Here is a 57,671-nt window from a genome sequence, read left to right as displayed (position 1 = left end):
TAAGATGCTCCGCGTGGTTCGCTGGAGCGAACCACCGTTTTGGGGAAGCGATGGGGAGACGCAATGGACGCCGCACAGCAGGAAGCCACCGCAAGAGCGCGGGAACTCCAGCGGAGCTGGTACGGGGAGCCGTTGGGGGCGCTCTTCCGTAGGCTGATCGACGACCTGGGGCTCAACCAGGCGCGGCTGGCGGGAGTACTGGGGCTGTCGGCACCGATGCTGTCGCAGCTGATGAGCGGGCAGCGAGCGAAGATCGGCAATCCCGCCGTGGTCCAGCGGGTGCAGTTGCTCCAGGACCTGGCGGGCCAGGTGGCGGACGGCAGCGTCAGCGCGGCCGAGGCGACCGAGCGCATGGAGGAGATCAAGAAGTCCCAGGGGGGATCGGTCCTCAACAACACCACGCAGTCCACGAATAGTTCGGGAGCGCCGACGGTCAAGCGGGTGGTCCGCGAGATCCAGTCGCTGCTGCGCTCGGTGGCAGCCGCCGGCGACATCATCGAGGCGGCGGACTCCCTGGCCCCCACCCACCCGGAGCTGGCGGAGTTCCTCCGGGTGTACGGCGCCGGCCGCACCTCCGACGCGGTCGCGCACTACCAGTCCCACCAGAGCTGATCCACGGACCCGGCCGCTGGGGGGGCGCCGGGAACCGTGCGAGGGGGAGTCGTATCGCTCATCGTGGGGGAGTGAACGGGGAGGACCGCGGGGTGCCGAGGGGGAGGAGCGACGCGCAGCCATGGGTGAGGTCTTCGCCGGCCGGTACGAACTGGTCGATCCGATCGGACGGGGTGCGTCCGGTGCCGTCTGGCGCGCCTGGGACCACCGGCGCCGGCGCTATGTGGCCGCCAAGGTGCTCCAGCAGAGCGACGCCCACGCGCTGCTGCGGTTCGTCCGCGAACAGGCCCTGCGGATCGACCACCCCCATGTGCTCGCTCCCGCCAGCTGGGCCGCCGACGACGACAAGGTCCTGTTCACCATGGACCTGGTCGCCGGCGGTTCCCTGGCCCACCTGGTGGGGGACTACGGACCCTTACCGCCCGCCTTCGTCTGCGTCCTGCTCGACCAGCTCCTCTCCGGGCTGGCCGCGGTCCACGGGGAAGGCGTCGTGCACCGCGACATCAAGCCCGCCAACGTGCTGCTGGAAGCCACCGGCACCGGGCGTCCGCGGCTGCGGCTGTCCGACTTCGGCATCGCGATGCGGCTGGGCGAACCACGGCTGACCGAGGCCGACCTCGTGGTGGGGACGCCCGGCTATCTCGCACCCGAGCAGATGAGGGGCGCGGAACCGGACTTCCCCGCCGATCTGTTCGCCGTCGGCCTGGTCGCCCTGCATCTGCTGGAAGGCGCCAAGCCGGACACCAAGGCACTCGTGCGGTACTTCACCGAACACGGGACGCCGGGAGCGCCCAAGGGCGTTCCCGAGCCGCTGTGGCAGGTCGTCGCCACGCTTCTGCAACCGGAACCGCAGGCGAGGTTCCGCACGGCGACGGGCGCGCGCAAGGCGCTGGCCGCCGCCGCGGAGCTTCTGCCGGAGCCGGGTCCCGACGACGAGATCATCGAGATCTTCGATCAAGTGGGGCCCCTGCCACCGGGGTTCGGCCCGGACGGACCCGACGCGCCCGCGCCGGGCGTGACCGTGACGGCGGCGGCCTTCGGACCGGGCAGCGGGGGAGCGCCGCCCCGGCCCCCGGAGCCGGCACCGGAAGCGCCGGGTCTCATGGAGTGGCGCGGCCGGGGCACCCCTGCGGGGGGCGCCGGGGACCGCGCGGAGGACGGCGCCGGGGCCGCCCCGCCCCTCCCGGCCGGTGAAGGCCGGGCCGGCTCGGGCGGAGGGCCGGGCCCGCGGCCCGGTTCCTCGGTGACGTCACCCGTACGGCCGGCCGCCCCGTCGGACACCGGTGGCCACCACCTGCCGCCCGCTCCCGGGCCCGTCAGGGAGAGCACCCGGACACCCTCACCGGTCCAGCCGCTCCCGTACCCCCACCTGGGACCCGCCCACGTCTCCCCCCACCCGCGGACGCCCGCCGCCCCCGCGCCCGCCGCCCCCGCGCCCCCCGCAGCGCATCCCCGCGCCGACGCCCCCACCACCGCGTACACCGTGCAGCCCGCCGGGATCTCCCCCGACGCCCCGGCGGCTCCGCGGCACCGCGCGGCCCGGCGCCGCCGCACCGGTCCCCCGGCCCAGGTCGCCGTCCCGGTGCTGTTCCTCGCCCTGGTCTGTTACGCGGTGGGCTTCTGGGCGCTGAGCCGCCTCTGAAGACCGCACGTCCGCCCGGCGCCCCGGCCCGGCCCGGCTAGTTCGTTCCGGCCCCAGGACTCCGCCGGCCCCTGAGCGTCCACACCCCGAGCCCGGCCAGCAGCAGGCTTCCGGTGCCGATCCCGGCGACCGCGACCGCCGTCATCACGGGGTCGTCCTCCGCCCCTTCGCCCCCCGGCCCGGCCACCCGCTGCCCCTCCGGCACCTCGAAGACGCCCCGCGGCGCCGACTCCCCCGTATAAGCGGGCCCGGACTCCGCCGCGCCCCCGACTCCGACGCGCAGCGTCAGCGCGAAGGGTCCCCCGCCGAAGTCGTCGGCCACCCGTGCCGCCAGATGCGCCACCAGGTAGTACGCACCGGCGAACCGCATCCCGCTCACCTTGTCGGCGGCGGCATGGCGGTTGGCGTACGCCACCGGGGGCAGGGGAGGGAGCCCCGCGGTCACCGGACTGCCGTCATAGCCGGCCCCGGTCTCCGCGACCGGTCCGCGCACCGGGTTGTGCAGTGCCAGCCGCAGAGCGCCGGGCACATATCCCCGGCCGTCGCCGGAGCCGTCCAGGTCCGCGGTGGCGTACAGCCGCTGTCCCCAGTCGACCGGCACCGCGTAGAAGAGGGTCTGTCCCGGCCGGATCTCGTCACGCCAGACTCCCGGCCCGCGAAGTGCCGCACCGGTGAAGCCCGCGCCTCCCCGGCCGCGCCGGGGCTCGCCATCGGGCGGCGCGGGCGAAGCGGAGTCCCAGCCCTCGGGTGCGCGCGTCGCCCCGGCCTGCTCCGGGCCCGGCTCCGTGAAGACGGCGAGTTCCAGATCCCAGGCGCCCCGCGCGGAGCCCTGCCCACCGGTCCGCTCCACGGTGACGTCATAGGTTCCGGCCTCCCGGCACCGGGGCTTCGCGGGGGAGACCTCCCGGCTGCCCCACGCGGTGACGGGACGCGGGCTGCGGGCGGCGCCGATGGACGCGGTGTCGAAGGAACACACGCCGCCCTCGCCGTCCCGCACGGAGACCCGGATGCCGTCGGAGGCGGCGACCGCGCTGCCGGGTGCGGGGACCGCGGTCACGGCGACGTACGCGTGCGACGTACCGTCGAGGCGGAGGCGGTAGTGGGCCGTGCCGCCCTCCGGCAGGCCGCTCCGGTACGTCGCACCGGGCTCCAGGCGTCCGGCGCCCGCGGGGCTGGCCGCCCCTTCGATCGGCCGGGCGTCCGCGGCGAAGGCGTAACCCCCCGGCGATCCGGCGGCCGGGAGAGCCCGGACCGGCACGGCGGCCGTGGTGCACAGCACCGCGAGCGCCGTGGACAGCACGGTGCCGACCGCCCGGCGCCCGGTCACCGCTCTCGGGCGCCCCGGCACCCGCCCGCTCGCCCCACGCCGCCCCATCACGCGCCACCCCTCGTCGTCAGCCGCCGGACCGGGACCGTGGCCCATCCTGCCCCGCCGGTCCGCGCGTCATCCGCCCGTTCCGCGCGTCCGTCCGAAACGTTCCGGGGGCTTCCGGCCCTTCCCCGCACCCCCCGCGGACAACACAAAACCCCGACCGTGATGACGGCCGGGGTGATGTTCGGTTACCACTGAGTCCCGCCGGACTCAGTACCGGATGTCGATGGGACTCACGAACCCGTGGGCACGGAGTCAGTCGCCTCCGTCCACAGGTCCTGCTCGGCGCGATCCGCCTGAATCTGGCGGTACACGAGGAGACCGCCGATGGCGGCCAGTGCGACCAGGAGCAGCTTCTTCACCGCGCGACCTCGTCTTTCCTTGACGTAGGGGACCTCTGGCGCCCGACTATACACACCGGCCGATATCGATCGGTGACCTGTGTCGGCCCTCAACTCGGCGCCGCAATGCCGCAGTAGGAGCGGAGCGAGCCGGTGCGATCGGAGGGTGATCGGACCTCCACGCACGGTCACTTTGGCCGGTCTTCTCCCGTCTCTCCTATTTTTCTTCCCCCTTGCACCCATCCGGGTGGTGTTCATCTGAACATCGACGCGCCACGGGCGTCGGTCCACCACTTCGCGCCGCTCATACACATCATGAGGAAAGTACGCAAATCGCCCAACCCGAAAGTGAGGGGCCATGGCCCGGAACAAGGTCATGACGCTGTGGACCGCCATCGTCACCGCCTTCCTCGCGCTGTGCACGGCGCTCGGACTCATCACCACGACCGCCGCCGCGGCGGTACCGCGCACCGAGACGGAGCGCAACAGCAACAGCGACAACAACAGCGGCACCACCGAGCACACGACGGCACCGGCGATGTCCCCCTGGTCCTGGTCCCGCGCCCGGGCCCTGCCCCCCACGATGAAGCAGCGCATCCGCGCCGAGGCTCATGGCAAGGTCCCGAGCTGCCGCCACCGTCCGCTGTCGGACGCGTCCGGAGCAGCCCCGGCGGCCACCCTCTGCGCCCCCGCCGCGTCCGCGTCCTCCGAGGCGTCGACGGAGCCACGCACCTCGGGCGTCATCCCCCTCCAGCGCTGACAGGACGGCACGTCACCGCACGTGCCGCTCCCCGCACCCTTTCCCTGACGTCACGGCGAACTTGCGTACAGCACGCCCAGCACCCGGCATGAAGGTCCGGTGGCCCCGCGGAGCCACCGGACCTTCATGCCGGGCCATTTTTTCCACCACTCCGGGGCCGGTCTTTTCCCCACGCGGAGCGACACGGGCCGGTGTCACTCGGTCAGCGCTTCCTTCAGCGTGGGATAGCTGCTGATCACCTCGTCGATGCCGAGCATCTGGAACATGCGCTTCACCATGGGAGGCGGCGTGGCCACGCGCACCCATCCGCTGTGGGCTTTGGCGTGCGCATGCGCGCTGATCAGCGCATTGAATCCGGTGCTGTCCATGAACGACACCTGGCTCAGATCGATCACGGTGCGAGGAGCGTCCGTGGCGGCGGCGGAGAGCAGGGCCTGGCGTACCTCCGCCTCGGTGGTCATGTCGATGTCACCGCGCAGAGACACGACGGTGACACCATCGCGCGCGGTGGAGCGGACGGCTGAAAACGGTTGATACACCGCAGCTCACTCTTCTCGCAGGTGTGGACAGGGTCGCTGAGGCATCCCGCGGGCGTACTCCAACAGGGTGCGCCCAAACATCTAACACGTCAACGGATACATGAACAACTCTTCGTCCTTTTGGATACACGAAACAGTACGTCATACTCTGGAGGCATGCGGGGAGTAGTGCCTGAACCACACACCGGCTGGACGTTCCTGACCAATCACGCGCGCGTTCTCGCGGCGATCGCCGACGATCCGGATTCGCGGATCCGGGACATCGCCGCGCACTGTCGTCTCACCGAGCGCGCCGTCCAGAAGATCATTTCCGATCTGGAGCGGGGCGGCTATCTGTCCCACACCCGCCGCGGGCGGTCCAACACCTACCGCATCGAACCGGGTGTCCCGCTGCGGCACCCGGCCGAGGCCGAGGCCGGCGTCACCGTCGCGAACCTGCTGTCCGCCCTGGCCCGCCACGACGCGCAGCGCTCCCAGAACCCCACCGACGAGGTCTCCGAGCAGCCGCAGCCCCAGGCCCAGCCGTCGCTGACCTCATAGCTCTGCCCCGCCCCTCGCGGGGCCCCGGCACGCACCCTGCCCTCCGCTCAGATTGCGCCCCCGTGCGCTCCGCGCCCGGGGGCGTCCCCCCACCGGCAGCCCCCGCCACGCCACGGGCGACACGGCCGTGACCGCATCACGCGAAGAGGCCCGGAGATCTTGGATCTCCGGGCCTCTTGCCTGGCGTTTCGCCGCTGTGGGGCTAACAGGATTTGAACCTGTGGCCTCATCCTTATCAGGGATGCGCTCTAACCAACTGAGCTATAGCCCCGCCGCGCTTTGCGGGGTGTGTCCCGCGCGCTGACTCCTGAAGATTAGCGCACGAGGCGCGCAGTCCCAAAATCGGCCGCCGGGGACGGGGGGAAACCGCTCCTTCACGGCACCGGCGCCCCTGCCCCGGCGGATGTCCGGCCTGGTCGGGCGCCCTCACTCGTCCTCGGCGAGCGTCAGCTCCACACCCCCGACGAAGCCGGCCGAGAGGTTGTAGATGAACGCGCCCAGCGTCGCCAGCGCCGTGGCGAGTACGACGTCGATGACCGCGATGATCGACGTGAAGAGCAGGACGTTGGGCAGCGACAGGAATGACTGAAGGTCGAAGCCGTTGGACTCGTTCGAACCGGTCGCCTCGGAGATCGTGCCGCCGACCGACGAGAAGACGCCCATGGCGTCCATGACCATCCACAGCACTGCGGCCGCGACGATCGTGCAGATGCCCAGCGCGATGGAGAGCAGGAAGCTCACCTTCATCACCGACCACGGGTCGGCCTTCGCCACCCGCAGCCGCGCCTTGCGGACGCGGGGCGTGGTGCTCGCGCCGGTACGCGGCCGGCGTACGCCGCTCGCCGCGGTGGCCGTCTGGTAGGCCTGCGGCGGGTGGTAGGGCCCGGCGGGCTGCTGGGGCTGCCGCTCCCCCGGCAACGGCGACGCCGGCTGCTGGGCGGCCCCGGCGCCCGGAGCGGCCGGGCCCGCTCCAGCCGCGTACTGCTGGGTGTGCGGGCCTCGGGTGTCCGTCACAGTTCCCCCCTGGGATCCATGAGTGTCATACGAGGACGAGGACGGAGACGACGATGGCTCCGCCGGGTGCGCGGCGGAGCCACGGCCGCCGCCGTCCGTCTGCGTACCCCTGGAGGTACCGGCCGATCCGGCGCCCGTGGCTCCGCTCACGTGACTCACTCCTCGTGCCTACTCGGCCGAGGGCGCCTCACCCTCGTCCGTGCCGGTGTCCGCGGTGCCTTCGGCGGTCTCGTCGACGGCGATGTCACCGTCGACCTCCTCCGCCTCGCGCCCCGCCTCGGCGTTGCGTGCGATACCGACGACGGCATCGCGCTTGCCCAGATTGATCAGTTGGACGCCCATGGTGTCACGGCCCGTCTCCCTGACCTCGTTGACTCGCGTGCGAATCACACCGCCCGAGAGTGTGATGGCGAGGATCTCGTCGGTCTCCTCGACCACCAGCGCACCCACGAGCGATCCGCGGTCCTCGACGATCTTGGCGGCCTTGATGCCGAGGCCGCCGCGGCCCTGGACGCGGTACTCGTCGACGGGGGTCCGCTTCGCGTACCCGCCGTCGGTGGCAGTGAACACGAACGTACCGGGTCGCACCACATTCATCGAGAGCAGTTCGTCGCCCTCGCGGAAACTCATGCCCTTGACGCCCGAGGTCGCACGGCCCATGGGGCGCAGCGTGTCGTCCGACGCGGTGAACCTGATCGATTGCGCCTTCTTACTGATCAGCAGCAGATCGTCGTCGGCCGAGACGAGCTCGGCACCGATCAGCTCGTCGTCGATTCCGTCCTCACGGGCACGCAGGTTGATCGCGATCACACCACCGGAGCGCGGGGAGTCGTAATCCTTCAGCGGCGTCTTCTTCACCAGGCCGGACTTGGTGGCCAGGACCAGGTACGGCGCCGCCTCGTAGTCGCGGATGGCGAGGATCTCGGCGATCGCCTCGTCCGGCTGGAAGGCCAGCAGGTTCGCCACGTGCTGGCCGCGCGCGTCCCGGCCGGCCTCGGGCAGCTCGTACGCCTTGGCGCGGTAGACGCGGCCCTTGTTGGTGAAGAACAGCAGCCAGTGGTGCGTGGTGGAAACGAAGAAGTGGTCGACGATGTCGTCTTCCTTCAGCTTCGTGCCGCGCACGCCCTTGCCGCCGCGCTTCTGCGCCCGGTAGTCGTCGGTCTTGGTGCGCTTGATGTAGCCGCCGCGGGTGACCGTGACGACGATGTCCTCCTCGGCGATCAGGTCCTCGATGGACATGTCGCCCTCGTAGGGGATCAGCTTCGTCTTGCGGTCGTCGCCGTACTTCTCGACGATCGCGGCCAGCTCCTCGCTGACGATGCCGCGCTGGCGGACCGGCGAGGCGAGGATCTCGTTGTACTCGTTGATCTTCGCCTGGAGCTCGTCGTGCTCCTGGACGATCTTCTGGCGCTCCAGGGCGGCCAGCCGGCGAAGCTGCATCTCCAGGATCGCGTTGGCCTGGATCTCGTCGATGTCGAGGAGGTCCATCAGGCCGCCGCGCGCGATCTCGACGGTGTCGCTGCGCCGGATCAGCGCGATGACCTCGTCGATGGCGTCCAGGGCCTTGAGCAGACCGCGCAGGATGTGCGCCCGCTCCTCCGCCTTGCGCAGCCGGAAGCGCGTACGGCGGACGATGACCTCGATCTGGTGCGTCACCCAGTGGCGGATGAACGCGTCCAGGGACAGCGTGCGCGGCACGCCGTCGACCAGCGCCAGCATGTTGGCGCCGAAGTTGGTCTGGAGGTCGGTGTGCTTGTACAGGTTGTTTAGGACGACCTTGGCGACCGCGTCCCGCTTGAGGACGATGACCAGGCGCTGGCCGGTACGGGACGACGTCTCGTCGCGCACGTCCGCGATGCCGCCGATCCTGCCGTCCTTCACCAGGTCGGCGATCTTCTGCGCGAGGTTGTCCGGGTTGACCTGGTAGGGCAGCTCCGTGACCACCAGGCACTGGCGGTTCTGGATCTCCTCGACCTCGACGACCGCCCGCATGGTGATGGAGCCGCGGCCGGTCCGGTACGCCTCCTCGATGCCCTTGCGGCCGACGACGAGCGCGCCGGTCGGGAAGTCCGGGCCCTTGATCCGCTCGATGAGCGCGTCCAGCAGCTCCTCGTGGCCGGCCTCGGGGTTCTCCAGGTACCACTGGGCGCCGGCGGCCACCTCGCGCAGGTTGTGCGGCGGGATGTTGGTCGCCATGCCGACCGCGATGCCGGCCGAGCCGTTGATCAGCAGGTTCGGGAAGCGGGCCGGCAGGACGGTCGGCTCCTGGGAGCGGCCGTCGTAGTTGTCCGTGAAGTCGACGGTCTCCTCGTCGATGTCGCGGACCATCTCCATCGACAGCGGCGCCATCTTGCACTCGGTGTACCGCATCGCCGCGGCCGGGTCGTTGCCCGGGGAGCCGAAGTTGCCGTTGGAGTCGACGAGCGGCATGCGCATCGCCCACGGCTGGGCGAGGCGGACCAGGGCGTCGTAGATGGAGGAGTCGCCGTGCGGGTGGTAGTTGCCCATGACGTCGCCGACGACGCGGGCGCACTTGTAGAAGCCGCGCTCGGGGCGGTAGCCGCCGTCGTACATGGCGTACAGCACGCGGCGGTGGACGGGCTTGAGGCCGTCACGGACGTCCGGCAGCGCACGCGAGACGATGACGGACATCGCGTAGTCGAGGTAGGAGCGCTGCATCTCCGTCTCGAGCCCGACGGGCTCGACGCGCAGGCCGGCCTGGCCGCCCTCGTCCGGAGTGACGGGAGTGTTCTCGTCGGTCATTGCTGGTGAAGATCCTTCCTGGTGCGGTCAGCTGAGACCGACTCAGATGTCGAGGAAGCGGACGTCCTTGGCGTTGCGCTGGATGAACTGCCTGCGTGCCTCGACGTCCTCGCCCATCAGGACCGAGAACAGCTCGTCGGCCTGCGCGGCGTCGTCGAGGGTGACCTGGCCGAGGACCCGGTGCTCCTGGTCCATCGTGGTCACGCGCAGCTCCTCGGCGTTCATCTCGCCGAGACCCTTGAAGCGCTGGATCGAGTCCTCGCGCACCCGCTTGCCGCGCTGGCGGCCCATCTCCAGCAGCGCGTCGCGCTCGCGGTCGGAGTAGGCGTACTCGACGTCGTCCTTGCCCCACTTGATCTTGTACAGCGGGGGACGGGAGAGGAACACGTGCCCGGCCTCGACCAGCGGACGCATGAAGCGGAACAGGAAGGTCAGCAGCAGGGTGTTGATGTGCTGGCCGTCGACGTCGGCGTCCGCCATCAGGATGATCTTGTGGTAGCGGAGCTTCTCGATGTCGAAGTCCTCGTGCACGCCCGTTCCGAACGCGGAGATCAGCGCCTGGATCTCCTGGTTCTGGAGGATCTTGTCGATGCGCGCCTTCTCGACGTTGAGGATCTTGCCGCGGATCGGGAGGATCGCCTGGTACTCCGGGTTGCGGCCGGACTTGGCCGAGCCGCCGGCGGAGTCACCCTCGACGATGAAGATCTCGCACTTGGTGGGGTCGTTCGACTGGCAGTCGGAGAGCTTGCCCGGCAGCGACGCCGTCTCCAGCAGGCCCTTGCGGCGGGTCAGGTCGCGCGCCTTGCGCGCCGCCACGCGCGCGGTGGCCGCCTGGATGCCCTTGCGGACGATGTCCGCGGCCTCGTTCGGGTTGCGGTCCAGCCAGTCGTTGAGGTGCTCGTAGACCGCCTTCTGCACGAAGGTCTTCGCCTCCGTGTTGCCCAGCTTGGTCTTGGTCTGGCCCTCGAACTGCGGCTCGCTGAGCTTGACCGAGATGATCGCGGTCAGACCCTCGCGGATGTCGTCACCGGTGAGGTTGTCGTCCTTCTCGCGGAGCAGCTTCTTGTCGCGCGCGTACTTGTTGATCAGGGACGTCAGCGCGGCGCGGAAGCCCTCTTCGTGGGTGCCGCCCTCGTGGGTGTGGATGATGTTGGCGAAGGAGTACACGCCCTCGCTGTAGCCGCTGTTCCACTGCATCGCGACCTCGAGGGACAGGCTCTTGTCCTTGTCCTCGGCCTCCAGGTCGATGATCGTGGGGTGGACGACCTCGCCCTTGCGGGCGTTGAGGTACTTCACGAAGTCGACGATGCCGCCCTCGTAGTGGTACGTGACGGTCTTCGCCTCGTCCTTCTCGTCGGCGCCCGCCTCGTCCGCCCCGGCGGTGGCCTTCGCCGACTCGCGCTCGTCGGTGAGCCTGATCGTCAGGCCCTTGTTGAGGAACGCCATCTCCTGGAAACGCCGCGACAGCGTCTCGAAGGAGTACTCCGTGGTCTCGAAGATGTCCGGGTCGGCCCAGAAGGTGACCGAGGTGCCGGTCTCCTCGGTGGCCTCGTGCTGGGCCAGCGGCGCCGTCGGCACGCCCATCTTGTAGTCCTGCGTCCAGCGGTGGCCGTCGGTCTTGACCTCGACGGACACCTTGCTGGACAGGGCGTTCACCACGGACACGCCCACGCCGTGCAGACCGCCGGAGACCGCGTAACCGCCGCCGCCGAACTTGCCGCCCGCGTGCAGCACCGTCAGCACGACCTCGACGGCCGGCTTGCCCTCGGAGGGCACGATGCCCACGGGGATGCCACGGCCGTTGTCGACCACGCGCACCCCGCCGTCGGCGAGGATCGTCACGTCGATGGTGTCCGCGTGACCGGCCAGCGCCTCGTCGACGGAGTTGTCGACGACCTCGTACACGAGGTGGTGCAGTCCGCGCTCGCCGGTCGAGCCGATGTACATGCCGGGTCGCTTGCGGACCGCGTCCAGACCCTCGAGGACGGTGATGGCACTTGCGTCGTACGAGGCGGTGACCTCGCCGTTCGAGGTGCCCGCCGCGTCGTTCACGCCGGTGTCGGTGGACGGAATGTTCTCGTTGGGGTTGCCGGAATCGGCCACGAAGCGCCCTTTCTGGCACAGCACGAGCCGGGCTCCTGGGGGTGCCCCCTTTGGGGGAGGGTTGCCGGAGCGGCTGCGGCATGTTGCGTTGGTAAGCCTTGATCAGCGTTGCTCAGCTTTTCCCGGACGGTCCCCACGATTGGGGCGGGATTGCCTTCCAGTCTACCGGTAGCACTGACAACGATGGGGGTTTGCCGGTACCTGAGACCGCATGTGGCGCCCTGAACCGTCCTCGGACTACTCCCGATATGCGGATGGGGGCTCCAAGAGGCTCACAGCGGCACTCAGCGCTTCGAGCCGTCAACCCCTGGCTACTTCGAAGGAAGGTCGGGATTCGCAACCGTGTGCGGTTGTACGGCAAGGAGGGCGGCGGCGGTACGAACACACCGTCGGCGCCCTCGAATGTGATGTCGATCACGCTTGCCCGATCGGTGGCCGACCGGGCCGTCCGGCCCTCGAAACAGGGGTTCGGCGCGGCACGTGACCGCGCCCGCGGTCACCCGTAGGTGTCGCCCGGGCCCGTGGATCCGGGCGCGCGCAGCGGGCCGTAGCGGCGGGCGGGGCCGCCGGGTCCCTGCACCTTGAGCATGCGCACCGAGCCGTGCCCGAGATCCTCGTTGAGGCGGGCCACCAGGGTCGGCGCGAGCAGCCGCAGATTGGTCGCCCAGGCGGTGGAGTCACAGCGCACCACCAGTACCCGCTCGTCCTCGTCGTACCTCTCCGGTACGCAGTGCTTGGCCACGTCCTCGCCGACGATCTGCGGCCAGCGGCCCATCACCCCGCCCACCGCGGCCGGGGTCTCCCAGCCGCGCTCGGTGATCAGCCGGTTGATCGCCGAGCCGAGCCGCATCGGATCGCGGCCGTCGGCGCGCGCACCGGAGCGCAGCCCGCCGCGCCGTGCCCGCTTCTTCTGCTGCACCGCGTCCCCCCGCGCGCGTGCCGCCTCCCGGGCAGCCCGGAGCGCGACCCGCGCGAGATCGACGCCGGAGGGCTGGGGAGCCTTGCCGGGTGGGGGTCCGTCCGTGGTCATCCGCGCTCTCCCTCCGTCCTCACAGGCGCTCCACCGTCCCCTCGGAGACGGCGAACCGCGTCCCCGACAGCATCTGCGGCACGTCGTCCTCGACCGCGGCGGTCACCAGCACCTGCTCGCCCGGCGCCACCAGCTCCGCCAGCCGCTCGCGGCGACGGGCGTCCAGTTCGGCGAACACGTCGTCGAGGACGAGCACCGGCTCGTTGCCCTCGGCGCGCAGCAGATCGTAGGAGGCCAGGCGCAGCGCCAGGGCACAGGACCAGGACTCGCCGTGGGATGCGTACCCCTTGGCGGGCATCTCCCCCAGTTTGAGCAGCAGCTCGTCCCGGTGCGGGCCGACCAGCGTGACGCCCCGCTCGATCTCCTGCTTGCGGGCGTCGGCGAGCGCCGCCATCAGCTGTTCGTAGAGGTCCTCGCGCGTGTGGGCCTCGCCGGGGGCGGACGGCTTGTACTCCAGTGCGACGGGGCCGCCGCCGGGGGCCAGCTGCTCGTACGCCTTGTCGGCCAGCGGCCCGATCGCGGCGATCAGGTCCAGACGCTGGGCGAGCAGTTCGGCGCCCGCGCGGGCGAGGTGCTGGTCCCAGACGTCGAGCGTGGACAGGTCCAGGGTGCGGCCACCGTGCCGGCGGGCGAGCGCGGCCGACTTCAGCAGGGTGTTGCGCTGCCTGAGGACGCGGTCGTAGTCGGAGCGGACACCGGCCATGCGCGGGGAGCGCGCGGTGATCAGCTCGTCGAGGAAGCGGCGCCGCTCCCCGGGATCGCCCTTGACCAGGGCGAGATCCTCGGGAGCGAACAGGACGGTCCGTACGATGCCCAGGACGTCACGCGGCCTGACCTGGGAGGACCGGTTGATGCGGGCGCGGTTGGCGCGGCCCGGGTTCAGCTCCAGCTCGATCAGCTGCTGCCGGTCGCCCTGGCGGACCTGCGCCCGGACGACCGCCCGGTCGGCGCCCATGCGGACCAGGGGGGCGTCGGAGGAGACGCGGTGGCTGCCGAGGGTCGCGAGATAGCCGACCGCCTCGACCAGGTTCGTCTTGCCCTGCCCGTTGGGGCCGACGAAGGCGGTGACGCCCGGGTCCAGCGGCACCTCGACCCGGGCGTACGAGCGGAAGTCGGCCAGCGAAAGATGCGTGACGTGCATGGTCGTTCGCCGACCTCTCCAACCTTCTGGTCCTGCTTACTTCTTCTCGACCGCGTGGCCGCCGAACTGGTTGCGCAGCGCCGCGATCATCTTCATCTGCGGGGAGTCCTCCTGGCGGGAGGCGAACCGGGCGAACAGCGAGGCGGTGATCGCCGGCAGCGGCACCGCGTTGTCGATGGCGGCCTCCACCGTCCAGCGTCCCTCGCCGGAGTCCTGCGCGTACCCGCGCAGCCCCTCCAGGTGCTCGTCGTCGTCGAGGGCGTTGACGGCGAGGTCGAGCAGCCAGGAGCGGATGACCGTGCCCTCCTGCCAGGAGCGGAAGACCTCGCGGACGTTCTCCACGGAGTCGACCTTCTCCAGCAGCTCCCAGCCCTCGGCGTAAGCCTGCATCATCGCGTACTCGATGCCGTTGTGGACCATCTTCGCGAAGTGGCCCGCGCCGACCTTGCCGGCGTGCACCGAACCGAAGTCGCCCTCGGGCTTGAGGGCGTCGAAGACCGGCTGCACCTTGGCGACGTTCTCGGCGTCACCGCCGTACATCAGCGCGTAGCCGTTCTCCAGGCCCCACACACCGCCGGAGACGCCGCAGTCGACGAAGCCGATGCCCTTGGCGGCCAGCTCCTCGGCGTGCTTCTCGTCGTCGGTCCAGCGGGAGTTCCCGCCGTCCACGACGACGTCGCCGGGCTCCAGCAGCTCGGCGAGCTGGTCGATGGTGGACTGGGTGGGCTCGCCGGCCGGGACCATCACCCAGACCACGCGCGGGCCCTTCAGCTTGCCCACAAGCTCTTCCAGGCTGTGGACATCCGCGACGTCCGGGTTGCGGTCGTATCCGATGACGGTGTGGCCCGCGCGGCGGATCCGCTCGCGCATGTTGCCGCCCATCTTGCCGAGGCCGACGAGACCGAGCTCCATCAGTTGTGTCCTTAAGGGTGCGAGGTGGCGTGGCGGCACGACCGTGGCCGTCGGCCCGCACCGCCGGGCGCGGGCCGTGGCACGTCGTACCCGCGTCCGAGCCTAAACCCGGACGCGCGCGCACGGCTGTGGGCATACGCGCTCAGACGTAGGCCCCACCCGCGGACTCACTCGGCCCGGGGCTCGGGCCGGGCCCCGGTCCGGGAGACGGTCAGCCGCTGAGCCGCACCGGCATGATCAGGTACTTGTACGCCTCGTCCGCCTCGGCGTCCACGGCGGGCTTGCCGCTGAGCAGCGCCGGCTTGGTGGAGGTCGTGAAGGACAGCTGCGCCACCGGGGAGTCGATGGCGCTCAGGCCGTCCAGCAGGAAGGTCGGGTTGAAGGCGATCGAGATGTCGTCGCCCTCCAGCTGGGCGTCGACCCTTTCCACAGCCTGTGCGTCGTCGCTGGAGCCGGCCTCCAGGATGAGCACGCCCTGCTCGAAGCTGAGCCGCACCGGGGTGTTGCGCTCGGCGACCAGGGCCACGCGCTTGACGGCCTCCACGAAGGGCGCGGTCTCGATGGTCGCGACCGAGTTGAACTCCGTGGGGAACAGCGTGCGGTACTTCGGGAGGTCGCCCTCCAGCAGGCGGGTCGTGGTGCGGCGGCCGGCGCCCTCGAAACCGATCAGGCCCTCGCCCGCGCCGGATCCCGACAGCGCCAGGATGACGTTGTCACCGCTGGTCAGGGACTTGGCCGTGTCCAGGAGGGTCTTGGCGGGCACCAGGGCGACCGCCGAGGCGTCGGGGTTCTCCGGCTTCCACAGGAACTCGCGGACCGCGAAGCGGTAGCGGTCGGTGGAGGCCAGCGTGACCGTGTCGCCCTCGATCTCGATGCGGACACCGGTGAGCACGGGCAGCGTGTCGTCGCGGCCCGCCGCGATGGCGACCTGCTGCACGGCGGAGGAGAAGACCTCGCCGGGCACCGTGCCCGTCGCGTTCGGCATCTGCGGCAGGGCGGGGTACTCCTCCACAGGCAGGGTGTGGAGGGTGAACCGCGAGGTGCCGCACACCACCGTCGCCCGTACACCGTCTGTGGAAATCTCCACCGGCCGGTTGGGGAGGGCGCGGGAGATGTCGGCGAGCAGGCGGCCGGAGACGAGCACCGTGCCCTCCTCCTCGACCTCCGCCTCCACCGACACGCGCGCGGAGACCTCGTAGTCGAAGCTGGACAGGCTCAGCTGGCCGTCCTCGGCCTTCAGCAGCAGGCCCGCGAGGACCGGCGCCGGCGGACGGGCCGGGAGGCTGCGTGCCGCCCAGGCCACTGCCTCCGCGAGTACGTCGCGTTCCACCCGGATCTTCACCGTAAGCCGCCTCCTGCTGTTGCCGGCGCTTCTCGCCCTGCTTCGCCTTCGTCGTCTGTCTGGGTGTCACGGCTCCCTGGGAAGGGAAGGACACCGGGACCAGTCTGACGCACGCCACTGACAGTAGGTGCCGCTCGGGGTCAAGTCGTGGCGGGCCGCGGCCGGGCTCGAGAGAGCGAGTTGTGCACAGGACCCGCTTCGAAACGAATTCCGCGCTCTCTCTAGTCGGACGTAGTAGTAGGGCCTGTGGATACGGTGGATAACCGCGTTTGCCCAGCTCAGCGCAGGAATTTTGTCCACCGGGCCTGTGGGTGGTGCCGGTGGACAACCTGGGGCGGCTGTGGAGAACGGAAAGTTCTGCACACCCCGTGCACAGGCAGGGGCGACTTCTCCCCAGCGCCGTCCCCAGTTTTACCCGTCTTTCCCACAGCCTAATCCGGCAGTCTCGTGTGACGCCTTTCACTCCAGGTGGTGACGGGGCGAGTCGCGTTGCCGAACAGTGGACAGCCATGTGGAGAAGCGGCCGATCGCTGGGGACAAGCGGCCCCAGCCTGTGGATCAGCCGTGGACAACGTGCGACGCGGCCTGTGGGCCATCTCGTCGTCCACAGGCTGTGGAGATCGTTCGTCCACGAATCCACAGGCGGCTGACCTGGAGGGATGATCTTCCACCGCGCCGGGCTGTGGACAGGATCGGGACAACCTCCCGGTCCCCAGGGTGTGGACGCGAGAAAGTCGGCGAATCTGTGGATGGCTGCCGTAACGTCGCCAGATATTCGAACACCGGAGGCCGCAGTACGAAGCCGGAGTACGAGGACGAACGGCGCGCAGGGGGCTCCGAAAGGCGTCCGGGGGCCTTTCGGAGAGCGTCCGCCGGGGCGCGGACGGGCCGCGCCGGACACGCACAGCGATGCTGAGAGTGCGCCGCGCGCTCCTGGGGGCAGTGGCGGAGGGCTCCTCCCCGGCGTTCCCGGGGCGTTCCGGGGTGCTCCCCGGCGCGGGCAGGCGCCGCACCCCCTTCCGGGCGGCGGGCGGCTCCGCGGCTTCCCGCGGGCACGGCACGCGCGAAGGCGCCCCCGGAAACGGTCCGGAGGCGCCTGGGCGCGATGGGGCGACGCACGGCGCAGGACGTGCCGAGCGGTGCCGAGCCCGCCCGGTCAGCCGTTCTTGATGCGGTTGGTGAGCTCCGTGACCTGGTTGTAGATGGAGCGCCGCTCGGCCATCAGATTGCGGATCTTCCGGTCGGCGTGCATCACCGTCGTATGGTCGCGTCCGCCGAACAGCGCGCCGATCTTCGGCAGCGACAGGTCCGTCAGCTCGCGGCACAGGTACATGGCGATCTGCCGGGCCGTGACGAGCTGCCGGCCGCGTGAGCTGCCGCACAGGTCCTCGACCGTGAGACCGAAGTAGTCCGCGGTCGCGCCCATGATCGCGGTGGAGGTGATCTCCGGAGTGGAGTCGTCGCCGCCCGGGATCAGGTCCTTCAGGACGATCTCCGTCAGGCCCAGGTCCACCGGCTGCCGGTTGAGCGACGCGAACGCCGTCACCCGGATCAGCGCGCCCTCCAGCTCACGGATGTTGCGCGAGATGCGGGAGGCGATGAACTCCAGCACCTCCGGTGGGGCGTTCAGCTGCTCCTGCACCGCCTTCTTGCGCAGGATCGCGATCCGCGTCTCCAGCTCGGGCGGCTGGACGTCGGTGATCAGTCCCCACTCGAAACGGTTCCGCAGCCGGTCCTCCAGCGTGACCAGCTGCTTGGGCGGCCGGTCGCTGGAGAGCACGATCTGCTTGTTGGCGTTGTGGAGGGTGTTGAACGTGTGGAAGAACTCCTCCTGCGTCGACTCCTTGTCCGCCAGGAACTGGATGTCGTCGACCAGCAGGATGTCCATCTCGCGGTAGCGCTTGCGGAAACTGTCGCCCTTGCCGTCGCGGATGGAGTTGATGAACTCGTTGGTGAACTCCTCCGAGCTCACGTAGCGCACGCGTGTGCCGGGATACAGGCTCCGCGCGTAGTGCCCGATCGCGTGCAGCAGGTGCGTCTTGCCGAGCCCGGACTCGCCGTAGATGAACAGCGGGTTGTAGGCCTTCGCGGGCGCCTCGGCGACGGCGACGGCCGCCGCGTGCGCGAACCGGTTGGAGGCGCCGATCACGAACGTGTCGAAGAGGTACTTCGGGTTCAGGCGCGCGGTCGGCTCACCCGGACCGGTGGCCGGCGCGGGCTGCGCGGCCAGCGGCCCCGGCGCCCCGGTGGTGGGCAGGGCCGGACCGACCGGACCGCCGCGGTGGACGTGGCCCGAGCCGGACGGCGGCTCGGGCAGCTCCCGGCGCGCGTCCCGCTGGTCGTAGTCCCCGCGCGGCCCGTCGTGCGCCGGCCGCTCCACCGACTGGGGGCGGTAGTCCTGCCCGTACTGGTCCTGCCCGTACTGGTCCTGGGGGTACGGCTCCTGCTGGTAGGCGTCCTTGGCGTAGGGCTCCTGGCCGTACGCGTCGCGCGGCGGCGAGCCGTACGACTCGGGCGGCGGCGACGCGTACGGGTCCCGCTCCGGGAAGCCGAGCCGCTGCTGCTGCCAGCCGTAGTCGTCCTGCCCGGGGCGCGGCCAGGAGCCGGGCTCCGGGCGCTGGTACTCCCCCGGGTAGGCGGGACGGGCCGCCGGGAGCTGGTCACCGGAGCCGCCCGGCATCTGGTCGCCGCGGTGGCGGCCGTAGCCCTCGTACGGGCCGTGCTGGTCATAGGGGCCCGGACCGGCGGGCCGCTCGGAATCCTCGTAGCGCGGCTGCGGGCGGGCGGGCGGCGCCGGCGGAGCGGGCGGCTCGCCCGCGGAGTCGTCGACGGTGATCGCGATGCGGATCGGACGGCCGCACTCCCGGCTCAGCGTGTCGCTGACGATCGGCGCCAGCCGGCCTTCGAGCACACCCTTCGCGAACTCGTTCGGTACGGCGAGCAGGGCGGTGTCGGCGACCAGCGCGAGCGGCTGGGTCCGCCGGATCCAGTGCTCGTCCTTCGCCTCGACCCCCTGGCCACGGCCCTCGCCCAGCAGCTGCTCGAGTACGCGCGGCCACACTGCGGCAAGATCGGCAGGTACGTCAGCCACAGGGCACGCTCTCTCACAAGTCACCCGAACGTGTGGTTCGGGGACGGGTCGGGGTCAGACTCGGGTGGCCGGGGCGGAACCAATCGGCCGGGAGGGGACAAAGGAACGAATCGGAGTCCAGCCACGGTAGTCAGCGCGGCGGGTGCGGTTCAAGTTGTTGTCCCCAGCCTGTGGACAGTCTCGCCCACCGACCGCCGGTTTGACCGGATGGAGCAGCCCCGCGTACCGTGGCCAGGTCGAGTTGTCGATGGCTGCTGCCGCCTGCCTCCGATGGGCACAGATCACGTCCCGCCAGCGCGGGGGTAGTCCGGTGATCGGAAAGCGGTGCACTCGGGCGTAACGCGAGCTACTCGTGGGCGCACGGTGACAGCCAGGACGGCACCCCGCCACCATCGATTTTTACTGGAGCCCCCGAGTGAGCAAGCGCACCTTCCAGCCGAACAACCGTCGTCGCGCGAAGACCCACGGCTTCCGGCTGCGTATGCGCACCCGTGCCGGCCGCGCGATTCTCGCGTCCCGCCGCAGCAAGGGTCGCGCCCGTCTGTCCGCCTGATCCCGGTCAGGTCATGACGTCGTGCTGCCCACCGAGAACCGGCTGAGGCGGCGCGAGGACTTCGCGACCGCGGTACGTCGAGGCCGCCGGGCCGGACGTCCGCACCTCGTCGTCCACCTTCGAAGCGGTGCCACGGACCCGCACGCGCCTGGGGAGAGCGCTTCCCCGGTGCGTGCGGGTTTCGTCGTGAGCAAGGCCGTGGGCGGTGCGGTCGTACGCAACAAGGTGAAGCGCCGGCTTCGCCATCTGATGCGCGAGCGGATCGCCCTGTTCCCCCCCGGTAGCCTGGTAGTCGTACGAGCGCTGCCCGGTGCGGGTGACGCCGACCATGCACAGCTGGCCCGAGACCTGGACGCCGCACTCCAGCGGCTCCTGGGAGGGGGCGCGCGATGAAGTACCCGCTGCTGGCCCTGATCAAGCTGTACCAGTGGACGATCAGTCCGCTGCTCGGGCCGGTGTGCAAGTACTACCCGTCGTGTTCCCATTACGGCTACACGGCCATCGACCGGCACGGTGCCCTCAAGGGGACGGTCCTCACCGCGTGGCGCATCCTGCGCTGCAACCCCTGGTCGCTGGGCGGCGTGGACCACGTCCCGCCGCGCAAGCGCCCGCGATGGCACGAAATGCTGCGTGACGCCTGGCGCGCACGCAGGGGCGGGCCCTCCGCCGCCGCACCGGCCACCGAGGGACAGACTTCTCCCGCGAGTCCGTCGAGTCCTCCGGGCCCGGCCGCAGAGACCTCGTCCCATGCCCAAGGAGCATGATTAGTGGACACGATTGCCAGCCTCTTCAGCTTCATCACGACACCCGTCTCCTGGGTCATCGTCCAGTTCCACAAGGTGTACGGCGAACTCTTCGGCCCTGACACCGGCTGGGCCTGGGGCCTGTCCATCGTGTCCCTGGTGGTCCTGATCCGGATCTGCCTGATCCCGCTCTTCGTGAAGCAGATCAAGGCGACGCGGGCCATGCAGACGCTCCAGCCGGAGATGAAGAAGATCCAGGAGCGCTACAAGAACGACCGGCAGCGTCAGTCCGAAGAGATGATGAAGCTGTACAAGGAGACGGGCACCAACCCGCTCTCCTCGTGCCTTCCCATCCTGGCGCAGTCCCCGTTCTTCTTCGCCCTGTACCACGTGCTCAACAGCATCGCGTCGAACGACACCATCGGCGTGATCAACACGCGCCTGCTGGACAGCGCGCAGAAGGCCCACATCTTCGGTGCTCCGCTGGCCGCGAAGTTCACCGACAGCGCGTCCAAGGTGGAGGCGCTCGGCGCCACGCTCACCGACGTACGGGTGATCACGGCCATCATGATCGTGCTGATGTCGGCGTCGCAGTTCTTCACTCAGCGCCAGCTGATGACGAAGAACGTCGACACGACGGTGAAGACGCCCTTCATGCAGCAGCAGAAGATGCTGATGTACATCTTCCCGATCATGTTCGCCGTCTTCGGTATCAACTTCCCGGTCGGTGTCCTCGTCTACTGGCTGACCACCAATGTGTGGACCATGGGCCAGCAGATGTACGTCATCCACAACAACCCGACCCCGGGTTCCAAGGCCCAGGCCGCCTACCTTGAGCGTCTGTACAAGCGCGTCACCCACCACGGCAAGACCCGCGGCCGCGGCGAGCGGGCCATTGTCAAGGCCATCGTGGCCAAGGGCCGTGACCGCAACGAGTTCGAGCGCAAGTTCATCAACGGGCTGAACAAGGCGGGGCTGGCCGCCCAGGCCGACGGCACCGTGGTGAAGAGCGAGGCCACCGCCACGGCCCCCGCGCAGGCCGCGGACGGCGAGGCGACGACGGCCGGCGCCGCCGCAGTGAAGCGGCAGCAGCCCAAGCGGCAGACCAAGGCCCAGCGCCAGGGCGGTGCGAAGGCGGCGGGCGAGCCCGAGACGAAGACCTCGCTGAGCAAGTCCGACCAGCCTCAGGACACCCCGTCCGCCGGCGGCAAGAAGGGCGGGCAGAAGCCCGGCGCCGGCACCCGCAGCAAGGCCCAGTCCGGACAGCGCAAGGGTCCGCAGCGGCCCAAGTCCCCGTCGAAGAAGTAAGAAGGAGTCCATCCCGTGACGGAAGGCACCACCTCCGCCGCTGCCGAGGGCGCAGACACCCTGACCCGCCTGGAGCAGGAGGGCGAGATCGCTGCGGACTACCTGGAGGGTCTGCTCGACATCGCCGACCTCGACGGCGACATCGACATGGACGTCGAGGCCGACCGTGCCTCCGTCTCGATCATCAGCGACACGGGCAGCCGCGACCTGCAGAAGCTGGTCGGCCGTGACGGTGAGGTGCTGGAGGCTCTGCAAGAGCTCACGCGCCTGGCCGTGCACCGGGAGACCGGTGACCGCAGCCGGCTGATGCTCGACATCGCGGGCTACCGGGCCCAGAAGCGCGCCGAGCTCTCCGAGCTGGGCGCCAAGGCCGCCGCGGAGGTCAAGAGCAGCGGTGAGCCCCTGCGACTGAAGCCGATGTCGCCGTTCGAGCGCAAGGTCGTGCACGACGCCGTCAAGGCGGCGGGCCTGCGCAGCGAGTCCGAAGGCGAGGAGCCGCAGCGCTTCGTCGTCGTGCTGCCCGCCTGATCGGTCCCCACGTTCTCCCCGGCCCCGTCTGTTGCGCAGGCGGGGCCGGTCTTTGTCAGCCTGATAGTTCTGGTGGTTCTGGTGTCGGCGTCCGGTACGCCGACGCGGTACGGAAGGACGGTCCCCCGTGACGGAGGCAGCGGAGCTTCCCCCTGCGCCCGAGCAGGCCCGCGAGGTCTTCGGCGATCGCTTCGCGGACGCGGTCCGCTATGCGGAGCTGCTCGCCGAGGCGGGAGTTCAGCGCGGTCTGATCGGCCCGCGTGAGGTTCCCCGCCTGTGGGAACGACACCTGCTGAACTGCGCGGTGCTCGCCGAGGCCGTGCCCGAGGGGGTCACGGTGTGCGATGTCGGCTCGGGAGCCGGCCTGCCCGGGATCCCGCTGGCACTGGTACGGGAGGACCTGAAGATCACGCTTCTGGAGCCCCTCCTGCGCCGCACGAACTTCCTGACCGAGGTCGTGGAGCTGCTGGGCCTGGACCACGTCACCGTCGTCCGGGGCCGGGCCGAGGAGGTCATGGGCCAGCTCCCGCCCGTTCATGTGGTGACGGCCCGGGCCGTGGCACCACTGGACCGCCTGGCCACCTGGGGTATTCCGCTGCTGCGCCCGTACGGCGAGATGCTCGCGCTCAAGGGCGACACCGCCGAGGAGGAGCTCAAGAGCGCCGCCGTCGCACTGAGCAAGCTGGGTGCCGTGGAGACGTCCATCCTGCACGTCGGTGAGGGGATCGTGGACCCGATGTCCACGGTCGTACGGGTCGAGGTCGGGGAGAGTCCGGGCGGCGTGCGCTTCGCCGCCAAGCGGGCAAAGGCGGCTCGGACGGGGAGGGCCCGGCGGCGGCGCGGCTGACCCGGCCCCGCGAAGGCGGAAACACGGCGGGCGGCCGTCCGGCCGGGTGACACCGGCGCGGGCGGAGCGTCCGGGGTGATGCGTACTCCACACAAGCTGCCATACCTGTGCACTCCGGAGTGTCGCGACAGTTCGGTCACGGCTGCTGGGCATCGTGTTTCACGTGAAACGTCGCTCACTGCTGCACGGCATCATCAGTCGGGGCCGCGCCGCGGCCGAACCCCGCGACCGCAAGCCCCTGGGATCTCTCGCGTCTTCGGAGGCGGCCTCCGAGGAGATCCCTGCTGCGGACGAGGTCTCTTCCCCCGTAGAGGGCACGGAGATGTCCACAGAGGTGGATTTCTCCACAGAAGGTCAGACCTCGCTGGTTCACGACCCCGAAGGCATGGGAGGCTCTGTTCATTGCGAGCCTGAAGTCGAGGAGAGTGAATCCTTGCGGTCCGACGCCAATATCGCGGGGCCGATGACCGATCCGGTCCCCGGTCCCCGAACCGAGTCGATGGGAGCGGATGTTTCACGTGAAACGCCGCCCCCGATGGACGACACTCCGATCGGTCGAGCTGCTCAGCTGGCGGTGGAGGCTCTGGGCCGCGCCGGTGAGGGTATGCCGCGGCCCGAACAGACCCGGATCATCGTGGTCGCCAACCAGAAGGGCGGTGTGGGCAAGACGACGACCACCGTCAATCTTGCCGCGTCGCTGGCTCTGCATGGTGGCCGTGTGCTGGTGATCGATCTTGACCCTCAGGGCAATGCGTCCACTGCCCTGGGTATCGACCATCACGCCGAGGTCCCGTCCATCTACGACGTATTGGTCGAGAGCAAGCCGCTCTCGGAGGTCGTCCAGCCGGTCCTCGATGTCGAGGGCCTCTTCTGTGCTCCCGCCACGATCGATCTCGCCGGTGCGGAGATCGAGCTGGTGTCACTGGTGGCGCGGGAGAGCCGGCTACAGCGGGCCATCCAGGCGTATGAGCAGCCGCTGGACTACATCCTCATCGACTGCCCGCCGTCCCTGGGCCTGCTGACCGTCAACGCCCTCGTCGCCGGCCAGGAGGTGCTGATCCCGATCCAGTGCGAGTACTACGCGCTGGAAGGTCTGGGGCAGCTGCTGCGCAACGTCGATCTGGTGCGGGGGCACCTCAACCCCACGCTCCATGTGTCGACGATCCTGCTCACCATGTACGACGGCCGGACGCGGCTCGCCTCCCAGGTCGCTGAGGAGGTACGGAACCACTTCGGCGACGAGGTCCTTCGGACCAGCATTCCGCGCTCGGTCCGTATCTCGGAGGCGCCGAGCTATGGGCAGACCGTGCTGACTTACGATCCAGGATCAAGCGGTGCCCTCTCCTACCTGGAGGCGGCACGAGAAATCGCGCTGAGGGGGGTCGGTGTCAGCTACGACCCGACACACGCCCGCATCGGTGCCCAGAACAATCCGAACATGGTGGAGGGGATGCAGTGAGCGAGCGACGGAGGGGGTTGGGCCGTGGTCTCGGCGCACTGATTCCTCCTGCCCCGACGGAGAAGACGGTGGCTTCGGCCGCGCTGGGAGGCGGTGCTTCCACGTCCCCTGCGTCGGTCCCCGGTCTGACGACCGACCGTGGGGTCGCCGCGGCGAAGGTGGCCACACTGCCGCGTGTTTCACGTGAAACAGAGGAGTCCGCGGAATCTTCTGCGGAGATGCCTGCGGCTCCCATAGGGGCTCACTTCGCGGAGATCCCCCTCGACGCCATCACGCCGAATCCTCGGCAGCCGCGTGTGGTGTTCGACGAGGACGCCCTGGCGGAGCTTGTCACCTCCATCAAGGAGGTGGGCCTCCTCCAGCCGGTCGTCGTCCGCCAGGTCGGTCCGGCGAGCTACGAGCTCATCATGGGTGAGCGTCGCTGGCGTGCCTGCCGCGAGGCGGGACTGAAGGCGATCCCCGCCATTGTGCGGGCCACGGAGGACGAGAAGCTTCTCCTGGACGCTCTCCTGGAGAACCTGCACCGGGCTCAGCTCAATCCGCTGGAAGAGGCCGCCGCCTACGACCAGTTGCTGAATGAGTTCAACTGCACGCACGACCAGCTGGCGGACCGCATCGGCCGTTCCCGTCCGCAGGTCTCCAACACCCTGCGTCTGCTGAAGCTCTCCTCCGCGGTACAGCGCCGGGTGGCCGCCGGAGTGCTCTCGGCCGGGCACGCACGGGCGCTGCTGGCGGTAGAGGATCCGGAGGAGCAGGACAGGCTGGCCCATCGGATCGTGGCCGAGGGGCTGTCGGTCCGGGCGGTCGAAGAGATCGTGACGCTGATGGGCTCCCGGCCGCAGAAGCTTCAGCGCGCCAAGGGGCCGCGGGCCGGGTCGAGGGTTTCTCCCGCTCTGACGGACCTTGCGACGCGGCTCTCGGACCGTTTCGAGACGCGGGTGAAGGTCGACCTGGGGCAGAAGAAGGGCAAGATCACGGTCGAGTTCGCGTCCCTGGAGGATCTCGAACGGATCCTGGGCACCTTGGCCCCCGGCGAGGGGCCGGTGCTTCAGCAGAAGCTCCAGGAGGGTGATCCCGAGGAAACGGACTCCTGATTCCGGCTGGGCGGTGCGTCGGTGCCGTCCCGTATGCGACAGGGCGGCCTGCGTCCGGTGTGTACCGGAACGGACCGCCCTTTTGCTTTACGGCGGTATCGAGGGAATCGCATCGTGGATACGATGCGTGCGGGTATGGCGTATTCACCTGCTACCACCTCTCAGAGGGAGGCAAGGGGCCATGCGATCGATGGGCCGTACCGGACTGGTGGGCGCGGGCCTGGGACTGGGCGCGGTCGGCGGGTTCATCGGCAGCCTGCTCAGGGAACGGAGTGCTCTGACAGCCGCCCGCAGCGCGGCGGGCGTAGGAAGCGAGGAACAGCCTTCATGGGGCGTCGGCTCGTACCACTCACGCTGGACAACCTTCAGGACCTTCCCCAGCGCTGCCGCTCGTGTGTCTTCTGGGAGCTGGACCCCGTCAGTGGCGAGGCTGCGGTAAAGGCGGGCACACCCGACCTGGAGAAGGAAGCATGGATCTCCGCGGTGCTGCTGGACTGGGGTTCCTGCGGCCGGGTCGTCTATGTCGATGATGTGCCGGTGGGCTTCGTGCTCTACGCCCCTCCCGCCTACGTTCCCCGCTCCACGGCGTTCCCCACGAGCCCCGTCTCACCCGACGCGGTGCAGCTGATGACCGCGTTCGTCATGCCGGGCTACCAGGGCCAGGGACTGGGCAGGGTCATGGTCCAGACAGTCGCCAAGGATCTGCTGCGGCGGGGGTTCAAGGCCATCGAGGCGTTCGGGGACGCCCGCTGGGAGGAGCCGGCCTGCCTGCTGCCCGCCGATCACCTCTTGGCCGTGGGGTTCAAGACGGTTCGGCCCCACCCCACGCATCCACGGCTCCGGTTGGAGCTGCGGTCCACGCTGTCGTGGAAGGAAGACGTGGAGATGGCCCTGGACCGGTTGCTGGGAGCTGTACAGAAGGAACCGGCGCTCAGGCCGCTCTGAGAGGGACTGCCGACCAGTCCCGGGCAGACGAATGGGCCAACCCAGCAGGGTTGGCCCATTCGTGTTTCACGTGAAACGAAGGCTCCGTGAAACGTCAGTCGGCGATGAACTCTTCAAGGTCGCGGACGATCGCGGTCTTGGGCTTGGCGCCGACGATGGTCTTGACGACCTCGCCACCCTGGTAGACGTTCAGGGTCGGAATGGACATGACGCCGTACTTGGCGGCCGTACCCGGGTTTTCGTCGATGTTGAGCTTAACGATCTCGATCTTGTCGCCGTGCTCGGAGGCGATCGCCTCCAGGGACGGCGCGATCTGGCGGCAGGGACCGCACCAGGCGGCCCAGAAGTCCACCAGCACGGGCTTGTCGCTCTTGAGGACGTCCTGCTCGAAGGAGGCGTCGGTCACATTCTTCAGGGTGCCGGCCACGGCGGGCTCCTTAACTGGTTGGTGCGTGGCGGATGGGGGGTCAGACAGTGGTCTTCTCGGGCTCGGCCTGGTCCGTGCCGGCCAGAGCGGCGAGGAAACGCTCGGCGTCCAGTGCTGCGGAGCAGCCGGTGCCGGCGGCGGTGATCGCCTGGCGGTAGGTGTGGTCGACCACGTCGCCGGCGGCGAAGACACCGGTCACGTTGGTGCGGGTGGAGGGCGCGTCGACCTTCAGGTAGCCCTCCTCGTCCAGGTCCAGCTGGCCCTTGAAGAGCTCGGTGCGCGGGTCGTGGCCGATCGCGATGAACAGGCCGGTCACCGCCAGGTCCGAGAGTTCGCCGGTCTTGAGGTTGCGCAGCTTCAGGCCCGACAGCTTCTGGTCACCCTGGACCTCGGCCACCTCGCTGTCCCAGATGAACGTGATCTTCGGGTCGGCGAAGGCGCGTTCCTGCATCGCCTTGGAGGCGCGCAGCGTGTCGCGGCGGTGGACGATCGTCACGGACTTGGCGAAGCGCGAGAGGAACGTGGCTTCCTCCATCGCGGTGTCACCACCACCGATGACGGCGATGTCCTGGTCCTTGAAGAAGAACCCGTCGCAGGTGGCGCACCAGGAGACGCCGCGGCCGGAGAGGGCGTCCTCGTTGGGCAGGCCGAGCTTGCGGTGCTGCGAGCCGGTGGCGACGATCACGGCTTTGGCCTTGTGGACCGTACCCGCGGTGTCGGTCACGGTCTTGATCTCACCGGTCAGGTCGACGGCGACGACATCGTCAGGGATGAGCTCGGCGCCGAAACGCTCGGCCTGGGCGCGCATGTTGTCCATGAGCTCGGGGCCCATGATGCCGTCCTGGAAGCCCGGGAAGTTCTCCACCTCGGTGGTGTTCATCAGCGCACCGCCGGCGGTGACGGCCCCCTCGAACACCAGTGGCTTCAGCGACGCGCGCGCGGTGTAGAGCGCCGCCGTGTAGCCGGCGGGCCCGGAGCCGATGATGATCACGTTACGGACGTCGCTCACGGCTTGATTCCTCGTCTCTGGACTGCGTCGTACGGCCGGTGGGAGCTTCTCTCGGAACTCTCACCCCACCCAACGGATCCTAAGGGGCGCACATTCCCGCTGTGTCCGGGCACACGGGGGGAGCGGCCGGACACGGGGTGACACCGTGAGGGTGCCGTGCCTCGCACGGCAAGCAGGCAAGAACGGGCTCAGCGCGCGTACGAGCGTTGCAACAGAACCCTGGCCGTGCTGGTCGAAGGGGCATCCACACACGTCGCCTCGACGATGTAGACGGTGACCCTGCGGTCGTCCGAGGGCTCGGGCAGGATGACCAGCAGCGCCTTCCTGCCCTGGTAGACGCCTTCCTCGGTGGCGAGCGCCGCCGCCTTGCGGCCGATGCCCTGCTGGATGCAAGCGGGGACGGTCGGGTGCGTGAAGAGGCGGTTCTCGCCGGTCGTCTCGGACTCGGCGCCGAAGCTGCGGGGCGCGCGGGTCTCGCTCCGTGCTCCCTGGTTCTCGGCCAGGAGAGCGGAGACCCGCTGCTTCAGCTTCCCTTCGGAGAAGGTGTCCGCGGGCGCGGTCGGGTGACCGCCTGCCTCCTTCGACGGCGCGCCGTCATCGAGAGAGGACACGATCACGGCGCCGATCCCCAGGGTGGCCGCGGCGAACACAGCACCGAGGGCGGCGAGTCCGCGTCGGCCGCTCCGCTTGCCGCCCTTCCGGCCCGGCCCGGTGCTGGAGCGGCGTGCGGTCCCGGCGGGACGGTCCGTCGATGCCGGTGTTTCACGTGAAACAGGCGGGTGGCCGGTGCCTTGCGGAGCGGAGAGCATCACACGGGCCGACGAGGCAGCGGTGGGCTCGGGCGCCGTGGCGTCGAGCAGGGCTTCCGCGGCCAGGGCGGCATCGATACGGCCCGCCACGTCAGCGGGCATGCTCGGGGGCCCGGGCAGCGTGCCGAGCAGCCCCCGGATCTCCGCCAGCGAGGCGTAGACGTCCGCACACAGCTCGCAGGTGTCCAGATGCCGTCGTATGTCCGTGGTGCGGGAGAGAGGCAGCAGTCCTTCGGCGAGGTCGGAGATCTCCGCGACGTCCGGGTGCCCTGCCATGTCCGTCGGCGACGTCACGCTCGTCCACCTCCGCCCTTCACTGCGGCTGAATCGCTTGGCCCCGCGTCCGGCGGTCCCGCCGGGGGCGGTCCCACCGCGGGTGGGACGGATGTCCCCGTCGTCCGGTTCCGTTCCGCGCCCGCCGCCTTCCGGCCGCTGGCGATGCCCTCGGGCCGCAGGTCGGAGAGGAGCGGCAGAAGCCTTGCCCTCCCCCGGGAGCACCGGCTCTTCACCGTGCCGGTCGGCACATCCAGGATGCGGGCGGCCTCGGCCACCGGGTAGCCCTGCATGTCCACCAGGACGAGCGCCGCGCGCTGGTCGGCCGGCAGGGTGGCCAGGGCTTCCAGCAGCCGGCGGTGCAGGTCGTTTCGCTCCGCGGGCGCCGCCGCGGACTCCTGCGGCTCCAGCAGCCGTTCCAGGCGCTCGGTGTCGTCGACCGGGGCCGTCTTCCTCGACGCCGCCTTGCGGGCGCGGTCGAGACAGGCGTTCACCGTGATCCGGTGAAGCCATGTGGTGACGGCCGACTGGCCTCGGAAGGTGGGGGCGGCCCGGTAGGCGGAGACGAGGGCGTCCTGAACCGCGTCGGCGGCTTCCTCGCGGTCGCCCAGCGTCCGGAGGGCGACCGCCCACAGCCGGTCACGGTGCCGGCGGACGAGTTCGCCGAAGGCTTCGGGGTCCCCCGCCACATGGCGGGCGAGGAGGTCCTGGTCGCTCGCGTCGCCGTAAGCGGTGCCGCCCGCCATCGGACCCCCTCCCCTGTCGTCCGCAGGTGCTCAGCCCTTGAACTCGACGTCAGTGACGGCTTGCTTGTAGCCGGAGCCGCTGTACTGGTCGCCGGGTGCGTACGGCAGGGCGGTGAACCAGACCAGCACGTACTGCGTCTTCACCGGCTTGCCGATCTTCACCGAAGCGGAGTCCCCGCTCGTGGTCGCGCTGCCGAGCTTCCGCATCGAGTCGACCGGGCCGGCCGGGCTCAGCGAGTCCGCCGCGTACAGCGTGACCGTGGTGTGGTCACCGGCGAAGCGGAGCCCGATCGACGCGGAGGAGATCTGCTTCGCCGACCCGAGGTCGTAGACGATCCCGACACCGGGCTTGAACGAGGGCTTCATCTCCGGCCCGTCGTAGAAGCTCTTGGTACGCCAGTACGTCGAGCTGTCGGCGTCGTAGGTCTTGCCCACGTCCTCGGGGGCCTGGGCGTCGCCCTTGGCCACGTACTCCTGTGCGCCCTGGATCGGGAGCGGCTTGCTGGGCCGGGTCTGCTTGCCGGCCTTGTCGTCCCCGTCCGTCGTCTGCGTCTGGTTCTGGTCGCCGGCCTTGCCGTCGCGCTCCATCAGCGCGTCGGCCAGCTGCCAGCTTCCCAGCCCGAGGGCGGCGATGAGCAGGGCGGAGACGGCCCACTTGAGGGCCTTGCCGGTGCGGCTCTGGAGCGGGGGCGGCGGGGTGGGCACCGGCTGGGTGACGCCGGGGTGCGCGGCCGGCCGGCCGTAGGTCCCCTGCTGGTACGTCGTGCGCTGGTACTCGGGCGGTGCGGTGAAGGCCGGCTCCGGCGGGCGGATGCGCGGCATCTCGCCGATCGCCTTCACCAGTTCCTCCGGCGTGGTGCAGGGGGACTCGTGGCGGGAGGCGGTGGCGCCGTCGTTGGCGAGCGCCCGCATGGCGAGCTCGGACAGGCCGCGGTGGACACCGGCGCGCACCTGGTCGGGCGGGATCAGGCCGAGATCCTTGGGCAGGCCGGACAGGCCGTAGGCGTCGTTCTCGTACGGCCAGCGCTGAGTGAGCGCGGCGTACAGCAGGGCGCCGACGGCCTCGGTGTCGGCGCGCTGCGGGGTGTCGGAGCTGACGCCGCGCAGCGCGGCGTTCACGGCGAGGCCGCGGATGCGCCACTGGCCGGTCGAGGTCCGCAGGACCGCGTTGGGGTTCAGGCGGAGGTGGGCGAGGCCCTCGCGGTGGGCGGCCGCCATGGCGGCGGCGACCTGGCTGACCATCTGGTAGGCGTCGTACGGCTCCAGCGGACCGGCGGCGAGGAGCGTGGTCAGTTCGGTGGCGTCGGGGAGCCACTCGTGGACGACGTAGACGAGGTCGTTCTCCTCCACGGCGTCCAGCACCTGGACGAAGCGGGGGTCCCCGAGCAGCGCGGAGGAGCGGGCGGCGGCCAGGACGGAGCGGGCCCGCGTGTGATCGGCGGGCAGGATGTGGACACCGACGGCGCGGCGGAGCTTCTCGTCCACGGCCCGCCAACTGCTGAACCCGTCCAGACGGGTGACGCACTCTTCGAGCCGGTAGCGCCTGGCGAGCTTGTGACCGCTGTGCAGTTCGGGAGGCGAGACCTTGCCGGAACCCTCGGCCCGGGCGCTTCCCTGTGCCTCGTCGCTTTCCGTGTCCCGCTCCCGGTTCTGGGCCACCCCGTCGGCCGTGGACTGGTCCGCCTGCGCGGTCAGCGACTGCTCGCCGCTGCTGTCTGCCACGTCGACGGCAGCCGTGCTCCGTTCCGCCACCGTCGTTCCTGCCTCCCCAATCGTTGCGCGCCGGACCGCAGCCGTTGCGCGCCGTCCGACGCCGAAACCAATTGTGCCCACAGTCCGCCGCTATGCACGACACGCGGCGGCGGACGATGGTTGTGCGCCTACCCCCCGCCTCAGCGTCCCAGCCGTCCGCGCACCATGCCGACCAGCGAGTTCAGTTCCTCGATCCGCATACGGCGGGCGGCCACATAGAAGACGCCGAGCAGCACGGCCCCGCCGGCCGCCAGCGCGGCGAAGGACCCGACGATGCCCTGGCCGAGGGTGTGGCTGATCCCGTAGCAGGCCGCCCCGCTCAGGAGCGCGGCCGGCACCGAGGCGATGCTCAGCCGGGCGTACGTGCGCAGCACGCGGGAGCCGTCCAGGTCCCCGCCGAGCCGCTTGCGCAGCCGCCGCCAGGCGACCCCGACACCGATCGCGTACGCCAGGCCGTAGGAGGCCGCCATGCCGACCACGGCCCAGCGGGGCGGGATCAGGACGTAGCACAGGGCCGAGGCGCCCGCGTTCACGGCGGCCACGATGACCGTGTTGTAGAAGGGCGTCCGGGTGTCCTCGTAGGCGTAGAAGGCGCGCAGGACCACGTACTGCACGGAGTACGGGATCAGGCCGAGGCCGAACGCCATCAGCATGTAGCCCATGTTGGTGGCGGCGCCGGTGCCCGAGGAACCGAAGATCAGCGTGCACATCGGGATGCCGAGCGCGACGAAGCCGAAGGCGATGGGCACGATCGCGACGGCGGTCGTGCGCAGACCCTGGGAGATGTCGTCGCGGACGGCGCCCGCGTCGTCCTCGACCGCCGAGCGCGCGAGCCGGGGGAGCAGCGCGGCCATCAGGGAGACGGTGATGATGGCCTGGGGCAGGCCCCAGATCAGCTGCGCGTTGGCGTAGGCGCTGTAACCGGTGCCGGCGATGTCTGTGTCCGTGACCGACGCGGTGGCCAACTGGGTGACGACGAGCGCGCCCGCCTGGTTGGCGAGGACGAAGAGGACGGTCCACTTGGCGAGCATGGCGGCCCTGCCGAGGCCGTGGCCCTTCCAGTCGAACCGCAGCCGCAGCCTGAAGCCGGTCTCCCGCAGGTAGGGGATCATCGCCAGCGCCTGGACCACCAGGCCGAGGAGCACGCCGACACCGAGCAGCCGTACGCCCTCGGGCGGGATGTTCTCGACCTGCATGTCGGAGTCGGCGGCGGTGCCGTAGACCCAGATGAACATGCCCAGCGTCACGATGATGACGATGTTGTTCAGGACGGGCGTCCACATCATCGCGCCGAACTTGCCGCGCGCGTTGAGGATCTGCCCCATCACCACGTGGATGCCCATGAAGAAGATCGAGGGCAGGAAGTAGCGGGTGAAGGTGACGGCGACCTCGTTGGCGTCGGGATCGCCCGCGACGGGATTCGAGAGCATGCGGACGAGAAGGGGCGCCGCGAGCATCGCCAGCCCGGTGAGCGCGGCCAGGGCCACCATCACCAGCGTCAGCAGGCGGTTGGCGTACGCCTCGCCACCGTCGTCGTCCTCCTTCATCGCGCGGACGAGCTGCGGCACGAAGACGGAGTTCAGCCCGCCGCCCACGGTGAGGATGTAGATCATCGTCGGCAGCTGGTAGGCGATCTGGAAGGACTCGCCCAGCAGAGCCAGGCCCAGCGCCGAGACGATCATCGCCGAGCGGATGAACCCGGTGAGGCGGGAGACCATGGTGCCGGCCGCCATCACGGCGCTCGACTTCAGCAGCCCCGAGGCGCGGCCGCCCTTCTTCGGGGCGGCGGCCGCTGCGGGCGCGGGTGCGGGGTCCTGGGCGGGTTCCTCGGCCGCCGGGGACGGCACGGAGGGGTACGCGCCCTGGTCGGACGCCGGGTACGGGCCGGGCGCCGGAGCGCCGCCGTACGGGCCCTGGGCCGGGTATGCGCCGTACGGTCCCTGCCCCTGGGGCGACGCTCCGTACGGTTCCTGCTGCGGGGCCGACGCGTACGCGCCGGGTGCCGGAGCGCCCGCGTACGGGCCGGGTGCCGGGGACGGCCCCGGAACGGACGGCGGTTCGTACGACGGGTGGCCGCCCCCCTGCTGCTGGTCCCTGAACAGGTGCGCGAAGGCGTCCGGCTCGTGGCGCTGCTCGCCGGCCTGGCTGACCAGGTCGTCCACGCCGACGAACTGGGTCGTGCGCGGGTCGTCGCCGTAGGGCAGGTGCCGGGTGGGGCCCGCCGGCTCCGGCGCCGGGGGCTGCGCCCAGACATGCGGGTCCGGGGCGTAGGGCGACTGGGGCGGCTGACCGTACAGCGGCTGCTGCGGAGGGTGGGCGCCGGGCGGCGGCGGGGGGTGCGCGGCGCGGTCGTAGAGCGCCTCGGCGACCGGGTCCTGCGCGGACAGGTCCTGGGACCGGTAGGGGTCCTGGTCGTAGGCGTCCTGGAGGTACATGTCCGCGGGGTGCTCCGGCGGCGCCTGGCCCTCCTCGGGCTGCGGGCCCCCGGGGTAGCCCGAGCTGCCCGCGGCCTGGCCGCGGTCACCGTCGTACGGCGCGTTCATGGTTACCCCACCTCATCGTCCCGGGCCCACGGCCACGACATCCTCAACGGTCCACTCTCTCACCCGTGCCGGACGGGCCGGTGTTTCCCACTGCGGTGTCCGGTGCAGGGTCACCCGGCTGCTCGGCGTCCTCCGCCCGGGAACCCGCCCCGGTCTTCCGGGGACGGTCTTCGGCGCCTTCCGGGTTCTCCGGGCCGTCCGCGGCATCTCCCGCGGCACCGGGGCCGTCCTCCTCGTTCCCGCGGGCGGCGGCCCGCTTGCGCTGGGTGTACATCCGGAATCCGGCGAGGACGAGCAGCAGGGCGCCGCCGCCGATGACCAGCATCACGGTGGCCGTGATCTCGGTGACCTTCACGTCGAAGGTGACGGCCTCCCCGTACTTCCGGCCGTCCTCGGTGTACAGCTGGGCGACCACCGTCGCCTGGCCGTTGGCGTTGGCCGACGTGGTGAACTTCACCGACTGGCTGTGGCCGCCCGAGACCGCGACGGGCTGCTCCTGGTAGTCGGATCCGTCGATCTTGAGGCGGGTGGGGTTGGTGGAGGTGAGCCGCAGCACCAGGCGGTCCACGCCCTGGACCAGGTTGTTCTGGACGGTCACGGGGATCGTGGCGCTGCGGCCGGAGAGCTTCGTCTCCGACTTGTCGATCAGCCTGACCTGACCGGCCAGGCTGTCCAGGTACCGCTCCACGCCGGTGCGGAACGAGGCCGCCTGCGTGCCGCGGCCGCGCCAGGACGTGGACATCTCCCGGTCCATGGACCGGCCGAAGGGGGTGACCACCCGGGACTCGTCCGACAGGACCGCCCGGAACTTGTCGAGTTTGCCCTGCGTGCGCGCGATCTGCTCGAACGCCGACCGCGGCAGCTCCTGCCTGCGCAGCGAGGACGGGTAGGCGGAGGCCGGCGGGACCTTGGTGGTGGCCTTCGGGTCCGGCTTGGCCGCGGCGGCGGCCGACAGCTCCTGGGGCTCGGACCAGGTGCCGTTCTGCAGGGCCGACAGCGCCTCGGCCATCGCCCGGGCCTGGCTCCCGGTCGGCATGCGCTGCGGAGCCACGACGATGCTGCGCTGCTTGCCGGTCTGGAGGCCGAGGGCCAGGCTCTGGGCGAGGAAGCGCTGCACGGCGAGCGTGGACGCGGAGGCGTCGGTCAGATCGCCGCGGAACGCCGTGGACAGCCGGGCGTCGGCGACGACCGCCGTCGTCCCGCCGCCGATGGGGCGGGACGCGGAGGGCGTGTAGGACAGGCCGCCGGCCTGCTCCAGGCTGTCGCTGCGCGCGATCACCTTGTCGGCGCCCGCGGAGGTGGCGACCTTGACGATCGACGGATCGACCGCGCCCTCCACCGGCCAGGCGAAGTCGGTGACCGGTTTCACGTGGAGGATCGTCTCGACCGTGTTGGTGACGACGTCCGTGGCGTCCTTCAGCCGGCTCAGCGAGCCGGTGACGTCGGTGCCGTTGTGGGCGAGGGACGCCAGGTCGGGGTCGGCGAACGGCAGCGCCACGACCTCCTTGTCCGCCACCGCGTCCTGAAGATCGGCGAGCCACTGCTTGGCCACCGCCTGGTGGGTGCCGGCGACGGTGGTGCCGTCCGCGCCGCGCACCTGATAGCCGCGGGCCATGGCGTCCACGGAGGCCAGCAGGTCCGGGTCGACCACCCAGGTGACGTCGAGGCCGGTGCCGAGCGCCACCATCTGGTTCAGGCGTCCGCCGGGCGAGATCTCCTTGGCCAGGTCCTCGTTGCGGAAGACCCGCGTCTGCTGCTCGTTGGAATCCGTCTCGGCCGTCATGTGGGCGGTCGAGACGAGCGGCCACAGGTACGTCGTCTTGGTCCTGGTGCCGGCCTCGTCGGGCTGCCAGGGCAGGAAGGTCCGCTGGACGCCGAGGACCCGCTGCCACGGCTGCGCGGACGTCTGCCCCGAGAGCGAGACGGCGAACTCGTACACACCGTCCTCGCCCAGGTCGAGCTCGTCGACCGGGACGGAGATGTTGAAGTGCTCGGCGACCCCGGGAGTGAGCTTGGAGAACTTCTCGGCGTACTTGTCCCCGACCTGCGCGCCGAGGGAGCCGCCGAGGTCGTCGCTGTTCTTGGCGACCGTGTCGATCATCGAGCGGGTGCCGAGCCGGGATCCCACCCGCAGGTCCACCTGGGCGTCGGTGACGGTCCGCTTGCCGGTGTTCGTCACCGTGCCCGACACGGTGACCGTGTCCCCGTCCGTGGGGGCCGCGGGGCTGAGCGAGTCGACGGCGACGGCGACGGTGCCTCCGCCGGGGGCGGCCTGCGGGGACGCCGGTGCCCCGGCGTGCGCGGAACCCGCGGCGGGCAGCTGGACGAGCGAGGCCAGCAGGGGCGCCCCCGCGAGCAGGGCGGCGGTGCGCCGCGATCGGCGGCGGGCAGGTGAGGGACTGGTCCCCTGGAAGTCTGCCGCCTCGGCCACGCGCTCGCCCGTCCCTCGTCGTCGTCAGTGGTCGTCGGAATGTGCGTCCAGGCATGGTAACGATGCGCGCTGAGGGGAAGTGCCGCGGAGTGCGCCACAAGATCGACGACCGCGTCCGGCTGTCCCGTATACGCGGGTATAACGGAGACGGCTGTCCTTGGCCCCGGCAGCGGACCTTGTGCGGGTATGCGCAGGGCGGCCCGCGCGTGCCCGGCGGCGTGTGCCAGGGGGCACCGACCCGCTTACGCGGATTTCGGAGCGCAGCTCGTGCCCGCTGCCCGCCGCCCCTGGGATGAGTCCCCCGCCGCTCGGGCCACGTACCCTCTTCTGTTGTGCCGAACGCCTACGAAGACAACCCCCGTGCCCTGACCCAGGCGCAGCACCGCGCGGTGAGTGAACTGCTGCGGGTCGCGCCGGTCGCCGACGACCTCGCCCGCCGCTTCCAGGAGGCCGGGTTCTCTCTCGCCCTGGTCGGCGGGTCGGTCCGGGACGCGCTGCTCGGCCGGCTCGGCAACGATCTGGACTTCACCACCGACGCCCGGCCGCAGGACGTCCTGAGGATCGTGCGGCCCTGGGCGGACGCCGTCTGGGAGGTCGGGATCGCCTTCGGCACGGTCGGGGCGCAGAAGGCCGGCTACCAGATCGAGGTGACCACCTACCGGTCGGAGGCGTACGACCGGACCTCCCGCAAGCCCGAGGTGTCGTACGGCGACTCCATCGAGGAGGATCTCGTCCGGCGGGACTTCACCGTGAACGCGATGGCCGTCGCGCTGCCGGAGAAGGAGTTCATCGACCCCCACGGCGGGCTCGAGGATCTCGCGGCCCGTGCGCTGCGGACGCCGGGCACCCCGGAGGAGTCCTTCTCGGACGATCCGCTGCGGATGATGCGCGCCGCGCGCTTCGCGGCGCAGCTGGACTTCGAGGTGGCTCCCGAGGTCGTGACGGCCATGAAGGAGATGGCCGGCCGTCTCGAGATCGTCTCGGCCGAACGGGTCCGGGACGAGCTGAACAAGCTGATCCTCTCCGCGCACCCGCGCAAGGGCCTGACGCTGCTGGTCGACACCGGGCTCGCCGAGCATGTCCTGCCCGAGCTGCCGGCCCTGCGGCTGGAGAGTGACGAACACCATCGGCACAAGGACGTCTACGAGCACACGCTGATCGTCCTGGAGCAGGCGATGGCGCTGGAGGACGGCGGGCCCGACCTCGCGCTCCGCCTGGCCGCTCTGCTGCATGACATCGGCAAGCCGCGCACCCGCCGCTTCGAGAAGGACGGGCGGGTCTCGTTCCACCACCATGAGGTGGTCGGGGCCAAGATGACCAAGAAGCGCATGACGGCGCTGAAGTACTCCAACGAACTGGTCAAGGACGTCTCCCGCCTGGTCGAGCTGCACCTGCGCTTCCACGGGTACGGCACGGGCGAGTGGACGGATTCGGCGGTGCGCCGCTACGTGCGGGACGCGGGTCCGCTGCTCGACCGCCTGCACAAGCTGACCCGCTCCGACTGCACCACCCGCAACAAGCGCAAGGCCGCCGCGCTCTCCCGTGCGTACGACGGCCTGGAGGAGCGCATCGCGAAGCTTCAGGAGCAGGAGGAGCTGGACGCGATCCGTCCCGACCTCGACGGCAACCAGATCATGGAGATCCTCGGCGTCCGTCCCGGCCCCGCGGTCGGCCGTGCGTACCAGCACATGCTGGAGCTCCGTCTGGAACACGGCCCGATGGATCATGACGCGGCGGTGGCGGCGCTCAAGGAATGGTGGGCCGAGCAGGACGACTGAGGCTCTGCCTCGGGGCACGTTTCACGTGAAACACGCCCCGTGCGCACGAAAAGGAGGGGCGGTGTTTCACGTGAAACACCGCCCCTCCGCTGTGCCCGCCGTGCGTGCCCCTGGTCTTGGTGCGTCGCTTACTGCCGCTCACAGCGGCCCATGGCGACGGCAACCGCTGCGTAGACCACGGCGACCATGAGGACCAGCGGCACCGAGCGGCCGTCCGGCGGCAGCATCAGCGCGGCCACACCGGCGGCGCCGACGAAAGCGATGTTGAACAGTACGTCGTAGACGGAGAAGATCCGGCCACGGAAGGCGTCCTCGACCGAGGACTGCACGACCGTGTCCGTCGCGATCTTCGAACCCTGGGTCGTCAGCCCCAGGACGAACGCCGCGACCAGCAACGGAGCTGTCGCGAACGGAAGTCCGAGGGCCGGTTCCAGCACCGCGGCGGTCGCCGCGCACACGACCATCCAGCGGCCGGGGCCGAGCCGTCCGGCCGCCCAGGGCGTGATCACGGCCGCCGCGAAGAAGCCGGCGCCCGACACCCCGAGCGCGAGCCCCAGCAGGGCGAGTCCCTCGTCGGTACCGGAGGTCAGTGCGTACCGGCACAGCATGAGCAGTATCACCAGCAGGGCGCCGTAGCAGAAGCGCATCAGCGTCATCGCGGCGAGCGCCCAGGCGGCCTCGCGCCGGGCCGGCGCGGCGAGATGACGCACCCCCGCCGCCAGATCGCGGGCGGTGCCGGCGAGGGCGGTCCCCAGCCGGGGCGGCGCCGCGCCTCGATCGGGGCCGAGGAGTTCCACGGCCATGCGCAGCGAGGCGAGAGCTCCGCAGAGATAGAGCGCGGCGCCCAGCAGCACGACGGCGGCGTCGGAGTCCGCGGCCACCAGGCGCACGACGAAGGCGAGGCCGCCTCCCGCCGTCGCGGCCAGCGTCCCGGCCGTCGGCGAGAGAGAGTTGGCGATCACCAGCCGATCGGCGTCGACCACGCGGGGCAGCGCGGCGGACAGCCCGGCGAGGACGAAGCGGTTGACGGCGGTGACGCACAGGGCGGAGACGTAGAAGAGCCAGTCCGGGACCGTGGCGATCATGAGTGCAGCGGTCGCCGTCGCCATCGAGGCGCGCAGCAGATTGCCGTAGAGGAAGACCTGGCGGCGGCGCCAACGGTCGAGCAGGACTCCGGCGAAGGGGCCCACCAGGGAGTACGGGAGCAGCAGCACGGCCATCGCGGAGGCGATCGCGCCCGGTGAGGCCTGCTTCTCCGGTGAGAAGACGACGTAGGTGGCGAGCCCGATCTGGTAGACGCCGTCGGCGCCCTGGGACAGCAGGCGTACGGCGAGCAGGTGCCGGAAATCCCGGAATCGGAGGAGGACCCGCAGATCGCGTACGACAGCCATGGGCACAGCCTCACATACGGGCAGGGTCCCCGGGTCACACGACCCGGGGACCCTCAACAGCCCGAGGGGACAGCGCGGTTAGCGCTCGACCTCACCGCGGATGAACTTCTCGACGTTCGCGCGGGCCTCGTCGTCGAAGTACTGGACCGGCGGGGACTTCATGAAGTAGCTGGACGCGGAGAGCACCGGGCCGCCGATGCCGCGGTCCTTGGCGATCTTCGCGGCGCGCAGCGCGTCGATGATGACACCGGCGGAGTTCGGGGAGTCCCAGACCTCGAGCTTGTACTCCAGGTTCAGCGGGACGTCACCGAAGGCGCGGCCCTCGAGACGGACGTAGGCCCACTTGCGGTCGTCGAGCCAGGCGACGTAGTCGGACGGGCCGATGTGGACGTTCTTCTCGCCGAGGTCCCGGTCGGGGATCTGGGAGGTGACGGCCTGCGTCTTGGAGATCTTCTTCGACTCGAGGCGGTCGCGCTCGAGCATGTTCTTGAAGTCCATGTTGCCGCCGACGTTCAGCTGCATCGTGCGGTCCAGGATGACGCCCCGGTCCTCGAACAGCTTCGCCATGACGCGGTGCGTGATGGTGGCGCCGACCTGCGACTTGATGTCGTCACCGACGATCGGGACACCCGCCTCGGTGAACTTGTCCGCCCACTCCTTGGTGCCGGCGATGAAGACCGGGAGGGCGTTGACGAAGGCGACCTTGGCGTCGATGGCGCACTGGGCGTAGAACTTCGCCGCGTCCTCGGAACCCACCGGCAGGTAGCAGACGAGGACGTCGACCTGCTGGTCCTTGAGGACCTGGACGACGTCGACCGGCTCCTCGGCGGACTCCTCGATGGTCTCGCGGTAGTACTTGCCCAGGCCGTCGAGGGTGTGGCCGCGCTGCACCGTCACGCCGGTGCGGGGGACGTCGCAGATCTTGATGGTGTTGTTCTCGGAGGCGCCGATGGCGTCCGCGAGGTCGAGGCCGACCTTCTTGGCGTCCACGTCGAAGGCGGCGACGAACTCGATGTCGCGCACGTGGTAGTCGCCGAACTGGACGTGCATCAGGCCCGGGACCTTGGCCGCCGGGTCGGCGTCCTTGTAGTACTCGACGCCCTGCACCAGCGATGCGGCGCAGTTGCCCACGCCGACGATGGCTACGCGAACCGAACCCATTCCGGTTGCTCCCTGTGTGTACGAGTGAGGCCCGTGCGGGGCGCTCACGTGGCGGTGTCGTCGGGCGTATCCGGCCGGGGGTCGTCCCCGGACCGGGGCAGGTCGCCCGTCGCTCCAGATGTGGTGTCCTGCTGAGCGGTCTCCCCGGAGCCGGAACCTCTCAGGTCCCGCCCGGCCCGCTCGCTCTCGATGAGCTCGTTCAGCCAGCGCACTTCGCGCTCCACGGACTCCATCCCATGGCGCTGGAGCTCAAGCGTGTAGTCGTCGAGGCGCTCCCGGGTGCGGGCGAGGGAGGCGCGCATCTTCTCCAGGCGCTCCTCCAGCCGGCTGCGCCGGCCTTCGAGCACCCGCATGCGCACATCGCGCGACGTCTGGCCGAAGAACGCGAACCGGGCGGCGAAGGTCTCGTCCTCGTACGCGTCGGGGCCCGTCTGGGCGAGCAGCTGCTCGAAGTGCTCCTTGCCCTCCGCCGTCAGCCGGTAGACGATCTTGGCGCGGCGTCCGGTGAGCGGTGCCGCGGCCTCGGCGGCGTTCCCCGGCTCCTCGATCAACCAGCCGTTCGCGACCAGCGTCTTGAGGCAGGGGTACAGCGTCCCGTAGCTGAACGCCCGGAACACACCCAGTGACGTATTGAGTCGTTTGCGCAGCTCATAGCCGTGCATCGGAGATTCGCGGAGCAGGCCGAGAACGGCGAACTCGAGGATCCCGGAACGCCGGCTCATCGTCGCCTCCTCTCACCCGCGGACGTGCCGCGACGGTCTCGCGGCGGCCTTTATGCCGCCCTGATGTATCGACTCGATACATCCAGACGATAGAACGGCCTTCCGGGCGCGACAAGAGGGGGGTGGGTGAACGGGATCACATCAGCGATTCGTCGGATGCAAGTTGCCTGATTTGAGGTGAACTTCGGACCTCGGGGGTTTTGGCGGTGCGTAGTCTGTGCGCCATGCACACCTCCGGGAACCGAGTGACGCCCGGGGGCGTCCTCGTCCCCGGTGCAGTACGGGTGAACGCGGGACCGACCGCGTCCGTACGTCGGGGGGACCGGAAACCAGCCGCCGTTTCCAGGCGCGCCAGGGTGCGCCTGCCCGAGGAGTAGTCGTTCGATGAGCGAGCACCGTCGCAAACCGCCGCAGCCGCAGGGAGGCGGACGTGCCGCGGCCCGACGCGGTCAGTCCGGCTCGTCATCCGGTCGCCGTGCGGCGCCGCACGGCGCCACAGGGTCTCCGTCCGAGCCCTATGGGCCGGGTTCGTACGGTCCGGGAGGCGAGGAACGTCCGTATGGCGGCCGGGCCGAGGCCCGCCGTGCGGCGCAGCGCGCCGCGGGCGGGCGCCGCAGAGCGGCCGAGCCCGGCCGTGGCGGGCGGCGCGCCGCTCCCGCGGGGCGCGGGCGGGCGGCCGCCGCCGGGGGCAAGCGGCTGATCGACTACCCGCGGTACGACCGCGACGGGTGGCAGCGCTGGGTGCCGTCCTGGAAACTCGTCTCCGGGCTGTGCGTCGCGTTCTTCGGTGCGCTGGTGGCCGCCGCGGGGATCGGGTACGCCTGGGTCGACGTGCCCGACGTCGCGAAGACGGCCGAGGCGCAGAACAACGTGTACTACTGGGCCGACGGCACCCAGATGGTCGCCACCGGCGGTGAGCGCAACCGCCAGATCATCGGCCTGGAGCAGATCCCCAAGGACATGCAGAACGCCGTGATCTCGCAGGAGAACAAGACGTTCTACAGCGACAGCGGCATCGACCCGAAGGGCATCGCCCGCGCCGTGTTCAACATGGCCCGGGGCGGGGAGACGCAGGGCGGCTCGACCATCACCCAGCAGTACGTGAAGAACGCGATGCTGGAGGACCAGTCGCAGACGATCTCCCGCAAGGTCACGGAGATCTTCGTCTCGATCAAGGTGGGTACCACCCTCCCCAAGCACAAGATCCTCGAGGGCTATCTGAACTCGGCCTACTACGGCCGCGGTGCCTACGGCATCCAGGCGGCCGCGCGCGCCTACTTCAACAAGGACGCCAAGTACCTCGACGCCGGCGAGTGCGCCTTCCTGTCGGCGATGCTCAAGGGCGCCACCTACTACGACCCGGCCGGCGCGACCTCCATCGACCCCGCCGCCACACCGGAGGCCAACACGAAGCGGGCCCTGCGGCAGATGCAGGACACCCTCGACAAGATGGTCGAGTACAAGCATCTGGACCAGGCCGAGCGTGCCCAGTTCACCTCGCTGCCCAAGGTGCAGAACCCGCGCTCCAACACCCAGCTCAGCGGTCAGATCGGTTACCTCGTCGACCTGGCCAAGTCGTCGCTGATCAAGAACGACGTCGTCACCCAGGACCAGCTGGAGCAGGGCGGGTACTCGATCTACACGACCTTCGACCGGAAGAAGGTCGAGGAGCTCGAGGCCGCGGTCAAGAAGGTCTACAAGGAGAACATCGACCCCAAGGCGCGGCCGGACACGGACACGCACGTCCAGTTCGGCGGTGCCTCGGTGGACCCGAAGACGGGTGCCATCAGGGCCATCTACGGCGGTGAGGACGCCACCAAGCACTTCACCAACAACGCCGACGTGACCGGCGCCCAGGTCGGTTCGACCTTCAAGCCGTATGTGCTCGCGGCGGCGATGAAGTGGGGCGTGCGGGACCCCGATCTGGGCCCGGTGCAGTCCGAGGCCGAGCGGACGGTGGTCTCGCCGAAGAGCCTGTACAGCGGCAAGAACAAGCTCAAGATCAAGGAATACGACGGGTCGATCTGGCACAACGAGAAGGGCGAGGAGTGGCTGCAGACGAACGACGGCGACGAGTCGCTCGGTGAGCCGCCGAACTACCAGATCGACCTCCGCGAGGCCATGCAGTTCTCGTCGAACTCCGCCTTCGTGCAACTCGGCATGGACGTCGGGCTGGACAAGGTGAAGGAGGCGGCGATCGACGCGGGTCTGCTGGAGGAGAGCCTGGCGGGTACCACCTATCCGTCCTTCTCCATCGGCACCTCCGACCCCAGCGCGATCCGTATGGCGGGCTCCTACGCCACCTTCGCCGCCAGTGGCAAGCAGCGCGATCCCTACTCGGTGACGAAGGTCACGAGTAAGGACGGCCCCATCTACACCCACCAGGACAGGACCGAGCAGGCGTTCACCGCCAAGGTCGCCGACAACGTCACGGACGTGCTGAAGACCGTCGTCGAGGCGGGAACCGGTACCAACGCTCAGCTGCCCGGCCGTGAGGTGGCGGGCAAGACCGGTACCACGGACGGCAACAAGTCCGCCTGGTTCGTCGGCTACACCCCGCAGCTGTCGACCGCGATCAGCATGTTCCGCTACCCGGACGACGAGACCATCAAGAACCGCACCTTCCTGGAGATGTACGGGACGGGCAACCAGAAGTCGATCCACGGCGCCTCGTTCCCGTCACTGATCTGGCAGGACTACATGGAGGACGCGCTGAAGGGCCAGCCGGCGGAGAGGTTCCCGACGCCGGAGCCCATCGGCGAAATCGTCAATGACGTGCCGGCCCCGAGCCCGACCCCCACGGTCACCGAAACGCCTGAGGCGAGCCCGTCGCCGAGCCCGTCGCCCAGCCAGAGCTCGACCAGCCCGTCGCCTTCGCCGACGGAGACCTGCGGTGTCTTCGAGTGGCAGTGCGAGGAAGAGGAAACCGGCGGGACCGGCTCCGGGGGCCCGGAAACCGGGGAGCCGGAACCGGGTCAGTCTCCGACGGCTTCACCCACGGAGTCGGAGGATGAGCGCCCGGGCAATGGCAACAACGACAACCTATTCGGTGGCCCGAACGGGTAGCCGAGCGGGCGGAACATCCCCGGCGTGGCTGTTTCACGTGAAACCCCCGCCCTGTTCCACGTGAAACGAGGGCCGTCGCACCCCCAGGGTGCGGCGGCCCTCGCCGCATTCTCAGGCTCTTACGGCAGGATGTGCCCCATGCCCAGTGCAGAATCGACGCCAGCGAGCGTGCACGAGCCGGAGCCGGTGCGTCCGACCAGGGAGGACGCGGTCGCCGCGGCCGGCAGTGAGCTGATCGGCGGCCCCCTCGGCCGGCGCGCCCTGCCGGGGACCTCCTGGTGGGCGCCGGTGCGGGTGATCGCACTCGTGGCGATCGGCATGTTCGCCCTCGGCCTGGTCCAGAAGGCGCCCTGCTACAACGGCGCCTGGTTCTTCGGGGCCAGCTCGCAGTACACACACGCCTGCTACTCGGACATTCCGCACCTCTATCAGGGGCGTGGCTTCGCCGACGGGCTCGTGCCGTACTTCGACAAGCTCTCCGGCGACATGGAGTACCTCGAATATCCGGTGCTGACCGGCATGTTCATGGAGGTCGCGTCCTGGCTCACGCCGGGCAGCGGCAGCCTCCAGGACCAGGCGCAGTGGTACTGGATGGCCAACGCCGGGATGCTCATGGTGTGCGCGGCCGTCATCGCCGTGTGCGTGACCCGGACGCACGGCCGGCGCCCCTGGGACGGGCTGCTGGTCGCTCTGGCCCCCGCCTTCGCGCTGACCGCGACCATCAACTGGGACTTGCTCGCCGTCGCCCTGACGGCCGCCGCGATGCTGATGTGGGCGCGCAGCCGCCCGCTGGCCGCCGGCATCCTGCTCGGGCTGGCCACGGCGGCCAAGCTCTATCCCTTCCTGCTGCTGGGCCCGCTGCTCGTGCTGTGCTGGCGCGCGGGCAGGTGGCGGGAGTTCGGCAAGGCCCTGGCCGGGGCGGCCGGCGCCTGGCTCGTGGTGAACATGCCGGTGATGCTCTTCGCCTTCGACGGCTGGTCGAAGTTCTACACGTTCAGCCAGGAACGAGGCGTCGACTTCGGCTCCTTCTGGCTGATCATCGTCCAGAACACGGCCGACCCGTTCAGCACCGACACCGTCAACACACTGGCCCTGGTCCTGATGGTGCTGTGCTGCGGCGGCATCGCGGTGCTCACGCTGACGGCACCGCGGCGTCCGCGCTTCGCCCAGCTCGCCTTCCTGATCATCGCCGCGTTCGTCCTGACCAACAAGGTCTACTCACCGCAGTACGTCCTGTGGCTGGTACCGCTGGCCGCGCTGGCCCGGCCCAGGTGGCGGGACTTCCTCGTCTGGCAGGCGTGCGAGGTGGCGTACTTCCTCGGCATCTGGTTCTACCTCGCGTACACGACCAGCGGAGACGCCCACAAGGGACTGCCGACCGAGGGCTACCACTGGGCCATCGGCGTGCATCTGCTGGGCACGCTGTACCTGTGCGTCATGGTCGTGCGCGACATCCTGATGCCGGAACGGGACCCCGTGCGCCGAACCGGCGACGACGACCCTTCGGGCGGTGTGCTCGACGGCGCGCCGGACGTCTTCGCGCTCGGCCTGGTGTCCCCCTCCTCGCAGCGTGCGGCCTACACCGACGGTGCCGCCCCAGGTTCCCAGGTGGAATGGGGTGCCGACCGGACCGGCGGCGACTCGCACTGAGACGGCACGGGCACGGGCAGGGCGCCGGTGACCGTCACACGAGGGCCGTACCCGGGAGACCGGGTACGGCCCTCGTGCCGCCGGGCGGTGCTCAGCGGTCGACGAGCCGGTCGAACTGCGTGGTGGTGTGCCGGAGGTGGGCCACCAGCTCGTCCCCGACCTTGGGCTCCGGCGCGTCCGCGGGCACGAACAGGATCGAGACCTGCATGTGCGGCGGTTCGGCGAACCAGCGCTGCTTGCCGCCCCAGACGAACGGGGAGAGGTTGCGGTTGACGGTGGCGAGGCCGGCCCGGGCCACCCCCTTCGCGCGGGGCATGACGCCGTGCAGCGCCTTGGGGGCCTCCAGGCCCACCCCGTGCGACGTACCGCCCGCCACGACCACGAGGAAGCCGTCGGAGGCCGCCTTCTGCTGCCGGTAGCCGAAGCGCTCCCCCTTGGCCACGCGCGTCACGTCCAGAACGGAGCCGCGGTACTCGGTGGCCTCGTGGTCCCCCAGCCACAGCCGGGTCCCGATACGCGCCCGGAAGCGGGTCTGCGGGAACTGCTGCTGCAACCGGGCGAGATCCTCGGCCTTGAGGTGGCTGACGAACATGGTGTGCAGCGGCAGCCGGGCCGCGCGCAGCCGGTCCATCCAGCCGATGACCTCCTCGACGGCGTCCGAGCCGTCGGTGCGGTCCAGCGGCAGGTGGATGGCGAAGCCCTCCAGCCGGACGTTCTCTATCGCGGCGTGCAACTGGGGCAGGTCCTGCTCGCTGATGCCGTGCCGCTTCATCGAGGACATCACCTCGATGACGACCCGGGCTCCGACGAGCCCGTACACACCGTCGACGGACGACACCGAGCGCACCACCCGGTCGGGCAGCGGAACCGGTTCCTCGCCGCGCCGGTACGGCGTCAGCACCAGCAGGTCACCGCTGAACCAGTCCTTGATCCGCGCGGCCTCGTACGTCGTGCCGACGGCGAGGACATCCGCGCCGAGCCGCGTGGCCTCCTCCGCGAGCCGCTCGTGTCCGAAGCCGTAGCCGTTGCCCTTGCAGACGGGGACGAGCCCCGGGAACTGCTCCTGCACGTGCTTGTGGTGCGCCCGCCAGCGCGCGGTGTCGACGTAGAGCGTGAGCGCCATGGCCGGACCTGGAACCTTTCTCGTGGCTGAGGTTGTGACGAAGGGAGGGAAGACGAAAGGAGGAAGGGAGGAAAGCTGTGGGAGCCATCGAAGCCGTGGTGAATGAGGCTACGGGAGCGGTGAGGGACCGCTCAGCGGCGCGACATGTAGATGTCCAGCGCCTTGTGCAGCAGCTTGTTCAGCGGGAAGTCCCACTCGCCGAGGTACTCGGCGGCCTGGCCGCCCGTGCCCACCTTGAACTGGATCAGTCCGAAGAGGTGATCGGTCTCGTCCAGTGAGTCGGAGATGCCGCGCAGGTCGTAGACGGTCGCGCCGAGCGCGTAGGCGTCGCGCAGCATCCGCCACTGCATCGCGTTCGAGGGGCGGACCTCACGGCCGATGTTGTCGGAGGCGCCATAGGAGTACCAGACGTGCCCGCCCACGATCAGCATCGTGGCCGCGGACAGGTTCACGCCGTTGTGGCGGGCGAAGTACAGCCGCATGCGGTTGGGGTCCTCGCTGTTGAGGGCCGTCCACATGCGCTGGAAGTACGACAGCGGGCGGGGCCGGAACTGGTCGCGCACGGCCGTGATCTCGTACAGCCGCTGCCACTCCTCCAGATCGTGGTAGCCGCCCTGGACGACCTCGACGCCGGCCTTCTCGGCCTTCTTGATGTTGCGGCGCCACAGCTGGTTGAAGTTCTTGTGGACCTCTTCCAGGGAACGGTTGGCCAGCGGCACCTGGAAGACGTACCGGGGCTGGACGTCGCCGAATCCGGCGCCGCCGTCCTCGCCCTGCTGCCAGCCCATGCGGCGCAGCTTGTCGGACACCTCGAAGGCACGCGGCTCGATGAAGTCGGCCTCCATGTCGCGCAGCCGCTTCACATCCGGGTCCTGGATGCCCTTCTTGATGGTCGCGGCGTCCCAGCGCCGAATGATCACCGGCGGGCCCATCTTGACCGAGAAGGCGCCCTGCCGCTTCAGATGCGCCAGCATCGGCTCCAGCCAGTCCTGGAGGTTGGGCGCGAACCAGTTGATGACCGGACCCTCGGGCAGATAGGCCAGGTAGCGCTTGATCTTGGGGAGCTGCCGGTAGAGGACCAGACCGACGCCGACCAGTTCGCCCGTCCGCTCGTCGAACCAGCCGAGGTTCTCCGAGCGCCATTCCGCCTTCACGTCCGCCCAGGCCGGGACCTGCATGTGACTCGCCGACGGCAGGCTCTGGATGTAGGCCAGATGCTGCTCTCGACTGATGGTCCTCAGGGTCAGGCTCATTCGGGGCGCTCCTCGGGCTGGTGTGTCCCCATGTGGTCAGGGGCTCCGGCTCTCAGGGCCTGTCCGGTGGATCCTGCCGGAGACGCGGGGGTCTGGCCCGCCGGTCGGGTCGCTTCGTTCCTCCGGCCCGATCCGCCGGACAGGCCCTAGCGCCGAAGCCTACTGCGCCTCAGGGGCGCCCCGGCTGGGCGTACGGCACCTTCGCCCCGGCCTGTCGGCGGCCGGAGCGTTTCCCGGTGTTCCGAACGGGTGGTGTCCGTGGCGTCAGTCGATGACCCCGCCGAAGAGGCCGCCGTGCGCCATGCCCAGGAAGAAGCCGATGCCCGCGGCTCCGAGACCCAGGATGAGCCCGAAGCGCTCGCGGGTCGTCTCGGAGATCCACTGACCGTAGGCGCCCGTGAGCAGCCCGATGAGGCCGGTCCACGAGCTGAGCAGGTGCAGATGGTGGAACATCGCCGTCACGAACGACGTGATGCCCAGCACCAGGGTCACCGCGAGGAGCGCGTCCTGGCGGGGGTGGGGCTTGCCGTCCGTGGCGAAAAGGCCGCCGGCGGTGTTGGGTCGCAATGCCTGTGCCATGGGGCACCTCCTGCGAGAGACGGCGCATCGTAGCGCCCTACACACCCGATGTGTACAGATTGACCGGCTCCGCGACCGGATTTCAACCGGAAGCGGGTGTGCGGGTAGTCTGTACCGTCTGCACCGGTGTCTGCCCAGGAAGGCAGTCAGGCGGTCAGGTCGGCGCCCGGACTCGTCCGGCCGATCTGGTGACCCGCCGCTCGCCCCTCATTGTCAGTGGCGGCTGTTTGACTGACGGGCATCGTTGCGTACGCATCGCAACCCTCCTGCCACGGAACGACCGTGGCCGCTGAGTCCAAAGGAGGTGGGTTCCACATGCGTCACTACGAGGTGATGGTCATCCTCGACCCCGATCTCGAGGAGCGCGCTGTCTCCCCGCTGATCGAGAACTTCCTTTCTGTCGTCCGTGACGGTGGCGGAAAGGTCGAGAAGGTCGACACCTGGGGCCGTCGTCGTCTCGCGTACGAGATCAAGAAGAAGCCCGAGGGCATCTACTCGGTCATCGACTTGCAGGCCGAGCCTGCGGTCGTCAAGGAGCTCGACCGCCAGATGAACCTGAACGAGTCGGTCCTCCGGACCAAGGTCCTCCGTCCCGAGACCCACTGAGCCTCCCGCTCAGCCGGTCCCGGGACCGAGTAGCAGCACAAGCAGCCAGCAGCAAACCCGCCGAGAGGTTCCCCCATGGCAGGCGAGACCGTCATCACGGTCATCGGCAATCTTGTCGACGACCCCGAGCTGCGCTTCACCCCGTCCGGTGCGGCCGTCGCGAAGTTCCGTGTCGCGTCCACTCCCCGCACCTTCGACCGCCAGACCAACGAGTGGAAGGACGGCGAGAGCCTCTTCCTGACCTGCTCGGTCTGGCGCCAGGCGGCGGAGAACGTCGCCGAGTCGCTCCAGCGAGGCATGCGCGTCATCGTGCAGGGCCGGCTGAAGCAGCGGTCCTACGAGGACCGTGAGGGCGTCAAGCGTACGGTCTACGAGCTGGACGTCGACGAGGTCGGCGCCAGCCTGCGCAACGCCACGGCCAAGGTCACCAAGACCTCGGGCCGCGGTGGCCAGGGTGGTTACGGCGGCGGTGGCGGCCAGGGTGGCGGCGGCTGGGGCGGTGGCCCCGGTGGCGGCCAGCAGGGCGGCGGCGCTCCCGCCGACGACCCGTGGGCGACCGGCGCTCCCGCCGGTGGCAACCAGGGCGGCGGCGGTGGCTGGGGCGGCGGCTCCGGCGGCGGCTACTCGGACGAGCCTCCCTTCTAGGTCACGGAGCCGGGCCCTCGGGCCTGGCCGGACCGAGAGGGCGGGCCGTACCCACACTTCTTGATCACACAGGAGAATCACCATGGCGAAGCCGCCTGTGCGCAAGCCGAAGAAGAAGGTCTGCGCGTTCTGCAAGGACAAGGTCACGTACGTGGACTACAAGGACACGAACATGCTGCGGAAGTTCATTTCCGACCGCGGCAAGATCCGTGCCCGCCGCGTGACCGGCAACTGCACCCAGCACCAGCGCGATGTCGCCACGGCCGTGAAGAACAGCCGTGAGATGGCGCTGCTGCCCTACACGTCCACCGCGCGATAAGGGAAGGGTGACCGACTCATGAAGATCATCCTCACCCACGAGGTCACCGGCCTCGGTGCCGCGGGCGACGTCGTCGACGTCAAGGACGGTTACGCCCGTAACTACCTGATCCCGCGGAAGTTCGCGATCCGCTGGACCAAGGGCGGCGAGAAGGACGTCGAGCAGATTCGTCGCGCTCGCAAGATCCACGAGATTCAGACCATCGAGCAGGCCAACCAGGTGAAGGCCCAGCTCGAGGGCGTGAAGGTCCGTCTGGCCGTTCGCGCCGGCGACGCCGGTCGTCTCTTCGGTTCCGTCACCCAGGCCGACATCGCCTCGGCGATCAAGGCTGCCGGTGGCCCCGAGGTCGACAAGCGCCGTATCGAGGTGACCTCGCCGATCAAGACCCTGGGCGCCCACGAGACGTCCGTGCGTCTGCACCCCGAGGTGGCCGCCACGGTCAGCATCGAGGTTGTCGCGGCCTGAGTGCCGTGCTCGCTGAAGCGGTGAGAGGGGCCGCACCCCAGGTGGGTGCGGCCCCTCTCATGTCCGGGTACGTCCCGCGTCCCGAGCCGCTGCCCGGAGCGCGCGGTTTCACGTGAAACGGTCACCCGCTGACCGTTTCACGTGAAACGGTCAGCGGGTCGCGCCGGTAACGATCCAGCGACCGGAGCGGGTGCGGAGCCACAGCGTCAGCATCCGCACGGTCATCATCAGCGTCATGGCCGCCCAGATGGCAGTGAGACCACCACCGAAGACCGGGACGAGCAGGGCCACCGGCGTGAAGACCGCCAGGGTGACCAGCATTGCCCAGGCGAGGTAGGGACCGTCACCCGCGCCCATCAGAACGCCGTCCAGGACGAAGACGACACCACAGATCGGCTGGGACACGGCCACGATGATCAGAGCAGGCAGCGCCGCGTCCTTGACCGCGGAATCGCCGGTGAACAGGGGCAGGAACGCCGGGCGGGTGACCATGACCAGCACACCCAGCCCGATCCCGACCGCGATGCCCCACTCCACCATCCGGCGGCAGACCGCGCGGGCGCCCTGGGAGTCGCCGGCTCCGAGGTACCGCCCGATGACGGCCTGCCCCGCTATGGCGATGGCGTCGAGCGCGAAGGCGAGCAGGCTCCAGAGGGACAGGATGATCTGGTGGGCGGCGATGTCGGCGTCGCCGAGACGAGCCGCGACGGCAGTGGCGATCATCAGGATGGCCCGAAGGGAGAGCGTGCGGACCAGCAAGGGCACCCCGGCCTGGGCCGAGGCTCTGATCCCGGCGGCATCCGGGCGCAGGGAGGCGCCGTGCCGACGGGCTCCTCGGACGACCACCACGAGATAGACCGCGGCCATGCCGCACTGGGCGATGACGGTGCCCCAGGCGGAGCCGGCGATGCCGAGACCGGCACCGTAGACGAGCCCCGCGTTCAGGGCGGCGTTGGCGATGAAGCCCGCGACGGCGACGTAGAGAGGTGTCCTGGTGTTCTGGAGCCCGCGCAGAACGCCGGTCGCGGCCAGTACCACGAGCATGGCGGGGATGCCGAGGGCGGAGATGCGCAGGTAGGTGGTGGCGTACGGGGCGGCGGTGGAGGACGCGCCGAAGAGATCCACGAGGAACGGTGCCGTGGGCAGGACGATGGTGATGACGGCGGCGCCGAGCAGCAGCGCCAGCCAGATGCCGTCCATGCCTTGACGGATGGCGGACGGCAGGTCGCCCGCGCCGAGGCGTCGGGCGACGGCCGCCGTGGTGGCGTAGGCGAGGAAGACGAAGACGCTGACGGCGGTGGTCAGGAGGGCCGAGGCGACACCGAGTCCGGCGAGCTGGGCTGTGCCCAGATGGCCGACGATCGCGCTGTCGGCCATGACGAAGAGCGGCTCGGCGACGAGTGCGCCGAAGGCCGGAACGGCCAGCGCGATGATCTCTCGGTCGTGCTGTCGCCGTATGGACCCGGAACGCGCGTGGACCTGTGTCATGAGCACCAATCTAATCGTCCACAGGTAATGGATGCAAAGGCATTGTGATCCTTACTTGTCCTCTCTGGGGGTGTGCTTCCTCGCACCGTCGGCAGCGATGTTGCCCCGTTGGGGGAAGTTTTTCTTCTGCACAGCCAGTGGACGTCAAAGCCGCAGGTCAAAGCGGTTTCCGCAGAGGTGGCGAGTGCTTGTTCACAGGGCTGTCCACCGGCTCGTGCACAGGTTTCGCGTAGTTCTCCACAGCATCGGGGCCGTCGTCCACATGGCCTGTGGATAACCAGATTGGCTGACGCTGCCCGGAGCCCTACGGTGGTCCGGCGCCTGCTCCGTTCGCCGGGACGCAAACCATGGCAAAACCGGCGCCTATGAAACCGGAGGCGGGGCGTCTCATGTGTCAGTGCCGTGCCGTAGAAAGAAGGGCACGGCTAGGTCCGCGGTGCGGACGGGAGGAGGTGGCTCGGTGAGCATTTCCGAGCCCTTGGACGAGCCGTGGGCCGACAGCGGTCCCAGTGATCGTCTGCCTGCCTCCCGTCGGCGTGTGGACGGACCCCGCGGCCGTGACGATCAGCACGAACGCGGCCGGGACACCGGGGAGTGGGATGGCGCGGGCTCGTCGTTCGAGCGCCTTCCGCCGCAGGATCTGGAGGCCGAGCAGTCGGTTCTCGGCGGCATGCTCCTGTCCAAGGACGCCATTGCCGACGTCGTCGAGATCCTCAAGGGCCGGGACTTCTACAAGCCGGCGCACGAGACGATCTACCAGGCGATCCTCGACGTCTACGCCAAGGGCGAGCCGGCCGACCCCATCACGATCGCCGCCGAGCTGACCAAGCGCGGCGAGATCAACAAGGTCGGCGGGGCGGCGTATCTGCACACGCTCGTCCAGACCGTGCCGACGGCGGCGAACGCGGCGTACTACGCGGAGATCGTCCAGGAGCGCGCCGTCCTGCGCCGCCTCGTCGAGGCCGGAACGCGGATCACGCAGATGGGATACGCGGCCGACGACGACGTCGACGAGATCGTCAACCGCGCCCAGGCGGAGGTCTACGCCGTCACCGAGCAGCGCACGAGCGAGGACTATCTGCCGCTCGGCGACATCATGGAGGGCGCCCTTGACGAGATCGAGGCGATCGGCTCGCGCAGCGGCGAGATGACCGGCGTGCCCACGGGGTTCACCGACTTCGACTCGCTCACCAACGGCCTGCACCCGGGGCAGATGATCGTCATCGCCGCCCGTCCCGCCATGGGTAAGTCGACGCTCGCGCTGGACTTCGCGCGCGCGGCGTCGATCAAGCACAACCTGCCGAGCGTCATCTTCTCGCTGGAGATGGGGCGCAACGAGATCGCGATGCGTCTGCTGTCCGCCGAGGCCCGGGTCGCCCTGCACCACATGAGGTCCGGCACGATGACGGACGACGACTGGACGCGCCTGGCGCGCCGGATGCCGGATGTCTCCGCCGCGCCGCTGTACATCGACGACTCCCCGAACCTGTCGATGATGGAGATCCGCGCCAAGTGCCGTCGCCTCAAGCAGCGCAACGACCTCAAGCTGGTCGTGATCGACTACCTCCAGCTGATGCAGTCCGGCGGCTCCAAGCGCGCCGAGAGCCGCCAGCAGGAGGTCTCGGACATGTCCCGGAACCTGAAGCTGCTGGCCAAGGAGCTGGAGATCCCGGTCATCGCCCTGTCCCAGCTGAACCGCGGTCCCGAGCAGCGCACCGACAAGAAGCCGATGGTCTCGGACCTGCGTGAGTCCGGCTCCATCGAGCAGGACGCCGACATGGTCATCCTGCTGCACCGCGAGGACGCCTACGAGAAGGAGTCGCCGCGCGCCGGCGAGGCCGACCTGATCGTGGCCAAGCACCGTAACGGCCCGACGGCGACCATCACGGTCGCCTTCCAGGGGCACTACTCGCGGTTCGTGGACATGGCGCAGACCTGAGCCGGCGTTGGTGCGGGACCTCGTATCCGCCTCGAACCCCGGAGCCGGTGCCGGCCTCGGCGCGGCCCGTGCCGGCCGCGCGGTCCTGCCCCACCTGATCAGCCGGACTGAGAAGCCGGGCCGCTCCGGTTAATTGGCTCGACGCGGGATAGGCGGCCGGGTGGACTGTGAGGCATGACGACACCTCAGAAAGAGCTGCTTCCCGGAACCCGCCGTGCGCTGCTGCACCGGATCGCCGTCGCCCAGGCCGAAGGGCGGGCGCCGTCGCTGGTCGCCGCGGTCGTGCGCGGTGGGCGGACCGTCTGGCACGGGGCGCGGACCTCGGTGGACGGGCACGGCCCGGACGAGAACACGCAGTACCGGATCGGTTCGATCACCAAGACCTTCACCGCCGTGCTGGTGCTGCGGCTGCGTGACGAGGGACTGCTCGACCTCGGAGATCCCCTGGAGAAGCATCTGCCGGCGACGGGCGCGGGTGAGGCGACGATCGCCGAACTCCTGGCTCACACCGGTGGCCTGGCTGCCGAGTCGCCGGCGCCGTGGTGGGAACGCACTCCCGGCAGTCTTCGTCCCGGACTCGCCGATGTGCTGGGTGAGCAGCCGTTCCGGCACCCGGCGGGCCGCCGGTTCCATTACTCGAACCCCGGCTACACCCTGCTCGGCGCGCTGGTCGAGAAGGTACGCGGCGCCTCCTGGGAGGAGGTGCTGCGGGCAGAGGTGCTGGAACCTCTCGGACTGGAACGGACGAGCGCGCAACCGCAGGCGCCCCATGCGGGCGGCTGGGCCGTGCACCCGTGGGCCGACGTCCTGCTGCCCGAGCCCACCGAGGATCTCGGGCGGATGGCACCGGCCGGTCAGCTCTGGTCGACCACCGGGGACCTGGCCCGGTTCGCCTCTTTCCTCACGCACGGCGACGACCGGGTGCTGACCGCGCAGACGGTGCGGGAGATGCGGATGCCGGCGGCACCGGCCGAGGCGGCGGATGTCGTGGACGGTCTGACATACGGGCTGGGTCTTCAGATCCAGAGCTGGGACGGGCGGCTGCTCGTCGGGCACTCCGGCTCGCTGCCGGGCTTCCTGGCGAATCTCACCGTCAGCGTGGAGGACGACGTCGCGGCCGTGGTCCTGGCCAACTGCACCTCCGGCCCGCCGCTGTTCCTGGTGGGTGCGGATCTGGTCCGTATCGTCGCCGAGGCCGAGCCGCGGATTCCCGAGCCGTGGCGGCCGATGTCCGACGTCGATGTGTCCGTGCTGGACCTGGCCGGCCCCTGGTACTGGGGGACGCATGCCTTCGCCCTGCGATTGTCGGCCGATGGTGCGGTAGCGCTCGAGCCGTTGTCCGGGGGCGGTCGCCGCTCACGCTTCCGGGCCAACAGCGATGGCACCTGGACCGGACTGGAGGGGTACTACGCCGGGGAGACCCTGCGTGCCGTGCGGCGGCCGGACGGACGTGTGAGCCATCTCGATCTGGGATCGTTCGTGTTCACTCGTCGGCCGTATGACGAGACGGCTCCGGTACCGGGCGGAGTGGATCCCGCGGGATGGCGGGGCATCGGCTAGACAAGGTCCGAACAGGCGCGTCCCGTTTCACGTGAAACAGGGCGCGCCCGCGCGCGGTCACAGGGCGAGTTTGAATCCCACGTGTGAGGGCGTGAAGCCGAGCCGTTCGTAGAAGCGGTGCGCGTCCGTGCGGCTGCTGTCGGACGTCAGCTGCACCAATTGGCAGTTCTGCCGCCGCGATTCGGTGATCGCCCACTCGATGAGCCGTGTCCCCAGGCCGCTGCCGCGCTCGTCGGCGTGGACGCGTACGGCCTCGATGACCGACCGGATGGCGCCGCGGCGGGACAGGCCGGGGATGATCGTGAGCTGGAGCGTGCCGACGACGCGTTCCCCGCGTACGGCCACCGTCAGGTGCTGGTGCGGATCATCGCTGAGGCGTTTGAAGGCCGCCAGATAGGGGGCCAGGTCGTCAGGCGACTCCCGTTGCGCGCCCAGGGGATCGTCGGCGAGCATCGCGACGATCGCCGGGATGTCCTTCTCGGCCGCAGGGCGTATCTCGAGCTCTTTCATGGCCGCACTGTACGCAGTGGGCCGGGGACGCTGCGGCCTAGGCGGGCACCGGTGCCTTCAGTGTCTCCACGACCCGGACCAGGGGGGCGAGCTCCGGGTTCTTCGCTGCCTCGTCGAGAGCCTCGCGCAGCGCGGCGTCGTTCGTCGGCCGGGCTTCCCCCAGGAGCGTGAGGCCCGCTTCGGTGACGTTCGTGTAGATGCCGCGGCGGTCGGTCGGGCAGAGGTACCGCTCCAGCAGGCCCCGGTCCTCCAGCCGGCTGACCAGACGGGTGGTGGCGCTCTGGCTCAGGACGACCGCGTCGGCGACCTGCTTCATCTGTAGGTGGCCCCCGTCGCCGTCGTGCTGCCGGCTCAGCACGTCGAGCAGGGAGTACTCGCGCACGCTCAGGCCGTGCCGGGCCTGAAGAGCGCGCTCGATGTGGGCCTCGATCCTCCCGTGCAGCAGGGACAGGGCGCACCAGCCCTGGGCGAGGGCGGTGAGTGCGGGGTCCGTCGCTGTCATTGGCGTTTCCTCCGTCCCGGAGTGTCTGGAGTCCAGGATAGGGCAGGACCGCAATAGCCTGCGTTTGCAGATAGCCCGCGTGTGCAACTATTGTGTTCGCACGTAAGGCGCTCCTGCAATCTTTTTCGGAAGGTGTACCCCTATGCCTCTCGCGCTCCTGGCCCTCGCGATCGGGGCCTTCGGGATCGGAACGACCGAGTTCGTGATCATGGGTCTGCTGCCCGAGGTCGCGGGCGACTTCGGGG

At 69.9% G+C, this 57,671-nt stretch carries 49 protein-coding genes and 1 tRNA gene; 22 read left to right on the top strand and 28 right to left on the bottom strand.

All coding sequences use genetic code 11. The annotated features are described in order from the left end of the window. Positions 1–63 precede the first annotated feature (63 nt). A complete protein-coding gene (locus AB0L74_RS06295) occupies positions 64–612 on the top strand; it encodes a DNA-binding protein (RefSeq protein WP_365646174.1) in 549 nt (182 codons plus the stop codon). A 121-nt stretch (positions 613–733) separates the two neighbouring features. Next, entirely contained in the window at positions 734–2,254 is a 1,521-nt protein-coding gene (locus AB0L74_RS06290; RefSeq protein WP_365646171.1) for a serine/threonine-protein kinase, read from the top strand. Between the two features lie 37 nt (positions 2,255–2,291). On the opposite strand, the gene AB0L74_RS06285 is transcribed toward AB0L74_RS06290, so the two are convergent. Next, positions 2,292–3,581 carry a hypothetical protein gene (locus AB0L74_RS06285; RefSeq protein ID WP_365646169.1) on the bottom strand — a complete coding sequence of 430 codons (1,290 nt, stop codon included), beginning with the start codon at positions 3,579–3,581 and terminating at the stop codon, positions 2,292–2,294. Between the two features lie 278 nt (positions 3,582–3,859). Then, complete coding sequence (locus AB0L74_RS06280) at positions 3,860–3,988, bottom strand: DLW-39 family protein (RefSeq protein ID WP_003999697.1); 129 nt, start codon at positions 3,986–3,988, stop codon at positions 3,860–3,862. A 337-nt stretch (positions 3,989–4,325) separates the two neighbouring features. Here AB0L74_RS06280 and AB0L74_RS06275 point away from each other — a divergent pair, with 337 nt between their 5' ends. After that, positions 4,326–4,727 carry a DUF6344 domain-containing protein gene (locus AB0L74_RS06275; protein ID WP_365646166.1) on the top strand — a complete coding sequence of 134 codons (402 nt, stop codon included), beginning with the start codon at positions 4,326–4,328 and terminating at the stop codon, positions 4,725–4,727. 194 nt (positions 4,728–4,921) lie between these two features. On the opposite strand, the gene AB0L74_RS06270 is transcribed toward AB0L74_RS06275, so the two are convergent. Beyond that, a complete protein-coding gene (locus AB0L74_RS06270) occupies positions 4,922–5,266 on the bottom strand; it encodes an STAS domain-containing protein (RefSeq protein ID WP_365646163.1) in 345 nt (114 codons plus the stop codon). A gap of 156 nt (positions 5,267–5,422) precedes the next feature. Here AB0L74_RS06270 and AB0L74_RS06265 point away from each other — a divergent pair, with 156 nt between their 5' ends. After that, entirely contained in the window at positions 5,423–5,806 is a 384-nt protein-coding gene (locus AB0L74_RS06265) for a helix-turn-helix domain-containing protein (RefSeq protein WP_365646160.1), read from the top strand. A gap of 197 nt (positions 5,807–6,003) precedes the next feature. On the opposite strand, the gene AB0L74_RS06260 is transcribed toward AB0L74_RS06265, so the two are convergent. The 9 genes from AB0L74_RS06260 to dnaA form a co-directional block, all read right to left on the bottom strand. After that, positions 6,004–6,077, bottom strand: a tRNA-Ile gene (locus AB0L74_RS06260). 155 nt (positions 6,078–6,232) lie between these two features. After that, positions 6,233–6,970, bottom strand: coding sequence for a DUF3566 domain-containing protein (locus AB0L74_RS06255; protein WP_365646158.1), 738 nt, complete (start codon positions 6,968–6,970; stop codon positions 6,233–6,235). 18 nt (positions 6,971–6,988) lie between these two features. Next, complete coding sequence (gyrA, locus tag AB0L74_RS06250) at positions 6,989–9,583, bottom strand: DNA gyrase subunit A (RefSeq protein ID WP_365646155.1); 2,595 nt, start codon at positions 9,581–9,583, stop codon at positions 6,989–6,991. Positions 9,584–9,625: 42 nt separating this feature from the next. Continuing rightward, complete coding sequence (gene gyrB, locus AB0L74_RS06245; RefSeq protein ID WP_365646706.1) at positions 9,626–11,686, bottom strand: DNA topoisomerase (ATP-hydrolyzing) subunit B; 2,061 nt, start codon at positions 11,684–11,686, stop codon at positions 9,626–9,628. 496 nt (positions 11,687–12,182) lie between these two features. After that, positions 12,183–12,716, bottom strand: coding sequence for a DciA family protein (locus AB0L74_RS06240; protein ID WP_365646152.1), 534 nt, complete (start codon positions 12,714–12,716; stop codon positions 12,183–12,185). 19 nt (positions 12,717–12,735) lie between these two features. Then, complete coding sequence (gene recF / locus AB0L74_RS06235) at positions 12,736–13,857, bottom strand: DNA replication/repair protein RecF (RefSeq protein ID WP_365646149.1); 1,122 nt, start codon at positions 13,855–13,857, stop codon at positions 12,736–12,738. Positions 13,858–13,893: 36 nt separating this feature from the next. Beyond that, a complete protein-coding gene (gnd, locus tag AB0L74_RS06230; protein WP_365646146.1) occupies positions 13,894–14,808 on the bottom strand; it encodes a phosphogluconate dehydrogenase (NAD(+)-dependent, decarboxylating) in 915 nt (304 codons plus the stop codon). 172 nt (positions 14,809–14,980) lie between these two features. After that, positions 14,981–16,111, bottom strand: a complete 1,131-nt coding sequence (gene dnaN / locus AB0L74_RS06225) for a DNA polymerase III subunit beta (RefSeq protein WP_365646143.1) — start codon at positions 16,109–16,111, stop codon at positions 14,981–14,983. Positions 16,112–17,267: 1,156 nt separating this feature from the next. Next, positions 17,268–19,202: a chromosomal replication initiator protein DnaA gene (gene dnaA / locus AB0L74_RS06220; protein ID WP_365646140.1), complete on the bottom strand. Its 1,935-nt coding sequence runs from the start codon at positions 19,200–19,202 to the stop codon at positions 17,268–17,270. Between the two features lie 415 nt (positions 19,203–19,617). Here dnaA and rpmH point away from each other — a divergent pair, with 415 nt between their 5' ends. From rpmH to AB0L74_RS06175, 9 genes are all read left to right on the top strand, one after another. After that, a complete protein-coding gene (gene rpmH / locus AB0L74_RS06215; protein ID WP_003956500.1) occupies positions 19,618–19,755 on the top strand; it encodes a 50S ribosomal protein L34 in 138 nt (45 codons plus the stop codon). Positions 19,756–19,776: 21 nt separating this feature from the next. Next, positions 19,777–20,148 (top strand): ribonuclease P protein component, encoded by a 372-nt coding sequence (gene rnpA / locus AB0L74_RS06210; RefSeq protein WP_365646138.1) that lies wholly within the window; start codon positions 19,777–19,779, stop codon positions 20,146–20,148. Then, positions 20,145–20,519 (top strand): membrane protein insertion efficiency factor YidD, encoded by a 375-nt coding sequence (gene yidD / locus AB0L74_RS06205; protein ID WP_365646135.1) that lies wholly within the window; start codon positions 20,145–20,147, stop codon positions 20,517–20,519. The genes rnpA and yidD overlap by 4 nt, the downstream gene beginning before the upstream one ends. Before the next feature lie 3 nt (positions 20,520–20,522). Further along, positions 20,523–21,806 (top strand): membrane protein insertase YidC, encoded by a 1,284-nt coding sequence (gene yidC, locus AB0L74_RS06200; protein ID WP_365646133.1) that lies wholly within the window; start codon positions 20,523–20,525, stop codon positions 21,804–21,806. A gap of 15 nt (positions 21,807–21,821) precedes the next feature. Continuing rightward, a complete protein-coding gene (locus AB0L74_RS06195; protein WP_365646130.1) occupies positions 21,822–22,334 on the top strand; it encodes a R3H domain-containing nucleic acid-binding protein in 513 nt (170 codons plus the stop codon). 127 nt (positions 22,335–22,461) lie between these two features. Beyond that, positions 22,462–23,181 carry a 16S rRNA (guanine(527)-N(7))-methyltransferase RsmG gene (rsmG, locus tag AB0L74_RS06190; RefSeq protein ID WP_365646127.1) on the top strand — a complete coding sequence of 240 codons (720 nt, stop codon included), beginning with the start codon at positions 22,462–22,464 and terminating at the stop codon, positions 23,179–23,181. Positions 23,182–23,566: 385 nt separating this feature from the next. Beyond that, positions 23,567–24,640, top strand: a complete 1,074-nt coding sequence (locus AB0L74_RS06185) for a ParA family protein (RefSeq protein WP_365646703.1) — start codon at positions 23,567–23,569, stop codon at positions 24,638–24,640. Further along, complete coding sequence (locus AB0L74_RS06180; protein ID WP_365646124.1) at positions 24,637–25,734, top strand: ParB/RepB/Spo0J family partition protein; 1,098 nt, start codon at positions 24,637–24,639, stop codon at positions 25,732–25,734. Before AB0L74_RS06185 ends, AB0L74_RS06180 begins: the two co-directional genes overlap by 4 nt. Positions 25,735–26,061: 327 nt before the next feature. Continuing rightward, positions 26,062–26,679, top strand: coding sequence for a GNAT family N-acetyltransferase (locus AB0L74_RS06175; RefSeq protein WP_365646121.1), 618 nt, complete (start codon positions 26,062–26,064; stop codon positions 26,677–26,679). A 94-nt stretch (positions 26,680–26,773) separates the two neighbouring features. Here AB0L74_RS06175 and trxA read toward each other — a convergent pair whose 3' ends face one another. The 7 genes from trxA to AB0L74_RS06140 form a co-directional block, all read right to left on the bottom strand. Beyond that, the gene (gene trxA, locus AB0L74_RS06170) at positions 26,774–27,106 is read right to left on the bottom strand and encodes a thioredoxin (protein ID WP_365646118.1); all 333 of its coding nucleotides are present in this window, start codon (positions 27,104–27,106) and stop codon (positions 26,774–26,776) included. Positions 27,107–27,146: 40 nt separating this feature from the next. After that, complete coding sequence (gene trxB / locus AB0L74_RS06165; RefSeq protein ID WP_365646115.1) at positions 27,147–28,115, bottom strand: thioredoxin-disulfide reductase; 969 nt, start codon at positions 28,113–28,115, stop codon at positions 27,147–27,149. A 188-nt stretch (positions 28,116–28,303) separates the two neighbouring features. Then, positions 28,304–29,218, bottom strand: coding sequence for a hypothetical protein (locus tag AB0L74_RS06160; RefSeq protein WP_365646112.1), 915 nt, complete (start codon positions 29,216–29,218; stop codon positions 28,304–28,306). Then, on the bottom strand, positions 29,215–29,943 hold the full coding sequence (gene sigM, locus AB0L74_RS06155) for an RNA polymerase sigma factor SigM (RefSeq protein ID WP_365646109.1): 729 nt from the start codon (positions 29,941–29,943) through the stop codon (positions 29,215–29,217). Before sigM ends, AB0L74_RS06160 begins: the two co-directional genes overlap by 4 nt. Before the next feature lie 30 nt (positions 29,944–29,973). Further along, positions 29,974–31,695 (bottom strand): protein kinase family protein, encoded by a 1,722-nt coding sequence (locus AB0L74_RS06150; RefSeq protein WP_365646108.1) that lies wholly within the window; start codon positions 31,693–31,695, stop codon positions 29,974–29,976. A 140-nt stretch (positions 31,696–31,835) separates the two neighbouring features. Continuing rightward, the gene (gene murJ, locus AB0L74_RS06145; protein WP_365646106.1) at positions 31,836–34,238 is read right to left on the bottom strand and encodes a murein biosynthesis integral membrane protein MurJ; all 2,403 of its coding nucleotides are present in this window, start codon (positions 34,236–34,238) and stop codon (positions 31,836–31,838) included. 43 nt (positions 34,239–34,281) lie between these two features. Beyond that, complete coding sequence (locus tag AB0L74_RS06140) at positions 34,282–36,669, bottom strand: DUF6049 family protein (RefSeq protein ID WP_365646104.1); 2,388 nt, start codon at positions 36,667–36,669, stop codon at positions 34,282–34,284. Positions 36,670–37,001: 332 nt separating this feature from the next. On the opposite strand from AB0L74_RS06140, the gene AB0L74_RS06135 reads away from it, so the two are divergent. Then, positions 37,002–38,447 carry a CCA tRNA nucleotidyltransferase gene (locus AB0L74_RS06135; protein ID WP_365646102.1) on the top strand — a complete coding sequence of 482 codons (1,446 nt, stop codon included), beginning with the start codon at positions 37,002–37,004 and terminating at the stop codon, positions 38,445–38,447. A 128-nt stretch (positions 38,448–38,575) separates the two neighbouring features. On the opposite strand, the gene AB0L74_RS06130 is transcribed toward AB0L74_RS06135, so the two are convergent. The 3 genes from AB0L74_RS06130 to AB0L74_RS06120 all read right to left on the bottom strand — a co-directional run bounded on the left by AB0L74_RS06130 (position 38,576) and on the right by AB0L74_RS06120 (position 41,721). After that, positions 38,576–39,838 carry an MFS transporter gene (locus AB0L74_RS06130; protein WP_365646100.1) on the bottom strand — a complete coding sequence of 421 codons (1,263 nt, stop codon included), beginning with the start codon at positions 39,836–39,838 and terminating at the stop codon, positions 38,576–38,578. Between the two features lie 78 nt (positions 39,839–39,916). Further along, positions 39,917–40,999 carry an inositol-3-phosphate synthase gene (locus tag AB0L74_RS06125; protein ID WP_365646098.1) on the bottom strand — a complete coding sequence of 361 codons (1,083 nt, stop codon included), beginning with the start codon at positions 40,997–40,999 and terminating at the stop codon, positions 39,917–39,919. A gap of 44 nt (positions 41,000–41,043) precedes the next feature. Then, entirely contained in the window at positions 41,044–41,721 is a 678-nt protein-coding gene (locus AB0L74_RS06120; protein WP_365646096.1) for a PadR family transcriptional regulator, read from the bottom strand. Between the two features lie 384 nt (positions 41,722–42,105). On the opposite strand from AB0L74_RS06120, the gene AB0L74_RS06115 reads away from it, so the two are divergent. Then, entirely contained in the window at positions 42,106–44,787 is a 2,682-nt protein-coding gene (locus AB0L74_RS06115) for a transglycosylase domain-containing protein (protein ID WP_365646094.1), read from the top strand. Between the two features lie 129 nt (positions 44,788–44,916). Then, entirely contained in the window at positions 44,917–46,437 is a 1,521-nt protein-coding gene (locus AB0L74_RS06110; protein WP_365646092.1) for a glycosyltransferase 87 family protein, read from the top strand. A 91-nt stretch (positions 46,438–46,528) separates the two neighbouring features. On the opposite strand, the gene AB0L74_RS06105 is transcribed toward AB0L74_RS06110, so the two are convergent. The 3 genes from AB0L74_RS06105 to AB0L74_RS06095 form a co-directional block, all read right to left on the bottom strand. Next, positions 46,529–47,560: an alanine racemase gene (locus AB0L74_RS06105; protein WP_358784579.1), complete on the bottom strand. Its 1,032-nt coding sequence runs from the start codon at positions 47,558–47,560 to the stop codon at positions 46,529–46,531. 131 nt (positions 47,561–47,691) lie between these two features. Next, entirely contained in the window at positions 47,692–48,813 is a 1,122-nt protein-coding gene (femX, locus tag AB0L74_RS06100) for a peptidoglycan bridge formation glycyltransferase FemX (RefSeq protein ID WP_365646089.1), read from the bottom strand. A 264-nt stretch (positions 48,814–49,077) separates the two neighbouring features. Next, entirely contained in the window at positions 49,078–49,392 is a 315-nt protein-coding gene (locus AB0L74_RS06095; RefSeq protein ID WP_044382754.1) for a hypothetical protein, read from the bottom strand. 315 nt (positions 49,393–49,707) lie between these two features. On the opposite strand from AB0L74_RS06095, the gene rpsF reads away from it, so the two are divergent. From rpsF to rplI, 4 genes are all read left to right on the top strand, one after another. Beyond that, positions 49,708–49,998, top strand: a complete 291-nt coding sequence (gene rpsF, locus AB0L74_RS06090; protein ID WP_014673750.1) for a 30S ribosomal protein S6 — start codon at positions 49,708–49,710, stop codon at positions 49,996–49,998. Positions 49,999–50,073: 75 nt separating this feature from the next. Beyond that, on the top strand, positions 50,074–50,643 hold the full coding sequence (locus tag AB0L74_RS06085) for a single-stranded DNA-binding protein (protein ID WP_029381814.1): 570 nt from the start codon (positions 50,074–50,076) through the stop codon (positions 50,641–50,643). Positions 50,644–50,725: 82 nt separating this feature from the next. Beyond that, positions 50,726–50,962 carry a 30S ribosomal protein S18 gene (gene rpsR, locus AB0L74_RS06080; RefSeq protein ID WP_003949403.1) on the top strand — a complete coding sequence of 79 codons (237 nt, stop codon included), beginning with the start codon at positions 50,726–50,728 and terminating at the stop codon, positions 50,960–50,962. Positions 50,963–50,980: 18 nt separating this feature from the next. Further along, the gene (rplI, locus tag AB0L74_RS06075; RefSeq protein ID WP_365646087.1) at positions 50,981–51,427 is read left to right on the top strand and encodes a 50S ribosomal protein L9; all 447 of its coding nucleotides are present in this window, start codon (positions 50,981–50,983) and stop codon (positions 51,425–51,427) included. A gap of 150 nt (positions 51,428–51,577) precedes the next feature. Here rplI and AB0L74_RS06070 read toward each other — a convergent pair whose 3' ends face one another. Beyond that, positions 51,578–52,915: an MATE family efflux transporter gene (locus AB0L74_RS06070; RefSeq protein WP_365646085.1), complete on the bottom strand. Its 1,338-nt coding sequence runs from the start codon at positions 52,913–52,915 to the stop codon at positions 51,578–51,580. 460 nt (positions 52,916–53,375) lie between these two features. Here AB0L74_RS06070 and dnaB point away from each other — a divergent pair, with 460 nt between their 5' ends. Both dnaB and AB0L74_RS06060 read left to right on the top strand, forming a co-directional pair. After that, a complete protein-coding gene (gene dnaB, locus AB0L74_RS06065) occupies positions 53,376–54,854 on the top strand; it encodes a replicative DNA helicase (protein WP_365646083.1) in 1,479 nt (492 codons plus the stop codon). A 174-nt stretch (positions 54,855–55,028) separates the two neighbouring features. Continuing rightward, a complete protein-coding gene (locus AB0L74_RS06060; RefSeq protein ID WP_365646081.1) occupies positions 55,029–56,414 on the top strand; it encodes a serine hydrolase domain-containing protein in 1,386 nt (461 codons plus the stop codon). Between the two features lie 57 nt (positions 56,415–56,471). Here the strand turns inward: AB0L74_RS06060 and AB0L74_RS06055 are convergent, their stop codons facing one another. Then, positions 56,472–56,924, bottom strand: a complete 453-nt coding sequence (locus AB0L74_RS06055; RefSeq protein ID WP_365646079.1) for a GNAT family N-acetyltransferase — start codon at positions 56,922–56,924, stop codon at positions 56,472–56,474. Positions 56,925–56,961: 37 nt separating this feature from the next. Then, entirely contained in the window at positions 56,962–57,426 is a 465-nt protein-coding gene (locus AB0L74_RS06050; protein WP_365646077.1) for a MarR family transcriptional regulator, read from the bottom strand. Positions 57,427–57,671 lie beyond the last annotated feature (245 nt).

This window comes from Streptomyces sp. NPDC052020, from assembly GCF_040680575.1.
Classification (GTDB): domain Bacteria; phylum Actinomycetota; class Actinomycetes; order Streptomycetales; family Streptomycetaceae; genus Streptomyces.
The sequence above is the reverse complement of the archived record's forward strand: the minus strand, read 5'-3'. Positions and strand labels throughout refer to the sequence as shown.

Coding starts and splice junctions, on each gene's coding strand:
- AB0L74_RS06295 (WP_365646174.1), top strand. CDS start 64: ATGGACGCCGCACAGCAGGAAGCCACCGCAAGAGCGCGGGAACTCCAG.
- AB0L74_RS06290 (WP_365646171.1), top strand. CDS start 734: ATGGGTGAGGTCTTCGCCGGCCGGTACGAACTGGTCGATCCGATCGGA.
- AB0L74_RS06275 (WP_365646166.1), top strand. CDS start 4,326: ATGGCCCGGAACAAGGTCATGACGCTGTGGACCGCCATCGTCACCGCC.
- AB0L74_RS06265 (WP_365646160.1), top strand. CDS start 5,423: ATGCGGGGAGTAGTGCCTGAACCACACACCGGCTGGACGTTCCTGACC.
- gyrA (WP_365646155.1), bottom strand. CDS start 9,583: ATGACCGACGAGAACACTCCCGTCACTCCGGACGAGGGCGGCCAGGCC.
- AB0L74_RS06240 (WP_365646152.1), bottom strand. CDS start 12,716: ATGACCACGGACGGACCCCCACCCGGCAAGGCTCCCCAGCCCTCCGGC.
- recF (WP_365646149.1), bottom strand. CDS start 13,857: ATGCACGTCACGCATCTTTCGCTGGCCGACTTCCGCTCGTACGCCCGG.
- yidD (WP_365646135.1), top strand. CDS start 20,145: ATGAAGTACCCGCTGCTGGCCCTGATCAAGCTGTACCAGTGGACGATC.
- AB0L74_RS06185 (WP_365646703.1), top strand. CDS start 23,567: ATGGGAGGCTCTGTTCATTGCGAGCCTGAAGTCGAGGAGAGTGAATCC.
- AB0L74_RS06175 (WP_365646121.1), top strand. CDS start 26,062: ATGGGGCGTCGGCTCGTACCACTCACGCTGGACAACCTTCAGGACCTT.
- sigM (WP_365646109.1), bottom strand. CDS start 29,943: ATGGCGGGCGGCACCGCTTACGGCGACGCGAGCGACCAGGACCTCCTC.
- murJ (WP_365646106.1), bottom strand. CDS start 34,238: ATGAACGCGCCGTACGACGGTGACCGCGGCCAGGCCGCGGGCAGCTCG.
- AB0L74_RS06130 (WP_365646100.1), bottom strand. CDS start 39,838: ATGGCTGTCGTACGCGATCTGCGGGTCCTCCTCCGATTCCGGGATTTC.
- AB0L74_RS06125 (WP_365646098.1), bottom strand. CDS start 40,999: ATGGGTTCGGTTCGCGTAGCCATCGTCGGCGTGGGCAACTGCGCCGCA.
- AB0L74_RS06120 (WP_365646096.1), bottom strand. CDS start 41,721: ATGAGCCGGCGTTCCGGGATCCTCGAGTTCGCCGTTCTCGGCCTGCTC.
- AB0L74_RS06115 (WP_365646094.1), top strand. CDS start 42,106: ATGAGCGAGCACCGTCGCAAACCGCCGCAGCCGCAGGGAGGCGGACGT.
- AB0L74_RS06110 (WP_365646092.1), top strand. CDS start 44,917: ATGTGCCCCATGCCCAGTGCAGAATCGACGCCAGCGAGCGTGCACGAG.
- AB0L74_RS06105 (WP_358784579.1), bottom strand. CDS start 47,560: ATGGCGCTCACGCTCTACGTCGACACCGCGCGCTGGCGGGCGCACCAC.
- femX (WP_365646089.1), bottom strand. CDS start 48,813: ATGAGCCTGACCCTGAGGACCATCAGTCGAGAGCAGCATCTGGCCTAC.
- AB0L74_RS06095 (WP_044382754.1), bottom strand. CDS start 49,392: ATGGCACAGGCATTGCGACCCAACACCGCCGGCGGCCTTTTCGCCACG.
- rpsF (WP_014673750.1), top strand. CDS start 49,708: ATGCGTCACTACGAGGTGATGGTCATCCTCGACCCCGATCTCGAGGAG.
- AB0L74_RS06085 (WP_029381814.1), top strand. CDS start 50,074: ATGGCAGGCGAGACCGTCATCACGGTCATCGGCAATCTTGTCGACGAC.
- rpsR (WP_003949403.1), top strand. CDS start 50,726: ATGGCGAAGCCGCCTGTGCGCAAGCCGAAGAAGAAGGTCTGCGCGTTC.
- rplI (WP_365646087.1), top strand. CDS start 50,981: ATGAAGATCATCCTCACCCACGAGGTCACCGGCCTCGGTGCCGCGGGC.
- AB0L74_RS06070 (WP_365646085.1), bottom strand. CDS start 52,915: ATGACACAGGTCCACGCGCGTTCCGGGTCCATACGGCGACAGCACGAC.
- AB0L74_RS06060 (WP_365646081.1), top strand. CDS start 55,029: ATGACGACACCTCAGAAAGAGCTGCTTCCCGGAACCCGCCGTGCGCTG.
- AB0L74_RS06055 (WP_365646079.1), bottom strand. CDS start 56,924: ATGAAAGAGCTCGAGATACGCCCTGCGGCCGAGAAGGACATCCCGGCG.
- AB0L74_RS06050 (WP_365646077.1), bottom strand. CDS start 57,426: ATGACAGCGACGGACCCCGCACTCACCGCCCTCGCCCAGGGCTGGTGC.